The organism is Klebsiella sp. KPN54798 (genome assembly GCF_021184225.1).
GTDB classification, from domain to species: Bacteria; Pseudomonadota; Gammaproteobacteria; order Enterobacterales; family Enterobacteriaceae; genus Klebsiella; species Klebsiella pneumoniae.
In genome coordinates this window covers 3592262-3649932 of the sequence record NZ_CP089234.1, presented here as the reverse complement: position 1 = coordinate 3649932, position 57671 = coordinate 3592262, and the positions used below count along the sequence as shown (strand labels likewise).

At 57.8% G+C, this 57671-nt stretch carries 48 protein-coding genes and 2 pseudogenes (1 of these 50 cut by a window edge); 22 read left to right on the top strand and 28 right to left on the bottom strand.

What is annotated here, in order from left to right:
- Positions 1 to 507, bottom strand: partial view of a flavin reductase family protein gene (locus LPQ25_RS17590; protein WP_002895828.1) — the 5' portion only. The gene continues 108 nt to the left of window position 1, outside the view; 507 of the gene's 615 nt are visible here — the first part of the coding sequence; the start codon lies at positions 505 to 507; the stop codon falls past the left edge of the window.
- Positions 508 to 603: 96 nt separating this feature from the next.
- On the opposite strand from LPQ25_RS17590, the gene rlmF reads away from it, so the two are divergent.
- Positions 604 to 1518, top strand: coding sequence for a 23S rRNA (adenine(1618)-N(6))-methyltransferase RlmF (gene rlmF / locus LPQ25_RS17585; protein WP_002895831.1), 915 nt, complete (start codon positions 604 to 606; stop codon positions 1516 to 1518).
- A 2-nt stretch (positions 1519 to 1520) separates the two neighbouring features.
- Here the strand turns inward: rlmF and ybiO are convergent, their stop codons facing one another.
- The 6 genes from ybiO to rhtA form a co-directional block, all read right to left on the bottom strand.
- Positions 1521 to 3716 (bottom strand): mechanosensitive channel protein, encoded by a 2196-nt coding sequence (gene ybiO, locus LPQ25_RS17580; protein WP_234599482.1) that lies wholly within the window; start codon positions 3714 to 3716, stop codon positions 1521 to 1523.
- 111 nt (positions 3717 to 3827) lie between these two features.
- Positions 3828 to 4550 carry a glutamine ABC transporter ATP-binding protein GlnQ gene (glnQ, locus tag LPQ25_RS17575; RefSeq protein WP_004142040.1) on the bottom strand — a complete coding sequence of 241 codons (723 nt, stop codon included), beginning with the start codon at positions 4548 to 4550 and terminating at the stop codon, positions 3828 to 3830.
- A complete protein-coding gene (gene glnP, locus LPQ25_RS17570) occupies positions 4547 to 5206 on the bottom strand; it encodes a glutamine ABC transporter permease GlnP (RefSeq protein ID WP_002895837.1) in 660 nt (219 codons plus the stop codon). The genes glnQ and glnP overlap by 4 nt, the downstream gene beginning before the upstream one ends.
- A gap of 125 nt (positions 5207 to 5331) precedes the next feature.
- Positions 5332 to 6078, bottom strand: a complete 747-nt coding sequence (gene glnH / locus LPQ25_RS17565) for a glutamine ABC transporter substrate-binding protein GlnH (protein ID WP_002895839.1) — start codon at positions 6076 to 6078, stop codon at positions 5332 to 5334.
- 408 nt (positions 6079 to 6486) lie between these two features.
- The gene (gene dps / locus LPQ25_RS17560) at positions 6487 to 6990 is read right to left on the bottom strand and encodes a DNA starvation/stationary phase protection protein Dps (RefSeq protein WP_002895841.1); all 504 of its coding nucleotides are present in this window, start codon (positions 6988 to 6990) and stop codon (positions 6487 to 6489) included.
- Positions 6991 to 7227: 237 nt separating this feature from the next.
- Positions 7228 to 8115, bottom strand: a complete 888-nt coding sequence (rhtA, locus tag LPQ25_RS17555) for a threonine/homoserine exporter RhtA (protein WP_002895842.1) — start codon at positions 8113 to 8115, stop codon at positions 7228 to 7230.
- 351 nt (positions 8116 to 8466) lie between these two features.
- Between rhtA and ompX the strand changes: the two genes are divergently transcribed.
- Positions 8467 to 8979: an outer membrane protein OmpX gene (ompX, locus tag LPQ25_RS17550; RefSeq protein ID WP_002895845.1), complete on the top strand. Its 513-nt coding sequence runs from the start codon at positions 8467 to 8469 to the stop codon at positions 8977 to 8979.
- 90 nt (positions 8980 to 9069) lie between these two features.
- Here ompX and LPQ25_RS17545 read toward each other — a convergent pair whose 3' ends face one another.
- Positions 9070 to 10650 (bottom strand): phosphoethanolamine transferase, encoded by a 1581-nt coding sequence (locus LPQ25_RS17545; RefSeq protein WP_002895847.1) that lies wholly within the window; start codon positions 10648 to 10650, stop codon positions 9070 to 9072.
- A 268-nt stretch (positions 10651 to 10918) separates the two neighbouring features.
- Positions 10919 to 11044 carry a manganase accumulation protein MntS gene (gene mntS / locus LPQ25_RS17540; protein ID WP_002895851.1) on the bottom strand — a complete coding sequence of 42 codons (126 nt, stop codon included), beginning with the start codon at positions 11042 to 11044 and terminating at the stop codon, positions 10919 to 10921.
- A gap of 185 nt (positions 11045 to 11229) precedes the next feature.
- Here mntS and mntR point away from each other — a divergent pair, with 185 nt between their 5' ends.
- The 4 genes from mntR to LPQ25_RS17520 all read left to right on the top strand — a co-directional run bounded on the left by mntR (position 11230) and on the right by LPQ25_RS17520 (position 15143).
- A complete protein-coding gene (gene mntR, locus LPQ25_RS17535; RefSeq protein WP_004183487.1) occupies positions 11230 to 11703 on the top strand; it encodes a manganese-binding transcriptional regulator MntR in 474 nt (157 codons plus the stop codon).
- Positions 11700 to 12812, top strand: coding sequence for an anion transporter (locus LPQ25_RS17530; protein ID WP_002895863.1), 1113 nt, complete (start codon positions 11700 to 11702; stop codon positions 12810 to 12812). The genes mntR and LPQ25_RS17530 overlap by 4 nt, the downstream gene beginning before the upstream one ends.
- 169 nt (positions 12813 to 12981) lie before the next feature.
- Positions 12982 to 14358, top strand: a complete 1377-nt coding sequence (locus tag LPQ25_RS17525; protein ID WP_014907909.1) for a glycoside hydrolase family 1 protein — start codon at positions 12982 to 12984, stop codon at positions 14356 to 14358.
- A gap of 68 nt (positions 14359 to 14426) precedes the next feature.
- The gene (locus LPQ25_RS17520) at positions 14427 to 15143 is read left to right on the top strand and encodes a GntR family transcriptional regulator (RefSeq protein WP_004151705.1); all 717 of its coding nucleotides are present in this window, start codon (positions 14427 to 14429) and stop codon (positions 15141 to 15143) included.
- 144 nt (positions 15144 to 15287) lie between these two features.
- Here LPQ25_RS17520 and ldtB read toward each other — a convergent pair whose 3' ends face one another.
- Complete coding sequence (gene ldtB / locus LPQ25_RS17515; RefSeq protein WP_002895871.1) at positions 15288 to 16202, bottom strand: L,D-transpeptidase; 915 nt, start codon at positions 16200 to 16202, stop codon at positions 15288 to 15290.
- 200 nt (positions 16203 to 16402) lie between these two features.
- Positions 16403 to 17318: pseudogene (locus tag LPQ25_RS17510) on the bottom strand (tyrosine-protein phosphatase).
- A 48-nt stretch (positions 17319 to 17366) separates the two neighbouring features.
- Between LPQ25_RS17510 and LPQ25_RS17505 the strand changes: the two are divergent.
- Entirely contained in the window at positions 17367 to 18959 is a 1593-nt protein-coding gene (locus tag LPQ25_RS17505; protein ID WP_002895876.1) for an ABC-F family ATPase, read from the top strand.
- Positions 18960 to 19092: 133 nt separating this feature from the next.
- Here the strand turns inward: LPQ25_RS17505 and LPQ25_RS17500 are convergent, their stop codons facing one another.
- Positions 19093 to 21456, bottom strand: coding sequence for a glycoside hydrolase family 31 protein (locus LPQ25_RS17500; protein WP_012737700.1), 2364 nt, complete (start codon positions 21454 to 21456; stop codon positions 19093 to 19095).
- A gap of 15 nt (positions 21457 to 21471) precedes the next feature.
- Positions 21472 to 22771 (bottom strand): annotated as a pseudogene (locus LPQ25_RS17495) (MFS transporter).
- A 242-nt stretch (positions 22772 to 23013) separates the two neighbouring features.
- Here LPQ25_RS17495 and LPQ25_RS17490 point away from each other — a divergent pair.
- Positions 23014 to 24144 carry a LacI family DNA-binding transcriptional regulator gene (locus LPQ25_RS17490; RefSeq protein WP_004219745.1) on the top strand — a complete coding sequence of 377 codons (1131 nt, stop codon included), beginning with the start codon at positions 23014 to 23016 and terminating at the stop codon, positions 24142 to 24144.
- On the opposite strand, the gene LPQ25_RS17485 is transcribed toward LPQ25_RS17490, so the two are convergent.
- The 6 genes from LPQ25_RS17485 to moeA form a co-directional block, all read right to left on the bottom strand.
- A complete protein-coding gene (locus LPQ25_RS17485; RefSeq protein WP_004176744.1) occupies positions 24141 to 25406 on the bottom strand; it encodes a DUF1479 domain-containing protein in 1266 nt (421 codons plus the stop codon). The two genes, LPQ25_RS17490 and LPQ25_RS17485, sit on opposite strands and share 4 nt — an antisense overlap.
- Positions 25407 to 25545: 139 nt before the next feature.
- The gene (locus LPQ25_RS17480; RefSeq protein ID WP_012737702.1) at positions 25546 to 26361 is read right to left on the bottom strand and encodes a Cof-type HAD-IIB family hydrolase; all 816 of its coding nucleotides are present in this window, start codon (positions 26359 to 26361) and stop codon (positions 25546 to 25548) included.
- A gap of 176 nt (positions 26362 to 26537) precedes the next feature.
- Positions 26538 to 28970, bottom strand: coding sequence for a formate C-acetyltransferase/glycerol dehydratase family glycyl radical enzyme (locus tag LPQ25_RS17475; RefSeq protein ID WP_004893251.1), 2433 nt, complete (start codon positions 28968 to 28970; stop codon positions 26538 to 26540).
- Between the two features lie 4 nt (positions 28971 to 28974).
- On the bottom strand, positions 28975 to 29874 hold the full coding sequence (locus LPQ25_RS17470; RefSeq protein ID WP_012068487.1) for a glycyl-radical enzyme activating protein: 900 nt from the start codon (positions 29872 to 29874) through the stop codon (positions 28975 to 28977).
- 154 nt (positions 29875 to 30028) lie between these two features.
- On the bottom strand, positions 30029 to 30784 hold the full coding sequence (moeB, locus tag LPQ25_RS17465) for a molybdopterin-synthase adenylyltransferase MoeB (protein WP_014907906.1): 756 nt from the start codon (positions 30782 to 30784) through the stop codon (positions 30029 to 30031).
- Entirely contained in the window at positions 30784 to 32019 is a 1236-nt protein-coding gene (gene moeA / locus LPQ25_RS17460; protein ID WP_012737704.1) for a molybdopterin molybdotransferase MoeA, read from the bottom strand. The genes moeB and moeA overlap by 1 nt, the downstream gene beginning before the upstream one ends.
- 235 nt (positions 32020 to 32254) lie before the next feature.
- On the opposite strand from moeA, the gene iaaA reads away from it, so the two are divergent.
- From iaaA to gsiD, 5 genes are read left to right on the top strand one after another with little or no spacing between them, the layout of a single operon-like run.
- Positions 32255 to 33196, top strand: a complete 942-nt coding sequence (gene iaaA / locus LPQ25_RS17455; protein WP_004147725.1) for a beta-aspartyl-peptidase — start codon at positions 32255 to 32257, stop codon at positions 33194 to 33196.
- A gap of 17 nt (positions 33197 to 33213) precedes the next feature.
- Positions 33214 to 35073 (top strand): glutathione ABC transporter ATP-binding protein GsiA, encoded by a 1860-nt coding sequence (gene gsiA / locus LPQ25_RS17450; protein ID WP_004151710.1) that lies wholly within the window; start codon positions 33214 to 33216, stop codon positions 35071 to 35073.
- Positions 35074 to 35105: 32 nt separating this feature from the next.
- Positions 35106 to 36647 (top strand): glutathione ABC transporter substrate-binding protein GsiB, encoded by a 1542-nt coding sequence (gene gsiB / locus LPQ25_RS17445; protein ID WP_012737705.1) that lies wholly within the window; start codon positions 35106 to 35108, stop codon positions 36645 to 36647.
- A 46-nt stretch (positions 36648 to 36693) separates the two neighbouring features.
- Complete coding sequence (gene gsiC, locus LPQ25_RS17440; protein ID WP_002892997.1) at positions 36694 to 37614, top strand: glutathione ABC transporter permease GsiC; 921 nt, start codon at positions 36694 to 36696, stop codon at positions 37612 to 37614.
- A 1-nt stretch (position 37615) separates the two neighbouring features.
- A complete protein-coding gene (gsiD, locus tag LPQ25_RS17435; protein WP_004147729.1) occupies positions 37616 to 38527 on the top strand; it encodes a glutathione ABC transporter permease GsiD in 912 nt (303 codons plus the stop codon).
- 403 nt (positions 38528 to 38930) lie between these two features.
- On the opposite strand, the gene rimO is transcribed toward gsiD, so the two are convergent.
- Together rimO and LPQ25_RS17425 are read right to left on the bottom strand one after the other, a co-directional pair.
- Positions 38931 to 40256, bottom strand: a complete 1326-nt coding sequence (rimO, locus tag LPQ25_RS17430) for a 30S ribosomal protein S12 methylthiotransferase RimO (protein WP_004141985.1) — start codon at positions 40254 to 40256, stop codon at positions 38931 to 38933.
- 232 nt (positions 40257 to 40488) lie between these two features.
- Entirely contained in the window at positions 40489 to 41730 is a 1242-nt protein-coding gene (locus tag LPQ25_RS17425; protein WP_012737706.1) for an oligosaccharide MFS transporter, read from the bottom strand.
- A gap of 378 nt (positions 41731 to 42108) precedes the next feature.
- Here LPQ25_RS17425 and bssR point away from each other — a divergent pair, with 378 nt between their 5' ends.
- On the top strand, positions 42109 to 42492 hold the full coding sequence (gene bssR, locus LPQ25_RS17420; protein ID WP_004151712.1) for a biofilm formation regulator BssR: 384 nt from the start codon (positions 42109 to 42111) through the stop codon (positions 42490 to 42492).
- Between the two features lie 115 nt (positions 42493 to 42607).
- Positions 42608 to 43717, top strand: a complete 1110-nt coding sequence (locus tag LPQ25_RS17415) for a PQQ-dependent sugar dehydrogenase (RefSeq protein WP_004141981.1) — start codon at positions 42608 to 42610, stop codon at positions 43715 to 43717.
- A 2-nt stretch (positions 43718 to 43719) separates the two neighbouring features.
- On the opposite strand, the gene LPQ25_RS17410 is transcribed toward LPQ25_RS17415, so the two are convergent.
- Positions 43720 to 44346, bottom strand: coding sequence for a glutathione S-transferase family protein (locus tag LPQ25_RS17410; protein ID WP_009485545.1), 627 nt, complete (start codon positions 44344 to 44346; stop codon positions 43720 to 43722).
- A gap of 1532 nt (positions 44347 to 45878) precedes the next feature.
- Between LPQ25_RS17410 and LPQ25_RS17405 the strand changes: the two genes are divergently transcribed.
- Together LPQ25_RS17405 and dacC are read left to right on the top strand one after the other, a co-directional pair.
- Positions 45879 to 46007 carry a hypothetical protein gene (locus tag LPQ25_RS17405; RefSeq protein WP_020806119.1) on the top strand — a complete coding sequence of 43 codons (129 nt, stop codon included), beginning with the start codon at positions 45879 to 45881 and terminating at the stop codon, positions 46005 to 46007.
- A gap of 652 nt (positions 46008 to 46659) precedes the next feature.
- Positions 46660 to 47862 (top strand): serine-type D-Ala-D-Ala carboxypeptidase, encoded by a 1203-nt coding sequence (dacC, locus tag LPQ25_RS17400; RefSeq protein ID WP_014907903.1) that lies wholly within the window; start codon positions 46660 to 46662, stop codon positions 47860 to 47862.
- Positions 47863 to 47900: 38 nt separating this feature from the next.
- Here dacC and deoR read toward each other — a convergent pair whose 3' ends face one another.
- Together deoR and ybjG are read right to left on the bottom strand one after the other, a co-directional pair.
- The gene (deoR, locus tag LPQ25_RS17395) at positions 47901 to 48659 is read right to left on the bottom strand and encodes a DNA-binding transcriptional repressor DeoR (RefSeq protein WP_004151717.1); all 759 of its coding nucleotides are present in this window, start codon (positions 48657 to 48659) and stop codon (positions 47901 to 47903) included.
- A 101-nt stretch (positions 48660 to 48760) separates the two neighbouring features.
- Complete coding sequence (gene ybjG, locus LPQ25_RS17390) at positions 48761 to 49354, bottom strand: undecaprenyl-diphosphate phosphatase (RefSeq protein WP_004183502.1); 594 nt, start codon at positions 49352 to 49354, stop codon at positions 48761 to 48763.
- A 327-nt stretch (positions 49355 to 49681) separates the two neighbouring features.
- Here ybjG and kdeA point away from each other — a divergent pair, with 327 nt between their 5' ends.
- Positions 49682 to 50914: a multidrug efflux MFS transporter KdeA gene (gene kdeA / locus LPQ25_RS17385; RefSeq protein WP_004141972.1), complete on the top strand. Its 1233-nt coding sequence runs from the start codon at positions 49682 to 49684 to the stop codon at positions 50912 to 50914.
- Between the two features lie 37 nt (positions 50915 to 50951).
- On the opposite strand, the gene LPQ25_RS17380 is transcribed toward kdeA, so the two are convergent.
- A complete protein-coding gene (locus tag LPQ25_RS17380) occupies positions 50952 to 51764 on the bottom strand; it encodes a Cof-type HAD-IIB family hydrolase (RefSeq protein ID WP_004141971.1) in 813 nt (270 codons plus the stop codon).
- A complete protein-coding gene (locus LPQ25_RS17375; RefSeq protein ID WP_012737709.1) occupies positions 51764 to 52966 on the bottom strand; it encodes an MFS transporter in 1203 nt (400 codons plus the stop codon). Before LPQ25_RS17375 ends, LPQ25_RS17380 begins: the two co-directional genes overlap by 1 nt.
- Before the next feature lie 82 nt (positions 52967 to 53048).
- Here LPQ25_RS17375 and LPQ25_RS17370 point away from each other — a divergent pair, with 82 nt between their 5' ends.
- Positions 53049 to 53612 (top strand): TetR/AcrR family transcriptional regulator, encoded by a 564-nt coding sequence (locus tag LPQ25_RS17370; RefSeq protein WP_004223846.1) that lies wholly within the window; start codon positions 53049 to 53051, stop codon positions 53610 to 53612.
- 177 nt (positions 53613 to 53789) lie between these two features.
- On the opposite strand, the gene LPQ25_RS17365 is transcribed toward LPQ25_RS17370, so the two are convergent.
- Positions 53790 to 55475, bottom strand: coding sequence for an aspartate:alanine antiporter (locus tag LPQ25_RS17365; RefSeq protein WP_004147745.1), 1686 nt, complete (start codon positions 55473 to 55475; stop codon positions 53790 to 53792).
- 266 nt (positions 55476 to 55741) lie between these two features.
- Between LPQ25_RS17365 and ybjM the strand changes: the two genes are divergently transcribed.
- On the top strand, positions 55742 to 56125 hold the full coding sequence (gene ybjM / locus LPQ25_RS17360; protein ID WP_002896351.1) for an inner membrane protein YbjM: 384 nt from the start codon (positions 55742 to 55744) through the stop codon (positions 56123 to 56125).
- Positions 56126 to 56131: 6 nt separating this feature from the next.
- Here ybjM and LPQ25_RS17355 read toward each other — a convergent pair whose 3' ends face one another.
- Complete coding sequence (locus LPQ25_RS17355; RefSeq protein WP_002896352.1) at positions 56132 to 56395, bottom strand: GrxA family glutaredoxin; 264 nt, start codon at positions 56393 to 56395, stop codon at positions 56132 to 56134.
- A 202-nt stretch (positions 56396 to 56597) separates the two neighbouring features.
- On the opposite strand from LPQ25_RS17355, the gene LPQ25_RS17350 reads away from it, so the two are divergent.
- Together LPQ25_RS17350 and nfsA are read left to right on the top strand one after the other, a co-directional pair.
- Complete coding sequence (locus tag LPQ25_RS17350) at positions 56598 to 56885, top strand: YbjC family protein (RefSeq protein WP_004179132.1); 288 nt, start codon at positions 56598 to 56600, stop codon at positions 56883 to 56885.
- Positions 56869 to 57591, top strand: coding sequence for a nitroreductase NfsA (gene nfsA, locus LPQ25_RS17345; RefSeq protein ID WP_004179133.1), 723 nt, complete (start codon positions 56869 to 56871; stop codon positions 57589 to 57591). The genes LPQ25_RS17350 and nfsA overlap by 17 nt, the downstream gene beginning before the upstream one ends.
- The last annotated feature ends 80 nt before the right edge of the window (positions 57592 to 57671 follow it).

Below are 57671 nucleotides of genomic sequence, written 5' to 3'. Positions count from 1 at the left end.
GATACCGTTGTCCAGTAGTGATTCATCGATATGCACGGCGACCACTTCACCGAGCACCAGCCACGTATCGACAGGGTTGCCGTCGGCGGTGGTGAGTTGAATACACTGCGACAGACGGCACTCAAAGTTCACCGGACTCTCCGCGACCCGGGGAGCGCTGACCAGGCGGCTGGCGGCGGCGGTGAGGCCGGCGCGCACGAATTCGTCCTCATGGTGCGGAATCGAGGCTGACGTTTCATTCATCGCCATGGCCAGCGGTCGCGTCGCCAGGTTCCAGACGAACTCCTTTGTTTCGACGATATTTCGCACGCTGTCTTTCCAGCCGCTGCTGGCGAAACCAATGATTGGCGGCCGATAGTTAAAGCAGTTAAAAAAGCTGTATGGCGCCAGATTACGCTGGCCCTCGGCGTCCTGGGAGGCGATCCAGCCTATCGGGCGAGGCCCGATTATCGCGTTCAGCGGGTCATGCGGCAGGCCGTGGCCCTGCGAAGGTTGATAAAAGTACATGCTGCACCTGTCACGGATAATGGAGATATCCAGACTCCCTTATTTACCGCGCCGCCGTCAACGGGTATCTTACGCGGCTGTTCAAAGGAGATTGTCATGAAAGCCCAGAAACCGGGGTTACACCCGCGTAACCGCCACCATCAACGCTACGACCTGCCCGCGCTCTGCCAGGCCCATCCTGACCTGCAGGGCTACATTACGCTCAATCCGCTGGGTGAGCAGACCATTGATTTTGCCAATCCGCAGGCGGTGAAGGCGTTGAATAAAGCGCTGCTGGCGCATTTCTACGCGGTCAAACACTGGGACATTCCTGACGGCTTTCTCTGTCCGCCAGTGCCTGGGCGGGCCGACTATATTCATCATCTGGCGGATCTGCTGGCCGGGGATAGCGGCGAGGTGCCGAAGGATGCCACGATCCTTGATATTGGCACCGGCGCTAACCTCATCTATCCCCTGATCGGCGCTCACGAGTATGGCTGGCGCTTCACCGGCAGTGAAATCAACCCGCAGGCGTTCGCCAGCGCGCAGGCGATTATCAATGGCAACCCGGGCTTGACCCGGCAGATCCGCCTGCGCCGGCAAAAAGAGAGCCAGGCTATCTTTCACGGCGTGATCCATAAAAACGAGACCTACGACGCCACGCTGTGTAATCCGCCGTTCCATGACTCCGCAGAGAGCGCCCGGGCGGGGGGCGAGCGCAAGCGCCGCAACCTCGGACTTGGCGCCGAAAGCGGCCTCAATTTTGGCGGTCAGCAGCAGGAGCTATGGTGCGAAGGGGGCGAAGTAGCCTTTATCTCGCAGATGATCCGCGAAAGCCAGGCCTTCGCCCGCCAGGTGAAATGGTTTACCTCGCTGGTGTCGCGCGGCGATAATCTGCCGCCGCTCTACCGCCTGCTGACCGAGGTCGGCGCAGTGAAAGTGGTGAAAAAGGAGATGGCCCAGGGGCAAAAGCAAAGTCGCTTTATCGCCTGGAGCTTTATGGACGACGCCAAACGCCGTCGTCCATTCTAACGCTACTCGGCGGCCGGGCTGTCGGCGCCCGGCATCGGCAGCTGCTGCCAGGTCTGTACCGGCGCGCGAACCCCGGCGCGGTCGAAGTGCTTTTTCACCTGAGTGTCGAGGGCAAAACGCACCGTCCACTGCTTCAGCGGCAGGGTGGTGAAGCTAACGCGTAGCGTAAAGGCGGTATTGCTCAGCCCCACCAGCCCGGCGAACGACGGTTCGCCAATGATCAGACCGCGGATCTCCTCCTGGGCCAGCAGATCGTCCACCGCCGCCTTCAGCGCCTGGCTGGCTTTATCCAGATCCTCATAGCGGTCAACGTCATAGTTAGCCACAACCGAGCCAATGCCGCGCACGAAGTTGGCAAAGGTGGTGATCGAGGACCAGGGAATAATGTGATAGGCGCCGGTATCCTGACGTACCCCCACGGAGCGAATCGACATTCGTTCCACGGTGCCGGTCAAAGGGCCGATGGTGACCAGGTCGCCGGTGTTCATCCCGTTCTCAAACTGGATAAATATGCCAGTGATAATGTCTTTGACCAGGGTTTGCGCACCAAACGAAATGGCCAGCCCTAACGCCCCGGCGCCCGCCAGCAGCGGCGCAATGTTTACCCCAATTTCCGAGAGCAGGATCATCACCGTGATGGTGCTGATCACCACCGCCAGCGCGTTGCGAAACAGCGTCAGCAGCGTCCGGGCCCGCGCGCTGGGCAGCGGACGGCCATGAATATCCGATGCCAGCCGGTTTTCAATCAGGCTGGCCAGAACCGTCCAGCCAATGGCGGAGAAGAAGAGGATCAGGGCGATGCGGATCAGCACATCCACCGTTTTTTGCCCGGCATCGTTGTGCAGCCATTCCCGGAAGTCAAACAGGCCCCAGGCGCTCAACAGCAGCATGATGGCGACACAGACGGTGAGAATGCGCGCCGCCTTCAGCGAGGCGGAGATCCAGCCATTTAGACGCTTTTGCAGTTCAGGGTAGTTGCGCTGAGTGGCGGGCGACAGGGTGATGGTTTTGGCTATCCAGCGCGACAGGATGCCAGACACCAGCGCCGCGCCGCCGATAATCGCCAGGCTTTGCAGGGTGGCGCCCATCATGAATTTCAGGCTGTTGCCCGGGTCGAACAGGGAAAAGAAAAAAAGCACCACAAAGTAGGCGCAGGCCAGCCAGTGCCAGACCAGCGCGAAGGCGCGGATAAACAGGCTAAAGAAAGCGAGTGAGTGGTCGGCCAGGTGGATCAACCCTTGAGTAATCACCGCTTTGTTATGAAAAATCAGGTACAGCGCCCACAGCGTAATGCACAGCATGATGACGACGTTAGCCAGCGCGCCAACCTGAACATTCACCTGATTGGAAATAATCGGCACCGCGACGATCAGACCGTAACCAATCAGGCTGCTGAGCGCGCTCAGGCGCAGGCTCCAGTATGACGCGGCCTCGTCGCTGAGGTTAAAGGGCCGCAGGGCAGGAATGCGCGGGCAGAAAATGAGCCGCAGAATAGCTTTAAAAAACTCGATCAGCGCGAAGGCGTTGAGGAAAAGGCTCTGCTGGAAGGCGATGGTAGGGTTATTCCCATTCAGGCGATCGCTTAGCAGCTGACCGACAAACAGGGTTAGCGCCAGCAGCAGCAGGTCGATGATAAACGCCCCGGCGATGGTCAGGGGCAGCTGAAGCCAGTTACCGCGATCGCGGTTTTTATGCCGTCCCCATTCGCCCATTTTGCGATACAGCGGCAGCGCCGCGAGGCGTACCAGCCACCAGAAGGCAAACACCAGCCCGGCCAGCAGTAAAAAATGCCAGGCCGCGCTGGTAAAGGTTTGCGGATTAAAGGGCTTATGCGGTGAGCCGGTGATATTGCGCCACAGCTGGGAAAAGCGTGATGAGAGCTGTTCGCCATATTCCCGGCTTATCTGGGTGACGTTCTCCAGTACCGTGGTCTCTTCTTTCACCGCCGGTGGCGTCAGCGTCGGGGTGCTGTCGGGCGGCGGCGTGGCGGCTGCTTTACGCAGCTGGTCAATGAGCTCCTGACGGGCGGAGTCGTTGGCCAGCACATCGGCCAGTGCGGCATAAGCCGCTCTTTTCTGTTCCACATCGGGTTCGCTGGCGCTGTTTTTATCAGTGTTAGCCGTCGGCACGCCGGGGAGGGTGGCGGCGGAAAGCGGGGCAGTAAACAGTGCAGCGAGCAAAAGCAGGATCCACGGCATGGGCACCTCCGTTGCAACGTAAACGGGTAAGTATAGAAGCCGCTGGCGGAAGGGGAGGGAAGAGGATTCTGGAAAAGCGGCTCTCATCGTGGGGGAGAGAGCCGTTGTGGGTCAGGCGACGTGTTGCAGGAATTCACGCAGGCGCGGGCTGGGCGGGTTCTTCACCAGCTCCTGGGGATTGCCGTCTTCAGCAATTCGTCCTTTGTCGATAAAGATTAGTCGCGAGGCCACTTTTTCGGCAAAGCCGATTTCGTGGGTCACAATCACCATCGTCATGCCCTCTTCCGCCAGGTCCTGCATCACCTTGAGCACTTCATGGCGCAGCTCCGGGTCGAGCGCGGAGGTCGGTTCATCAAACAGCATCATCTTCGGCTTCACCGCCAGCGCGCGGGCGATGGCCACACGCTGTTGCTGGCCGCCGGAGAGTTCGGACGGATAGTGATGCGCGCGCTCAGCCAGACCGACTTTCGCCAGCAGCTCTTTCGCCTGCTTCTCTGCCGCCTGCTTGCTGGCGCCGCGTACCCGCAGCGGGCCAAACATCACGTTTTCCAGCGCCGTGAGGTGCGGGAACAGATAAAACTGCTGGAAAACCATCCCGGCTTCCTGACGAATCAGACGTTCGTCCACCTTCGGGTCGTTGACCTTCAGACCATCGACAATCAGATCGCCGCTGGTGATCTCTTCCAGCTTATTGATGCAGCGCAGCATCGTTGATTTACCGGAACCGGAAGGGCCGATAATGACCACCACTTCACCCTGATTAATTTTCAGAGAGATATCGTGTAGCACCTGGGTCGGACCAAAGTGCTTGGAGACGTTTTTAAATTCAATCACAGGATTTTCATCCTTCTTTCAAGACGACGCAGAATAAAGCTCAGGACCAGGGTGATAATCAGGTAGATCACGGCTACGGCGCTCCAGATTTCCAGCGCGCGGAAGTTGCCCGCGATGATCTCCTGTCCCTGACGGGTCAGTTCGGCGACGCCGATGACGATGAACAGCGAGGTATCCTTGATGCTGATGATCCACTGGTTGCCCAGCGGCGGCAGCATGCGGCGCAGCGCCAGCGGCAGGATCACGTGGCGAATGGTTTCGCGACGCGACAGGCCAAGCGCCAGGCCCGCTTCGCGGAAGCCTTTATGTATGGAGAGCACCGCGCCGCGGGTGATTTCCGCGATATAGGCGCCCGAGTTTATCATGATGGTCACTACCGCAGCGGAGAAGGGGTCGATGCGCAGATCGCTAAAGGCCATCGGCAGCGCAAAGTAGATGAACATAACCTGCACCACAATCGGGGTGCCGCGAATGATTTCAATAAAGACCAGCGCGATGTGGTTGGCGATCCAGCCGCCGAAGCAGCGGGCGAAACCGGCCACCAGACCAATTATCAGACCGCCGGCCAGGCCGAGGACGGAAATCCACAGCGTCATTTTGGCGCCTTCCAGCAAAATCGGAATGGCAGGCCAGATGGCACTCCAGTCAAACTGCATAATACGTTCCTGTTACCGTGTCGAGAGCAGAGGAAAGCCTCCGCCAAAATACCGTCTCCCGCCGAGCCTGTGCCGGAAGACCGTTGTGGTGTCGCCGGACCTCGGTCCGGCGAAGTACGTTTTTATTATTTGGGTTCAGTGCCGAACCATTTTTTATAAATTTCGTTATAGGTACCATTGTCGCGCAGCGTTTTCAGCGCACCGTTCACTTTCTCACGCAGCTCGTCGCTGCCTTTCGGGAAGGCGATACCGTAGTTTTGCGCTTCCAGTGATTCGCCTACCGCTTTGAACTTACCGTTGCCCGCGGTTTTGATGAAGTACAGAATATTCGGCGTATCGTGCAGCACGGCATCCGCGCGACCGGTTCCCAGCTCCATATAGGCGTTATCGATGTTCGGGAACTGACGCAGATCTTTGGTTTTGATATTGGCTTTCGCGTAGTCAACGGAGCCGGTGCCGCTCTTCACCGCGACCACTTTACCGTTCAGATCTTTGACATCTTTGATGTCGTTATTATTGGCGTTGACCATCACCAGCAGGCCGCTTTTGTAGTAGCCGTCGGAGAAGTCGATCGCTTTTTTACGCTCGTCGGTAATGGTGATCCCCGCCAGCGCCAGATCGATATTTTTGGTTTGCAGCGCCGGGATAATGCCGCTGAAGTCCATTGGCTTCAGGGTGTAGTCGAGCTTCAGCTCTTTGGCGATAGCCGCCCACAGGTCAACGTCAAAACCCACATACTTATCGCCTTGCTTAAATTCGAACGGGACGAACGCCGTATCGGTGGCGACAACCAGGGTCTTATTGGCGGCATGGGAAGAAACCGCAAAAGCCAGGGTCAGTGCAGCCAGTGAAACTTTAAATACAGACTTCATAGCATTTCCTTTTATATCCACGGGACGATCCCCTGCGAGAACGACTAGCCTAATGAAAAAATCGTGCCACTTTTACAAGCTGTTGTTTTTCAACAAACGAAGCGTAAGTCGTTGCACAAGAACGATCATTTCAGGCAGTGACTGCACCATGATGGGGCGTCATTTTGGTGCGTCATAAGGGTGCTGAATTACCAGCCCATTTTTAGCGCAAACCCTGATGGGAAAACAATCTCGACGTAACGATTGTGTGAGGTGATTATTACAATCTTTTTACTTTTGCGCGCATTTTCATCAATCTGGTGCCCTGAAACGGTGCAAGGCCAGTGGGGGATGAAAAGCAAAGGATGGAATATAGGGCAGGGAGAAACGCTGAGGCGCCGCCGACCGCGCTGGGCCGGCGGCAAAGCCTTACTCGATGTTGGCTTCAATGAACCACAGGAATTTATCCAGATCGCGGGAAGCCGCGGTGAAGATATCTGCAGTGTCTTCGTCTTTTGCTTCGTCGATCGCCTTACGCACATCGTTCGCCACTACCGCGTAGCGGTCAGCCAGGGCTTTCAGGTGATCCTGAACGTGATGGATGTCCAGCGGGTAGCTCTGCAGCGGGGTTTTGCTGTTAATGACCTGAGTGGTACCCAGGGCGACGCCGCCCAGCTGCACCGCGCGCTCGGCCATGGTGTCCAGATGTTCGGTCAGCGCGGTACGGAAGCCATCCAGCATTTCGTGCACGGCGATAAAGTTCGCACCGCGCATATTCCAGTGTGCCTGCTTGGTGATAAGTGACAGGTCAATGAACTGGATCACCTGGCGATTCAACAGCTCAATGGTCGCTTTCTTTTCGCTGTCAGCGACATCGTTGCGGGTATAGACCAGATTAGACGCTTTTGATTTAACCAGTTTTGCGGTACTCATCGTTTCATATCCTCTTGATATTGATGCTCATCACACTTCAGATCTGAATGATGTGGAGCGTTGTCCCAAATGACTTCGGAAATAAGTATAGCAAGGGTTTTCAAGAGTGAGGCATCGGCAGGCTATATCACTCCGATAGCGCAAAGTGGTTGGTTATTTTAAAAATATTTAAATATCAGCTATTTATATTTGGCTGAACGGCCCGGATTTCTCTCGGGCCGGCGCCGTAACAGAATGTTAATTGATATCGACCTGCTCGACTTTACTCTGCCGTTGCATCGTCAGCGTGGCGCCCATCGAGGCGATAATGATCGCGCCGAGCGCCAGGGTCTGGGAGAGCTTCAGCGTTTCACCGAGGAAGATCATACCGGAGAGGGCAGCTAACGCTGGCTCAAGGCTCATCAGCGTGCCGAAGGTGCGCGTCGGCAAGCGCGTCAGGGCCATCATCTCGAGGGAGTAGGGCAGCGCGGTAGAGAGAATCGCGATCCCCAAACCCAGCGGCAGCAGCGACCACTGCCACAGCGTATCGGTGGCCTGCGCCATGCCTAACGGCACAAACACCAGCGAGGCGATGAGCGACCCCATCGCTACCGTGGCTGGACCATGCTCTTCACCGGCACGCTGTCCGGTCAGAATATAGACCGCCCAGCACGCCCCGGCGCCGAGGGCGAACAGCGCGCCGGTTAAATCGACCTGCGCCACGTTCTGCCCCAGCGGCAGAAGATACCATAGTCCGAGGATCGCCAGCGCCACCCAGACAAAATCCAGCGGGCGGCGCGAACCAAACAGCGCCACCGCCAGCGGGCCGGTAAACTCCAGGGCCACCGCCACGCCGAGCGGAATGCGCTGCAGGGATAAATAAAAGAGATAGTTCATCGCCCCGAGCGCCAGGCCGTACAGTAGCAGCGGCACGCGCTGCGCCGGGGAGAAACGTAGCCGCCATGGCTTGAACACCACCACCAGAATCAGCGTTCCCAGCGCCAGACGCAGGGCGGTGACGCCCGGGGCGCCGACCACCGGGAACAGCGATTTAGCAAGCGATGCGCCGCTTTGAATCGAGGTCATGGCGACTAAAATCACCAGTATCGGCAACCATGCCGCCGCTTTTCTGGATGGACCGGGCATCCTTTCTCCTGTCAGGTTTTGTCAAAAGGGGTAAAAGTTCCAGTGTACTGGAATTACCTGCCGGCGGTTGAGCTAATGTTGAAAAAAACAGGGGAAAAAACAGTACAATGGCGAAAACTGCTGAGAAATTCACCAGGCGGTTAGGATTAATCTGGATGCTTGCGAATTTCTTAATGAGCGTTAAGATGTAAGTTAACGCCAAAAATTGTTGTTTTCCATATTGTTACAGAAATATGGAAACTTTTGGTTACATGAAAAAGTATGTTAGACAATGTAAACTCCAAAGAGTTTCCCAAAAGTTTTTGATATATTTAAGGCTTAGGACTTATTAGAAACACATTTGAGGTGGTTATGAATAAAATTGCACGTCTTTCAGCACTGGCCGTTGTTCTGGCTGCATCCGTAGGTACCACTGCATTTGCTGCAACTTCTACCGTAACCGGCGGTTACGCGCAGAGCGACATGCAGGGTAAAGCGAACAAAGCTGGCGGTTTCAACCTGAAATACCGTTACGAGCAAGATAACAACCCGCTGGGCGTTATCGGTTCCTTCACCTACACCGAGAAGGATAACAACAGCAACGGTACTTACAACAAAGGTCAGTACTACGGCATCACCGCTGGTCCGGCTTACCGTCTGAACGACTGGGCAAGCATCTACGGCGTAGTGGGTGTTGGTTACGGTAAATTCCAGAACAACAACTACCCTCATAAATCCGATATGAGCGACTACGGTTTCTCCTACGGTGCTGGTCTGCAGTTCAACCCGATCGAAAATGTTGCTCTGGACTTCTCCTACGAGCAGTCTCGTATTCGTAACGTTGACGTCGGCACCTGGATTGCTGGCGTGGGTTACCGCTTCTAATCACTCCGGTGATATGAAAAATCCGCCTCTCGGGGCGGATTTTTTTTGCCTGCTGACGGCCGGCCCGGGCGACTGGCCGGGCCGGCGCGATTAATTGACTGTGAACTCATCGGTACCGAGGTGAGCGTAGTCCACCTTCTGCAGCTGGAAGTTGGTGATGTACACCGGACCGGCCTTTTGCTCAGAGATAAACCGATAGCGTGGGGTGATTTCCGCCGCCTGGATCCCGGTCCACTGGGAGAAGAAACTGAGGAAATCATTCGCCGAACGCTGCGCCTTAATCACTTTATGCGCTTTGTCATCGCTGGATAGCACCATAAACGGCACCTGGAAGTTCTGCTGGAACTTATCATCATGCGCCAGATACTGCACCTCTTTGCCCCGCTCCTTGAACGCCAGACCATGATCGGAAAAATAGGTCAGGGAAAAAGTGTCACCGGAATTTTGCAACTGATGATAAAGCTTAGCCAGCAGCGAATCGGTCTGCGTCATGCTGTAGAGGTAGCATGAGGTCTCTTTCGACTGAACGAAAACCGTGTATTTGCCCTTGGTCCGATCGCAGGCCTGTGGGTGAGAGCCCATCAGGTGCAGGACAATCAGCTGCGGCTGGGTACGCTGGGTTGAGAGCACCTGCTCGGTCAGCTTCAGCAACTGCTCGTCCTGGGTGTTTTTATTGGCTTCGAAATCGCCGTTTTTCAGGAACTGTACTTCATCCGCCCGTTTGGCGATGCTGGCGATAGCGGTGTCGTACTCGCCAATTTGCCCCTGGTTGGAGAACCACCAGGTCTGGAAACCGGCGCGGTTGGCGAGGGTGACAAAGTTATCCTGATACTGTGGTTTGCCATCGACCACCCGGTTAAGCGTCAGGCCGAGCGATTTCTGCGTTGAGCCGCTGGCGGCGATGTAGTTGTTAAACAGATAACCGTTTACCGAGCTGGCAAACGGCGTGTTGTCCCAATGGCCACCGAAAGCGCCGAGGGCATCGCGGCGCGCGCTTTCACCGATCACCACCACATAGAGATGGTATTTTGGCTTTACCGCCAGCACGTGCCAGCTGTCTTTCATGCCAGCCAGCTGCGCCATCCGGGCCTGTTCGTCCAGCACCTCGTTGTTATTCACCACCACGTCTTTGACAAAACGAAAGGCCGGATAACCGGTGTCAATCACCTTGAATACACCGCCCCAGGCAAGGTTTTGCACCGGCTGGAGAAAGAAGATCCCGATGCTGAACAACAGGCCCAGCGTATCCATTTTTCCCCAGCGTGATGGCTCAACGATCCTACGGCGAACCGCAATGACCCCGAGAGCGAAGATGAAGACCGCCAGCAGATAGTTGTACCACGGGAAGATGGTCAGGATTTCCGTAGACTCTTCCACGTTGGTGGCGTGCAGCGCCAGCAGAGTGTTGAAGTTGGGGGCACCGTAGGCCTGGCCAAAGGGATAGTACAGAGCCGCCAGCAGGGAATAGGCGCCGACCACCGCTTTCTGGACGCGCGGAAAGGCGCGCCAGAGCAGATGTAACACGCAGGTAAATGCCACGGTATAAAGCAGGCTAAATTCATAGCCCAGCGCCAGGTTAATTAACAGCGACTGTAAAAAGTAGAATCCCGTCCATGGGTTCAGTGCCAGTCGGCGGGCGACCAGCGTATCTTTCAGGGTGGTGACATTCATAGTAAACAATCAAAAAGAGGCCATGCGCATCCCCTGGCGTCAAGGGGTAAAACCTGCTGGACAGTGCGTGAAGAGGGTCTCTGCGAGCCGCGAATGTGGCAGGGCTGTGCAAAGATAGGGCTTGTAAATGGTAAGGTCAACCAGACATAACAGATTGTTTTGCGAGGGCGCTTACAAAACTTGAAAAAAGGTCAGGGAAACGGGGGGAACCGGTCATTTTACCGGCAGAAAATGACAGAAAAATGAAGCGGCGTACCGCGACGCCGCCTTAGGAATTGGGTTTGCCCTGCTGCGGTTTACCGTTGATCATCTCGCACAGCATACCGATCAGCATTAATCGTACTTTAAAGGGTGAATGGCTAAACACGTTTATGCACCTCTTGAATTCATTCATCTGCTCTCCTCCTGCCAGTTCGCTCCGTCATTCCCTGATGGATGTTTGCATTATATACAGATATAGCACAGGCTATATTTTATAGCTATGGCTAAAACGTTAATTTTTTGTGCTCTTGGCGCAATCCATTACAATGTGGATCTTTTTATACGATGCTTGACGCGTCACACGAATGAGGAAGCACAATGAACCGTCGCGCAGGTAAGCCAATAACAAAAAAAGTGACGCAGTTAGTGAATGTTGAAGAGCACGTGGAAGGGTTTCGCCAGGTGCGGGAAGCGCATCGCCGCGAGCTGATCGATGACTATGTGGAGCTGATCTCCGATCTGATCAACGAAGTGGGCGAGGCGCGCCAGGTGGATATGGCCGCGCGTCTTGGCGTTTCGCAACCGACGGTCGCTAAAATGCTCAAACGCCTGGCCAGCGTCGGTCTTATTGAACAGATCCCCTGGCGCGGGATCTTCTTAACCCCGGAAGGTGAGAAGCTAGCCCAGGAGAGCCGCGAGCGCCATCAAATCGTGGAGAACTTCCTGCTGGCGATCGGCGTCAGCGCGGAGATTGCCCGACGTGATGCGGAAGGGATGGAGCATCACGTGAGCGAAGAGACGCTGGCGATGTTCCTGAAATTTACCCAAACACAGGGATCTCAGGAAGCATGACTCTTCCCTTCGTCCAGTCGCTGCTGCGCGATCGTTTTCTCCATTTGCTGCTGATTATCGCCTGCGTGCTCAGCGCCATCGTGCCGTTTGTCCCGGCAAGCTGGCCGGCGGCCATTGACTGGCATACCATCGTCACGCTTAGCGGCCTGATGTTGTTGACTAAGGGGATCGAACTGAGCGGCTATTTTGACGTGCTGGGCCGAAAAATGGCCCGCCGCTTTGTGACTGAGCGCCAGCTGGCCATCTTTATGGTGCTGGCGGCGGCGCTGCTGTCTACCTTTCTTACCAACGACGTTGCGCTGTTTATTGTGGTGCCGTTGACGCTGACGCTAAAAAAGTGGTGCGCCATCCCGGTGAACCGGCTGATTATTTTCGAAGCGTTGGCGGTGAACGCCGGCTCGCTGCTGACGCCGATCGGCAACCCGCAGAATATTTTGCTGTGGGGACGATCCGGCCTCTCTTTCTTCGGGTTTATCGGTCAGATGCTGCCTCTGGCAGCGGCGATGATGCTGACCCTGCTGGCGCTGTGCTGGTTCTGTTTTCCGGCGAAGCGGCTCAGTTACCAGAGCAGCGACAGGGCGCCATCATGGCAACCCAAGCTCGTCTGGAGCTGTCTGGGACTGTATGTGGTGTTTCTGACGGCGCTGGAGATGAATCAGGCCCTGTGGGGGCTGGCGCTGGTGCTGCTGGGCTTCCTGGTGCTGGCCCGGGCGGTGATCGTCCATGTCGACTGGTCGCTGTTGCTGGTGTTTATGGTGATGTTTATTGACGTCCATCTGCTGACCCAGCTTCCGGCGCTGCACCAGGTGCTGAGCGGGGTGGGGACCCTCTCCGGCGGTGGACTGTGGCTGACCGCTATTGGCCTGTCGCAGGTGATCAGTAATGTGCCCTCGACTATTCTGTTGCTCAACTATGTCCCGCCGTCAATACTGCTCGCCTGGGCGGTTAACGTGGGCGGCTTTGGCCTGCTGCCGGGCTCGCTGGCCAATATTATCGCCCTGCGTATGGCCAGCGATCGGCGCATCTGGTGGCGCTTCCATCTCTACTCCATTCCAATGCTGCTATGGGCGGCACTCAGCGGCTACTGGCTCTTCAAACTCAGCGCCTGATCTCAACAGAATCGCGCCATCATTCACTTCGATCGCCAGGATCGCCTTTCGGGGCGATCTTTTTTTGTCCGGCTCACAGAAACCGATCCCGGCCTTTGCTTACCTTTTCACTTTCCGGTATATGACTAGTCATTACGTTTAAATGACTAGTCATATACCGAGGCGCAGCATGAAGAACAGACTACCGGCAGATTTTTTATGGGGAAATTCCGTCTCCAGCATGCAGACGGAGGGGGCGTGGAACGAGGGTGGCAAGGGGATGTCGGTGTATGATATCCGTCAACCGGCGGAGTTCGCCTCCGACTGGAAGGTGGCGACCGACTCTTATCATCGTTATCGGGAAGATTTCGATTTGATGCAGGATCTGGGCATGAACTGCTACCGTTTTCAGATCGCCTGGAGCCGGGTGTGCCCTGACGGAGATGGCGAATTCAATGAACAGGGGATTGCCTTCTACCATCAATTTATAGATGAACTGATCGCCCGCGGCATTGAGCCGATGATCTGCCTGTACCACTTCGATATGCCGCTGTCGCTGGCGGAGCGCTACAACGGTTTTACCGACCGCCGGGTGATGGACGCTTTTATCCGCTACGGCCAGAAGATGATCGCCTGCTATGGCGACAAGGTGAAATATTGGCTCACCTTTAATGAGCAGAATCTGTACCATTCGCCGGAAGCGTTTCTGATTTCCGGCTATCTGCAGGGGGAGAAGACCCTGCGCGAACTGTATCTGATCCAGCATCATGTGATGATGGCGCACGTCCATCTAACTCACTATCTGCACCAGACGAAGCCGCAGTGTCTGATGGGCGGAATGCTGGCTCACGCTCTGGTCTATCCGGCTACCTGCAAACCACGCGATATCCTCTGCGCCCAGCAGCTGGATGAGTTCTTAAACCAGAACCTGCTGCGCGCCTACGCGGGTGAGGGTTATAGCCCGGAGGTGATGCATTTTGTCGCCGCGGAAGGGTTCGATGATATCTATCGTCCGGAGGATCTCGCCCTGATGGCGACGGTGAAGGTCGATTATCTGGCGTTCAGCTTTTACGCCAGCCGCACATTGAACAGCGACGCGATCCCGCCGGGAACGGCGGTCAACAACTATATGCTGTTTGGCAACCAGGATAACCCGTTCCTGAAAGCGACGGAATGGAACTGGCAGATTGATCCGCTGGGCTTCCGGACGATCATCACTCGTTACTATAACGACTGGCGCCTGCCGGTGTTCCCGATTGAAAACGGCATCGGGGTGATTGAGTCCTGGGACGGCGAACATCCCATTGCCGATGATTACCGCATCGCTTACCATCGCGACCATATCAACGCCATGAAAGCGGCCATCTTTGAGGATGGGGCGCAGGTGATCGGCTATCTCGGCTGGGGATTAATCGATATCCTGAGCTCACAGGGCGATATGCGTAAGCGCTACGGCGTGGTGTACGTCAATCGCGAAAACCATGACCTCAAGGACCTGCGGCGGGTGCCGAAGAAGAGCTATGCATGGCTGAAGCAGGTGTTCCGCAGCAACGGCGAAGCGATGTAACGCTGCCCTGGCGGTCAGATGGTGTATCCAGCCCGCCAGCCACTCACTGAATGGATAAGGACCGGGAAATGACGGCGAAGTATCTGCAAATCGCGCGGGAAATAAAAAAACGCATCATCAGCCAGCAGTATCCTGCCAGCGCGCCGCTACCCGACCAGTTTGCGCTGGCGGCGGAGTTCAGCACCAGCCGGATGACCATCCAGCAGGCGATGCGCCAGTTAATCGTCGAAGGGCTGATCTATACCCGAAAAGGGCAGGGCACCTTTGTGCGGAAAAATTTCCTTCAGCTGTCGCAGTGGGAGCTGCCCGGCAGCGACTATTTCGGCGCCACCAAAACCTGGGAGCATCTTGGCGAGGTGCAAAGCGAAGTGGTGCGCTTTGCGGTGCGCTTTCCCAGCGACAAGGAGCAAAGTTCGCTGCTTATCGACGCCGATGCCCCGGTGTATGACTTTGTTCGCCTGCGGCTGCTCAACGGCGAGCCGGTATCGCTGGATCTGACGGTCATGCCGGTGGGGCTGGTGCCGGGGTTAACCAAAAGCCATCTGGAAGGTTCCGTGTTTCGCTATGTGCAGGAGACGCTGGGGCTGAAGCTGATGGGATCTTACCGCGTGGTGCGGGCGATGAAGCCCGGGGAACTGGATAAACAGCATCTTCACTGCGAACCGACCGATCCGGTGCTGGAGGTGGAGCAGGTTATCTATCTGGAGGATGGCACGCCGCTGGAGTACGCCCACTGTCATTATCGCTACGATCACGGCGGGATTATTCTGGTGAATAACGGCTAGGCCGGGGCTCCTGCTGGCGCTGCGCATAGCGGGGTTACGGCGTGGTAGGGTTTGGTAGCCCGGGCGAGCGTTAGCCGCCTCGAGGGAAAATGCCGATAAAAAAACGGCGGGCATCAGGCCCGCCGTTTTTCTTGTCAGCACAACTTAGTTCAGACGCACCGGCATACCGGAGCGGTTCTGGATAGCCTGCTCAACCACGTTCTGATCGACATCAGACTGGCTGGTAACTGCCTGCACCGGCTGAGTCAGGGTGATCGGCACGATCTCGCCGCCCTGGAACTGCGCTTCGGTGGTCGACAGCGGGTTGTGCACCTCGATGTAACGGCTGCCGTCCGGCTCGGTGGTCGCTTTTACCGGCTCATCGATAAACTGTACGCGGGTGCCGACCGGCACGTTCTCAAACAGGAATTTGATGTCATCGTTACGCAGACGCACGCAGCCGTGGCTCACGCGCAGGCCGATACCGAAGTTAGCGTTGGTGCCGTGGATGGCGTACAGACGGCCGATATACAGCGCGTACAGCCCCATCGGGTTATCCGGACCGGCCGGTACGACGGCGGGCAGCGGGTTGCCGGCGGCGGCGTATTCAGCATGCATTTTGGCGGTCGGTGTCCAGGTCGGGCCGGCCTTCTTGCGTTCGACTTTGGTGGTCCAGTTGATCGGCGTATCTTTACCTAACTGGCCGATGCCGATCGGCAGAACGATCACGGTATTGGTGCCTTTCGGGTAGTAGTACAGACGCATTTCCGCGCTGTTGATAATGATCCCTTCATGCACGGTATCCGGCAGAATCAGCTGCTGAGGGATGTTCAGGACGCTACCGCCCTTCGGCAGGTAAGTATCCACCCCCGGGTTGGCTTCCAGCATGTTGGAAAGCCCCATCTGATATTTCGCCGCGAAGTATTCCAGCGGCTGTTTGTTATCATCCGGAATGGTAATGACCTGATTCTGACCAACCAAACGGCTGCCATCGGTTGGCAAAGGATAGGTGACAGCAGACGCTGTATTGCAAAAGCCTACGATGGCGAAGGCTGCCGCTAAGAGTGTAGATAATTTCATAGTCTTTAATGTCGTGTGCGAAATCAACGCCACACAGGCCTTTGTTAATGATTGAGACAGTAGATGGGAGCGCATTATATGTGCATTCCGCTGAACAGGTAAATCAGATGTGTACGAAATCACATTTTTTTCCCTGTCGCCTCGGCTGCCGCGGTCCGGCATGCGGCCGAAGCATCGCTCGCCGCGCGGGTAACGGGTGGTTACTCTTCCAGCAGCCGGGCCTGCAGCGCGGCGCGAACCGGCGCGGTAAGCTGGTACTCTGCCGCCAGCCAGGCGTCGACGGTGCCATAGCGCTGGTGAATAGCCGACAGCGCGGAGGCGAGATAGGACTCTTTTACCGTCAGAATATCCGCCAGGCTTTGGCGCCCTTGGGCAGTGAGGTCGTTGCCGAGCAGCTCCAACATCCAGGCCTCCACCTGCGTCAGCATGCCGTGGGTAAGGAGATACTCCTCCATCACCGTTTCGCTGTCGCAGCCGACGGCGAACAGCGTTAACGCGCAGCCGACGCCGGTGCGATCTTTGCCGACCGCGCAGTGTTGCAGTAAAGCGCCTTCAAAAGGCGTGGTCAGCCAGGCGGCGAGCTGGCGATAGGCCGGGTTGTTAAACGGCAGCTGGCGGTAGAGTTGCAGCATAAACTGCTCGCCGTTCAGCGCGTTAAGGGTGGCGGCATTCAGCTCGGTGACCTTCGCATTAACCTCGCTCACCGGCGGATTGGCCGGCGCGTTAAGATAATGGGTAAGCGGGCTAAGCTTGTCCGGAGTACGGGCTACCTCTCCGGGGTCGCGATAGTCGAGCACCCGGCTGAGCGGCAAAGTATCGAGGTGGTTGAGATCCTCCGCCGTTAACCGGTTTAGCGCGCCGGATCGCAATAGCTTGCCGCTGCGGACGCGGCGTCCGTCGGCGGCAAGCTGGCCGCCCAGGTCGCGAAAATTGATGCCGCCCTGCAGGGATAAAAAAGCCGGGTGTCGCGATAGGCTGCTGGTCATGGGACTCCTTATAAATACGTACAGAATAACCGTTTGAGCGCGGGTTTCCGGCTCATCTGACAAAGACCTTAGCACAAGCGCCGCGGTGGAATTTACCGCAGGCCGTGAAAAGTGTGTCATTTGCTGGCATAATGTCTGCTGTATCACACCCCTCATACTCTTTTTTCAGGATATCCCCGTGCTAGTATCCAGCAACGTTACCATGCAGTTTGGCAGCAAGCCGCTGTTCGAAAATATCTCCGTTAAATTTGGCGGCGGCAACCGTTATGGTCTGATCGGCGCCAACGGCAGCGGTAAATCGACCTTTATGAAGATCCTCGGCGGCGATCTCGAACCGACGCTGGGCAACGTTTCACTCGACCCGAACGAGCGCATCGGTAAGCTGCGTCAGGATCAGTTCGCCTTTGAAGCGTTCACCGTGCTGGATACGGTCATCATGGGCCACGGCGAGCTGTGGGAAGTGAAGCAGGAGCGCGATCGCATCTACGCCCTCGCTGAGATGAGCGAAGAAGATGGCTACAAAGTGGCCGACCTGGAAGTCAAATATGGCGAAATGGACGGCTACTCGGCGGAAGCGCGCGCCGGCGAACTGCTGCTCGGCGTCGGCATTCCGGTTGAACAGCATTATGGCCCGATGAGCGAAGTCGCGCCGGGCTGGAAGCTGCGCGTCCTGCTGGCGCAGGCGCTGTTTTCCAATCCGGATATCCTGCTGCTCGATGAACCGACCAACAACCTGGACATCGACACCATTCGCTGGCTGGAGCAGACGCTGAACGATCGCGACAGCACCATGATTATCATTTCGCACGACCGTCACTTCCTGAACATGGTCTGCACCCACATGGCGGATCTCGACTACGGCGAGCTGCGCGTGTATCCGGGCAACTACGACGAATACATGACCGCGGCTACCCAGGCGCGTGAGCGTCTGCTGGCGGACAACGCCAAGAAAAAAGCGCAGATTGCGGACCTGCAGTCGTTCGTTAGCCGCTTCAGCGCCAACGCCTCTAAATCGCGTCAGGCCACCTCGCGCGCGCGCCAGATTGACAAAATCAAGCTGGAAGAGGTTAAAGCCTCCAGCCGTCAGAACCCATTTATCCGCTTCGAGCAGGATAAGAAACTGTTCCGTAACGCGCTGGAAGTGGAAGCCCTTACCAAAGGCTTTGATGAAGGTCCGCTGTTCAAAAACGTCAACCTGCTGCTGGAAGTGGGCGAAAAGATCGCCATTCTGGGCGCCAACGGCGTGGGTAAATCCACCATGCTGAAAACCCTGGTAGGCGAACTGCAGCCGGACAACGGCAGCGTGAAATGGTCTGAAAACGCGCAAATCGGCTACTACGCGCAGGACCATGAGTACGAGTTCGAAAACGACCTGACGGTCTTCGAATGGATGAGCCAGTGGAAGCAGGAAGGCGACGACGAGCAGGCAGTACGCAGCATCCTCGGCCGTCTGCTGTTTAGCCAGGACGATATCAAAAAGCCGGCGAAGGTGCTTTCCGGTGGCGAGAAAGGGCGCATGCTGTTCGGTAAGCTGATGATGCAGAAGCCAAACATCCTGGTGATGGACGAACCGACCAACCACCTGGATATGGAGTCGATTGAATCGCTGAACATGGCTCTGGAGATGTATCAGGGCACCCTGATCTTTGTCTCCCACGACCGTGAGTTTGTCAGCTCGCTGGCGACCCGCGTCCTGGAGATCACTCCGGACCGCGTGATCGACTTCAGCGGCAACTACGAAGACTACCTGCGCAGCAAAGGTATCGAGTAATCCCTGTCCGTTACCCGGGTAGCGGCTACGCCTTACCCGGGCTACCAAACCGCATAGTGCTGTAGCCCCGGTAAGCGATAGCGCCACCGGGGATTTCTAGACCACCAATACCGGCATTTCAGCCGGCCTATGGTCAGAGTCTCCACTCGGTCCCTTCAACGCCATTCACCAGCAGCTTACGCTTTTCTCCTACCGGTAATGACAGCTTCAGCGCTTTCCAAGCCGGGCGATAGTTGCCGCGGGCGTTGATATCCAGGTTTATGCTGCTGGCGCTGCAGGTCATTTCCCACTCCAGCCATAGCGCATCCCCCTGTTTATAGCCCCAGCTTTCGCCGTCGTCTTCAAACAGCAGACCGCGGGTTGAGCCGGTACCTTTCAGCGGGAACAGCTGCAGTTCGCGACGATCGTCTTTTTGCGCATCGACATGGCTGATACGTTCACTAAGCGGCAGACCGGCGCCGGCGCGGACCAACAGCGGCAGTTTTTCCAGCGGCGCGTCCAGCGTCACCCACTGGCCGCCGGCGAACCACTGATGGCTGTAGAAATCGTACCAACCGGCCTGATTATCTGGCAGCCATACTTCACGCTGGCGGGCGCCAGGCTCGACCACGCTGGCCACCAGCAGGTCGCGGCCCAGCAGGAAGTCATCGCATTCGGCGAAGGTCTGCGCATCGTGCTGGTGATCGAGGAAGGTCGGGCGGAGCATCGGCTCATCATCAGCATGCGCCTGCCATAGCAGAGTGTACAGATAGGGCAGCAGGCGGTAGCGCAGCTCAATGGCTGAGCGGATCGCCGGAGTGATGGCCGGATACATCCATGCTTCGTTTACCGTCTGGTCGTCATTCCACGAGTGAATGGTAAAGCGCGGATGCATGACGCCATTTTGTACCCAGCGCACAAACAGTTCCGGCTCGGGTTTATCGCCGGAGAAACCGCCGACGTCGTGGCCGACGTTAAACAGCCCGGAAAGGCTCATCCCCAGGCCCATGCGGATGTTATAGCGCAGCGTATCCCAGTTGGTGCGGTTGTCGCCGCTCCAGGTCTGGACGTAGCGCTGCATCCCGGCGCAGCCGGAGCGGGAGATCAGATATGGGCGCTTTTGCGGCGCAAAGCGCTGCTGGGCTTCCAGCGAGGCGCGCATCATCAACAGCGGCATCACCGGGCGAATATGTTTGATGGCGATTTCGCGGCCAAAGCCGTAGCAGCGGGCTTCGCCGTCCCATACTTCGTATTCGTTATTATCGTTCCAGGTCGAATCGATGCCCATCTCCAGTAGCTGGGTGGTCACGCCTTCCTGCCACCAGGCCACGGTTTGCGGATTGGTGAAATCGAGATGCGACCCTTCATCATCCCAGAAGCTGGAACGCTCCGGAGCGTCAGTTTGCGAATCGCGAATGAAGAGACCGCGCTCCGCCACCTCGCCGTAGCGCGGGTGATCCTGCAGCAGGCACGGTTTGATATTGGCGGCCAGCTTCAGCCCGGCATCGTGAAACGACTGGCTCATCACTTTGGGCTGCGGCACCTTGTCGTAGTTCCAGTTAAAGACGTAGCGCTTGCCGTTGATTGAGGTATAGCCGGAAGAGAGCTGGAACGAATCGCAGGGGATCGCGTGCTGCTCGCACAGGCGGATAAAGTTCATCAGCTGATTTTGCGCATCCGGCGCGTCGGTATAGTGCATGGTGGAGCCGCTGTAGCCGAGGCTCCATTTGGGTCCAAACAGCGTTTTACCGGTCAGGCGAACGAAGGCTTTGGTCACATCCAGCACCTGCTTACCGGTAAACAGGTAATAATCGATGTCGCCGGCTTCCGCCTGCCAGCGGCGATAGGCGGTGTGGTAGTTGTCGATCTCGTTCCCCAGATCCAGCCAGCAGCTGCTCAGGTTGTCATAGAACAGGCCGTAGCTGATATCGCTGCGCTGGGTGATGGTGAACGGAATATGTTTATACAGCGGGTCAGTGCTGACGGCGTTGTAGCCCATGGCATCGAGGTTACGCATCTCATAGCGTTTACCGGTGCGCTGCAGGTCGCCGGCCTTTTCGCCCAGGCCGTAGAAACGCTCGTCTTTGCGGCGGCTCAGATAATGGGCGACGCCGTCGCCGTGGGCATTCGCCAGGTAGGCGCTGGTCGGACGGTCATTGGCAAGCGGCTGCCATTCGCCGGCCTCGTCGCGATAGCTCCACTCCAGCCACAGCGGCTGGTGAACGGTGACGCGCAGCTGGCGGGTGGCGATAGTCAGCGTATCGCCCTCCCGGGTCAGCTGCCAGGCCGGGAGACTAAAACCGCTGAGGTCATCCCGGGCGCGGCCTTCCCACGGCACATCCTGCTGTGGAGCGATGCTCCAGGTGCGATCCAGCGCCAGCTGGCCCTGGCGTTTTAGCAGGACGCGGAACAAATTCTCTTCCAGTACGTACAGGCACAGGGTGTGCTGGCCATCGACCGTCAGTTCAACGTGATGCTCCAGCTGTTGATGCAAACTCCAGTGTTTCAGCGTCTTCATATCTTACATCCACTCTCAGGCGCGCTTGGCGCGACGTTCAGCAATAAATGCCACCAGGAAAACGGCGCCAATCAGGTCAAAGAAACCCATGGCGATAAATAGCGGGTTGAAGCCGATTTTGTCGGCGGTCACCCCGATTAATAACGAGAACAAGAAGCTGGCGATCCACGCTGCGGAGCCGCGCATACCGTTGACCGTCGCCATTTGTCCCTTGTCGAAAGACTCCACCACCAGCGCGCTGAGCATGCAGGAGATGATCTGATGGCCGAAGCCGCCAATGGAGATCAGGATGATGGTGATATAGGGATCGCGGGTGATGGCGACGAGGGCCAGGGAGAGCATCAGGAACGCGCCGGTTACCGAGCTGGCGATCACCGAGTTCACTCGCGTACAGCCGAACCAGCGAACATACAGGCGGGTGAGGTAGCCGCTGACCACGCTGCCGAGATCGGCGGCGAGAAACGGCAGCCAGGCAAACATGGCGATCTGCTTCAAATCCATGCCGTGCTCTTTCGCCAGGTACAGCGGCACCCAGAAACTCAGCACCGCCCAGGCGGGCTCGGCCATAAAGGCGGGAATGGCGATCCCGTAGAAACGTTTATTTTTCGAGACGGTTTTGAGCGCGGTAAAGAAGGGCTGTTTTACCGGCGGGCTTCGTTATCCTGTTTGATGTACTCCAGCTCGCTTTTGCTGAGATTGGGGTGCTTTTCCGGGTCTGATAGAAGGCCCACCATAGTACTACCCACAGTAGCGCCAGCGCGCCGGTAAACATAAACGCCCCTTGCCAGCCGAAGGAGGCGTGGGCGAAGTAGATGATCGGCGGGGCCAGCATCGCGCCGATGGAGAACCCAACGCCAGCCCAGCCGGCGGCAATCGGGCGTTCAGATTTCGGAAACCATTCGCCGATGGTTTTGGCGTTGGCCGGAGTAGCGGCCGCCTCGGCCCCACCCATAAAGAAGCGCAAAATAGCCAGGTGCAGCCAGCTACCGGCCCCGGCGTGGGCGATACAGGCCAGCGCCCACAGGGTGGCGCAGATCATAAAGCCAAGCTTCAGGCCGATGACGTCGATAAGCCAGCCGCACAGCGGCTGGAAAATCGTGTAAGCCAGCTGAAACGCGCCGACGATCCACGAGTATTGTTCGGTAGTAATGCCGAGGGTCGCTTTCAGTTCCGGCGCGATAATTCCCAGCGAGTTGCGTGTGATGTAGTTGACGGTAACGCCAAGTAAAAACAGGACCAGCACCCACCAGCGCAGGTTTTTCACTACCCGGCGCGTTTTGCTGACGGCGATATCATTGTTGAGGCCTTGACTCATAGCACACTCCACAAGACGTTTGTAGGGGGAAAGTGACGGTCTCACTCCCTGAGTGGTCACGTAGATTTATTAACTATTTGAATAGTCTATTTTTTATCTCAGCATCATTGGTATAACTAGTATGGGAGATGTTGGACCAATTCAGGCTAGGGCAGAAAAATCGTCTGGCAAAGCGCTATTTATGCAAGTTTTTTCATGAAATGAGCGAGATCGCATATTTGACAGCGGAATTTGCTTGTAACGTGTGCTTTGGCGATTATGAAAATTCTTTCATTTTTCAATCGGAGCTGGATCACAAAATGGATAAAAAGCTGCGCGTCGCCGAAATTGCCGCCCGCACCGGGCTATCGCCCAGCACCGTTTCACGCGTCCTGGCCGGGAAAGCGAATACCAGCGACAAGGCGCGCCGGGCGGTGCTGGACTGCGCCCGCGAGCTGGGTGTCATGCAGGGGTTGGCCGCCGGGCGTCTGCTGCTCAATCATCTGCTGGTGTTTGCCCCGCAGCGCGCATTCGATGAGCGATCGGATATCTTCTACTACCGGGTGATCCAGAGTATCAATAACGCGCTGGCGGCGCATGAAGTGCGCCTGCGCTACTGCGCGCTGGATGAGAACGACAGCGACGCCAACCTGTTTCTTGCCCGCATGAATGAACCTGAGACCCAGGCCGCGGTGCTGCTGGGGATCGACGATCCGCATATTCATGGCCTGGCGGCGGATCTGGGCAAACCCTGCGTATTGATCAACTGTCGGGATGAAGGGATGCGGCTGCCGTCCATCGCTCCCGATCATCGGCTGATCGGCCAGTGCGCGGCCCGCTATCTGTTTGATATGGGGCATCGGGCGGTGATGAACGTGATGTGCCTGCGCCGCTATACCATGGAGCTGCGGCTGGGGGGGATTCAGGAGGCGTGGCGCGCGCGTAATCTGCGCTTTACCGCCAGCCGGGATCTTATCAGCGTCGCCAACTTTAGCGCCAGAGAGACGGAAGAGCAGGTGGGCGCCTGGCTTGACGGCTTACAGGGCAGGCCGTTGCCCACCGCCTTCCTGGTGGGCGGCGATTTTATGGCCGCCGGCACCGTCAGCGCATTGCAAAAGCGTGGCCTGCGGGTGCCGCAGGATGTCTCGGTGATGAGCATTGACGGATTTAATCTGGCGGCGATTCAGGAGGTGCCGCTGACCGCGGTGCATGTGCCGCGGGATGAGCTGGGCAGCGAGGCGGTGCATCTCCTGCAGCAGCGCCTGCTGCGCCCGGAGGCGCCGCACGGCTCGCTACTGCTGCATGGCACGCTGGTGGTACGCGATTCGGTACGGCGGATCCGGCCGGGCAAAGGCCATACCGCCGTCGAGCCGCAGGGGCTGTATGACGATTAGACCGGCATACCCAGCGCCCGTTTGCCGTGGATATTCAGATCCTCCAGGGTGAAGCGCCCCTGCCAGCTGGCTTCATAGTCCTCGCGCGGGAAATCCCCCGGCGAGGCGCCTTTTTCCAGGGCGATTTTTACTTTCTGCGCGTAGGCGAGGTTCTTCTCGCACATCGGCGCGGCCGGAATGTACATCACATTTCCCCAGCCCTGCTGATTTTCCACCGGTGCCACCGAGTGAATGATGTCGCAGTGCCACCAGACGGAGTCCCCGGCATTCAGCGCTGGAATCGAGCTTAACGCTTTAATTAAGAGCGGGTGCCACTGCTCAGAGATCGGCAGCACTCTGCCCGGCGCGACGCCGCACAGCTCATCTTCCGGCACATCGTCGAGCAGGGGGCGCAGCAGCACATAAGCCATCGCCTCCGGGATCGGCACCACGTGCAGCAGCCCCTGACCCGGGATCATGTCCGACAGCGCGGTCCAGCCCTGGAAGGTACGGAACACCGAGCATTTGGTGGTGTTGTCGACGGTATACTCTTCCACTTCGGTACGGTGCGCGGCGTCCCACGGGTCGTAGGCGTCGATATTGCCATTAAAAACGTTGGCGAAAACCTGCTGATAGGCGGGAAGCAGCCAGCGCTCCAGCGCGCCGGAATCGGTATGCGCCCCCAGCCCCTTCGAAGTGGTTCCCGGCGGGCGGCGGCGGATGCGGTCGGGATAGATCACGCTGACGTCCGGATCGAACCAGCGTTTGCCATTCTGTTCAAAACGCCACAGGCGGTTGAGAAAAGATTGCACTGCCGCCATTTCATCGCTCTGCCGCGCCTGCATTTGCGAGGGCGACCAGTAGATCGGGTAGATCTCCGGGCGCGAAGCCTCCAGCGAACCGAAGAAGCTGTCGCCAGGCCCTTTGTAAACATCGTCGAAATGGTTGCGATCCAGATATTCCAGCATCGCGGTATCCCACGCCAGCGCCTGTTCGCGTGGGAAGTGGCCTTTAATCACCGCGCAGCCCCGGCGCTTAATGGCCGCGCGCTGCTCATCGCTCACTGTTCCTTCGGCGATATCGCGGAACGGAACGGTTGGCCAGACCTCCTGGCCTGCGGCTTTCAGTGTCTCAATCTCCTGCAGCCGCTCGCTGATGCGCGCTGAGAGCTTATCGAACACCGCCTGGACGTCGCCAATTTGCGCCCGCAGGGCCTGTTTCATCTGGCGAATCGCCGCTTTGTGATCGGCGGGAAGTGTTTCGTGGGTCGGGAGAGCAGCCATAATAACCTCGCTGTATCTTTCATTCGAAAGTATCAAATCTTACAAACGTTAATTTAAGTTAAAATGGAGTTAATGCAAGTTTAAAATCTTGCTGCGGCGCACAAAATGGAAAACCGGGGCGCGATGCCCCGGCGAAGGGTCAGGCGTTGAAGGGCGGGGTGTTATCGAGGACGGCCTGGATAACGTTCAGCGCGCCGTCATGGTTATTATCGTCGGTAGCGTAGCCGGCGATGGCCTTGATGCTGTCGGCAGCGTTACCCATGGCGAAAGCGTATTTCACCAGCTTCAGCATTTCGGCGTCGTTGCCGCTGTCGCCGATGGCGACGCATTGCTGCGGCGAAAGATCCCAGCGCTTGAGCAAACGGCTGATGCCGTTGGCTTTATGCAGGCCAGGGATAATCAAATCGACAAAGCCAAAGCCGCTGGTGACCGGCTTCATGATGCCGTCGAGCGACACGTGCAGTTTATCAATCAGCTGTGGGATCTCGCTGTCCGGCAGGTTGAGAGAGAATTTAAACAGCGTATCGTCGATGGCGTGATAGTCGCTCACCCGCTGTAGGCGATGGTAGTGCTTCGACATCAGCTCAACAAAGGCGTCCGGAGCTTTATCGCTGACGTAGGCGCTCTGCAGGCCGCAGGCGACAAAGTTGAGCTGCGGATCTTTGAGCAATTCGCCAATCACCACTTGTGATTCGTGGCGGGTCAGTTCGCCGTGGAACAGCTGCGTGTCATGTTCATAAACCAGAGCGCCGTTTTCTGCGACGAACGAAATCTGCTCGCGGATCTCCGGGAAGAAGGAGATCAACTGATAGTACTGGTTGCCGCTGGCGACAACAAATTCAATGCCGCGCTGCTGCAACTGGGCGAATTGCGCCAGAAACCGTGAGCGATCGTAGGTTTTGGCGTCATTGAGAAAAGTTCCGTCCATATCGGTGACGATAACTTTAACGGTCATAAGGGGATGCTCCTGGCTTAACTTCGACCAGTAACATTCTAATTACAATGTGATGGGGAGCACAAATTTATTTCGAATGAAAGTTCAGGCATTCAGAAAATGCCGGAAGGGCATGTCTTTTCCGGCCTGCAGAACAGGGTTGGCCCGCTAAGCATAGCGCCAGCGGGCACGAAGGATTACAGCGTATGTTCGGTACGGGCGATGATATCGTCCTGGGTATCCGGCGACAGGGCGGTGAAGAACGCCGAGTATCCAGCGACGCGGACCACTAAATCGCGGTACTGGTCAGGATGTTTCTTGGCTTCCAGCAGCGTGTCGCGCGACACGATGTTGTACTGGATATGCCAGCCTTTGTGCACCTCGAAGAAAGTGCGCAGCAGCACCATCAGCTTCTGCTTATCGGACTCGTTCTCCAGCGTTGACGGATTCAGCTTCTGATTAAGCAGCACGCCGCCGAGGATCGCCCCGGTCGGCAGCTTGCCCACCGAACTGATAACCGCCGTCGGCCCCAGATGATCGGTACCGGAGGCCGGGCTGGCCCCCTCCGCCAGCGGGGTATGCGCTTTACGGCCATCCGGCGTCGCCATGGTCTGCGCGCCGAACGGGACGTTAGCGGAAATAGAGGAGGTGCCAGCGTAATAATTGCCGCCAATCGGGCCGCGGCCATAGCGCGGGTTGTGATACTGCTTCAGCTCGTCGATATAGGTCTGGTAGGCCCGCGCCAGCAACTCGTCGACGCTGTCATCATCGTTACCATACTTCGGCGCGCCGTTGATCAACCGCTGGCGCAGCTGCTCGTGGGTCAGACCGTCGAAATCTTCCGCCAGCGCCTTCGCCAGCTCCTGCTGGCCGATGGCGCCCTGATCGAAGACCAGTTTTTTCACCGCCGCGAGGCTGTTGCCGAGGTTGGCGATACCCACCTGCAGGCCGGAAACCCAGTCATACTTCGCGCCGCCTTGCTTAATGCTTTTCGCCCGTTCGATGCAGTCATCGACTAGCGCCGAGCAGAGAATATCGTGGACGTTCTCTTCCAGCATGGTATCGACCACGTACTCAATCTCGATGGATTTACGGGTGTAGTAACGAATCTGGCGGTCCCAGTCTGCCAGCACCTGATCGAAGTTAGCGAAGTTGCCTTTCGACAGGGCGTGCTCCTGCGGCAGGAACACCTGACCGCTGGTGGCATCGCGGCCGCCTTCCAGCGTCGCCAGCATCACCCGCGCGAAGTTAATAAAGCTCATGCCGGTACAGCGGTAGCCCCACTTACCGCCGACCGCGGTTTCGATACAGCCGATAGCCGCGTAATCGTAGGCGTCCTGCGGCTCAATGCCCAGCTTAATGAATTCCGGGATGACGATTTCATCGTTGTTAAACGCCGGCATGCCGAAACCGCAGCGGATCACCTGGACGCAGGCGTCGAGGAAGTCGTTGCTCATCCCGGCGTGGTAGCGCACGCTGAGGTTCGGCTGGGTAGAACGCAGGCGACCGCAGGATTCCAGGATCGCATAGGACAGCGGGTTGACCGCGTCCTGCGGCTTACCATCCACCAGATTCTGGCCGCCGATGGTGACGTTCTGGTATAGCGGGCTGCCGGCAGAGGCTTTGGAGTGCGAGCCGGAACGGATCTTATTGACCTCCAGCAGCTTCAGCCAGCAGCTGTGCAGCAGCTCAATGGCCTGTTCGCGATCCAGCGACTGTTGCAACTCAACGTCGCGGCGGTAGTACGGGTAGAGGTACTGGTCCATACGGCCGAAGGATACCGAATGGCCATTGGATTCAATCTGCAGGATAAGCTGAATGAAGTAGCACAGCTGCAGCGCCTGCCAGAAGGTTTTCGGCGGCTCATGGGCGATGACGTCGCAGTTTTCGGCAATCGTCAGCAGTTCGTGGCGGCGTGATTCGCGGGATTCTGCTGTCGCCATCTCGCGCGCCAGCGCGGCGAAGCGTTTGCTGTGATCGCTGACCGCTTCCAGCACGATATCAATCGCTTTCAGGAACTGCTCGCCGTGCAGGTCTTCCAGTACTGTCAAATTGATACGCGAGCGGCGTTCGGCGACTTTCGCACGCATCCCGTCGAGGCCTTTCTCCAGCAGCAAGGGGTAGTTGACCGCGAGGTGAGCATCCCCGGAGGTCATATTGCCTTCCGCCTTAATAATGCCGGTGGCGAGCAGCGCCTTTTGCTCATCGGTGAACATACCGTAGCAGCGGTCTTGTACGGTCTGGCCGCGCCACCATGGGCACACTTCATGCAATACGCGTTTATTCTCCTCGCTGACCGAGAAGCCGGCGCCGGGGCGGTCGGCGAGATCGTCGATCTCTTTCTCAATCCAGCTGACGGTGTATTCCGGGAAAATAGGCGCGGCGCGCACTTCGCTGGCCTGGTTACCGACGATCAGCTCATCGTGCTTGATCCAGATGGTGCGCTCCGCCAGGTGGTGAGCCAGCGCCAGCGCGCGGCGCACCGGGATCGGTTTATCGAGATGCCGCTGATACATCTCCGTATAGTGGCGGGCGCGCTCGGTACAGACCGGCGGCTTGACGATATGCACCAGCGCCATTTTATGGGCCTGGATACGGGCGCTGAGGGTGTTGAGCTTCAGGGTAGTCATAGGGTTATCCTCGTAATATCGCCGTTAGCCCCTTGCTTTGCGCATAATCCTGCGCGAAGACGAGCAGCTCAGGAGCGTCCAGCGGTTTGTCCGGTGCGGTGTAGGGCTGACTGAGTAACTGGTATTTGTTCATTCCCAGCGTGTGGTACGGCAGGTAATGGATCTCGCTGACCTGCAGGCGATCGGCGGCAAAATCGGTGATCGCGGCAATGTCGGCTTCGCTGGCGTTGAATCCCTGGATCAGCGGCACGCGAATAATCATTTTTTTCCCCGCCTGCGCCAGACGCTGCAGGTTATCCAGCACCCGGCGGGCGCTGCCGTCGGTCCACTGCTGAAAAACGGCCTCGTCAACGTGCTTCAGATCGGCGAGAAACAGGTCGACAAAGGGTAAAGACGGTTCAATGTATTTCCACGGCACGTGCAGGCAGGTTTCCACGGCGGTGTGAATGCCTGCCTGATGACTGGCTTCGAACAGCGCTTGCGCCAGCGTTGGGTTCATAAAGGGTTCGCCGCCGGAAAGAGTGATGCCGCCGCCGCTGCGATCGTAGAATGGTTTATCACGCAGCACCGTCGCCATGATCTCCTCGACGCTCTTCTCCTCGCCGCACACCGTGAGCGCGGTGGTGGGGCAGCAGTCGCGCAGCGCGGCGATATGGCTGTCGTTAACGTTTTGCCGGTGAATGATCAGGCCATCGAGGGTGCGGGTGATAACCGCCGGCGCCGCCTGCTGGCACAGCTCGCAGCCGGCCAGGCACAGCCGCGAGTCATACAGCAGATCTTCGCTACGGGCGCGGCTCTCCGGGTTCTGACACCAGCGGCAGCCCAGCGAGCAGCCTTTCAGGAAGACGACGGTGCGGATCCCTGGGCCGTCATGGGTGGAATAGCGCTGGATGTTGAAGATCATGGCTTATCCTCTTGTTTGCGTATGAATATAAAAACACTTTCGAATGAAAGTTATGTTGACGCAAATCAACAAGCGGGATGGGGATAAGTCAGAGAGGAGAAAATAACGAGAGCGGTCACAAAACCACCGGCGACTCTCGTCGCCGGTGTGAGGGTCAGTGCGAGCCGCATACCTCGCACTGCGGGTGACGCATCAGCCTCATTTCGCGAAACTGGCAGGTCATGGCATCGTAGATGACGATTTTTCCGCTGGCAGGGGTGCCGTAGCCGCTCAGCAGCTTAATCGCCTCCATCGCCTGCAGCGAACCGATGGTGCCCACCAGCGGGGCCATTACCCCGGCTTCGACGCAGGTGAGGGCATTTTCGCCGAACAGACGGCTCAGGCAGCGGTAGCAGGGTTCGCCATCCTGATAGGTAAAGACGCTGATTTGCCCCTCCATACGGATCGCCGCTCCGGAGACCTGTGGGGTTTTGTGCTGAAAGCAGCCGACGTTAAGCTGGTTGCGAATGGCGACGTTGTCGGTGCAGTCGAGCACCAGATCGTGATCGGCAATCTGCGCTGCCAGCGCCGCCTCATCCAGCAAGGCATTGAGCGGGACCAGACGGACGTGCGGGTTAATGCGCGCCAGCGCCTCGCGGGCGGAATCCACCTTCGGCTGGCCGAGGGTGGCGTCGCTGTGCAGCGTCTGGCGCTGCAGGTTGGAGAGCGAGACAGTGTCGAAATCGAGCAGGGTGAGCTGCCCGACCCCGGCGGCGGCCAGATACTGCGCGGCGGCGCAGCCGAGCCCGCCGAGGCCGACCACCAGCACGCGAGCGGCTTTTAACCGCTCCTGGCCGTCAAAATCAAAACCGCGCAAGACGATCTGCCGGTTATAGCGCAGCATCTCTTCATCGCTCAGCTCAACGGTCATTACAGCCCCCCAAACAGGTGACTGAAGGGTTCGACCTCGACCCATTCACCTGCTTCAACATGGCCGCGCTCACGCTCCAGCACGATAAAGCAGTTGCCGAGGCTGAAGGAGCTGAAAATGTGCGAGCCCTGATGGCCGGTGGTGTTCACCACCAGTTCGCCGTCCGGGTTACGCTGCAGAATACCGCGCTGAAAATCGAGGCGGCCAGGCGACTTTTTCAGGCGCGTGGCGGCGCGGACCCGCAGGCGGGGCGCCTGAAGCGGGCCGTGCTTGCCCGAGAGTTTCGCCAGCAGGGGTTGCACCAGCTGACAGAAGGTGACGGTGGCAGACACCGGGTTACCCGGCAGGCCGCAGAACCAGCTGCTGCTGAGCTTGCCGAAGGCGAAGGGTTTCCCCGGCTTAATCGCCAGCTTCCAGAATCCGATCTCCCCCAGCTCTTCGAGGATAGTTTTGGTGTAATCGGCTTCACCCACCGAGACGCCGCCTGAGCTAATGACCACATCGGCCTGCTGGTCGGCGGCGATAAAGGCGTCGCGCAGCTTCGCCGGGTCGTCAGGAATAATGCCGAGGTTAATGACCTCGTAGCCCAACTGCTGCAGCATCAGGTGCACTGCCAGGCGGTTGGTATCGTAAATCTGGCCGTCGCCGAGCGGTTGACCCGGCAGCTGCAGCTCATCGCCGGTTGAGAAGACCGCGACGCGTACCTTGCGCACCACCTCGACCTCGGCAATGCCCAGCGAGGCCAGCACCGGCAGCTCGGCCACCGTCAGGGGTATCCCCGCCGGGAAGACCACCGCGCCGTGGGCAATATCTTCTCCGCGGCGGCGAATATGCTGCCCGGCTTTTACCGGCGCGATAAAGCGCACGCCGGCCTCGGTCTGTTCAGTCTCTTCCTGCATCACCACCGCATCGCAGCCTTCCGGCACCGGCGCGCCGGTCATGATGCGGATACAGGTGCCCGACGGCCAGGCGTCGTTGAACGGCTGGCCGGCGAAGGCCTTACCAGCGACCGGCAGCGCCGCGCCGTCGCGAAGGTCGTTCAGCCGGACGGCATAGCCATCCATCGCCGCGTTATCAAAGCCGGGCACATCCAGCGGAGAGACGATGTCATGGGCGGTCACACGCGAGAAGGCCTGCAACAGCGGTACAGTTTCCGTCGCGTTCAGCGGCGTAATACGATCGAGCATCTGGGCGAGGGCTGTGTCGAGCGGCATCAGTCCGGCGGTAAAATCCATGGGTCACTCCTGCGGGCAAAACAGCGAAAACGCCTATTATGGCAGAAAAGCGGCGCGGGCTGTATGCCACCTGGGTACGAGGCTTTACATCGCCCGCCGCTCTTTCTATATTCAAAAATTGTATAAGACATTCAGCAATATAATGATATCAATACCCTTATTCATGACGTGACCGGCGCCGCGCCGCGGTACGACAGGGCAGGGGCGATCCACTTCATCGTTAAGGACTGGCGAAATGGGCAAGGCGGTTATAGCAATTCACGGCGGCGCAGGGGCGATTTCTCGCGCGCAAATGACGCCGGAGCGGGAGCGAGAGTATGTGGCGGCGCTGTCGACTATCGTCGAAAGCGGGCAGAAAATGTTGGCCGCGGGCGCCAGCGCGCTGGATGCCGTGACCGAGGCCGTTCGGCTGCTGGAGGAGTGTCCGTTGTTCAACGCCGGAATGGGCGCGGTATTTACCCGCGATCAAACCCACGAGCTGGACGCCTGCGTAATGGACGGCTACAGCCTGCAGGCGGGCGCGGTAGCCGGGGTCAAACATTTGCGTAATCCGGTGCTGGCGGCGCGTCTGGTGCTGGAGAAGAGTCCGCACGTACTACTGATCGGCGAGGGGGCGGAAAATTTTGCCATCTCCCACGGGATGGCGCGCGTGGATAACGATCTGTTTTCCACTCCTGAAAGGCTGCTGCAGCTGCAGGAGGCGAAAGCGGGCGGGGAGATTATCCTCGACCACCACGCCGCTCCCCTCGACGAACGCCAGAAAATGGGCACCGTCGGCGCGGTGGCGCTCGATCTGGCCGGCAATCTGGCGGCGGCGACCTCCACCGGCGGCATGACCAACAAACTGCCCGGACGCGTCGGCGACAGCCCGCTGCCGGGCGCGGGGTGTTATGCCAATAATGCCAGCGTGGCGGTCTCCTGTACCGGCACCGGCGAAGTCTTTATGCGCACCCTGGCGGCCTACGATATCGCCGCCCTGATGGAGTATGGGCAGCTCAGTCTCTATTCCGCCTGCGAGCGGGTGGTGATGGAGAAACTGCCGGCTCTCGGCGGCAGCGGTGGGCTGATAGCCGTCGATCGCGAAGGCAACGTCGTTTTACCGTTTAACAGTGAAGGCATGTACCGGGCCTGGTGCTATGCCGGCGATACGCCGACCATTGGCATTTATCGCGAATAGAACAAGGGAGAGGGCGAGTGTCGCAAACTCACGAAACCGATACCTGCGAAGTGCTGGTGGTGCGCAACCTGAACGTGGCGTTCCGCCAGCAGGATGCGCCGGAGGTGCAGGCCGTGCGTCAGCTTTCCTTCAGCCTGCGCCGCGGCGAGACGCTGGCGATAGTGGGTGAGTCCGGTTCGGGAAAATCGGTGACCGCGCTGGCGCTGATGCGTCTGCTAGACGCGGCCAGCAGCGAGGTGAACAGCGAGGGGCTGTGGTTGCGGCGGCGTAACCGGCAGGTGATCGCGCTCAATGAGCAAACGGACGCTGAGATGCGCCGGGTGCGCGGCGCGGATCTGGCCATGATTTTTCAGGAGCCGATGACCTCGCTGAATCCGGTTTTTACCATCGGCGAGCAGATTGCCGAATCCCTGCGCCTGCACCAGGGGCTGGGGCGCGAAGAGGCGCTGCGCGCGGCGAAAAAGATGCTCGATCAGGTGCGTATTCCCCAGGCGGAAGAGATGCTCTCGCGCTATCCGCACCAGCTCTCCGGCGGCATGCGCCAGAGGGTGATGATCGCCATGGCGCTCTCCTGTCGGCCGGCGGTGTTGATAGCCGATGAGCCAACCACGGCGCTGGATGTCACCATCCAGGCGCAAATTCTGCAACTCATTGCCGTCCTGCAAAAGGAGATGGCGATGGGGGTGATCTTTATCACCCACGATATGGGCGTCGTGGCCGATATCGCCGATCGGGTGCTGGTGATGTATCGCGGTGAGGCGGTAGAGACCGGCAGCGTTGAGGAGATCTTTCGTTCGCCGCAGCACCCGTATACACAGTCGCTGCTGGCGGCGGTCCCGCGGCTGGGGGAGATGCGTGGCCAGGATCTGCCGCGCCGTTTTCCGCTGCCGGGCCAGCCGCTGGCGGAGAGCGAAACGCCCGATACGGTAGTCGCCGGCGAGCCGATCCTGCAGGTGCGTGACCTGGTGGCCCGTTTTCCGGTGCGCGGCGGGCTGCTCAATCGCGTGACGCGCGAAGTGCATGCGGTGGAGAAGGTCAGTTTTGATCTCTGGCCGGGAGAGACCCTGTCGCTGGTGGGCGAGTCCGGCTGCGGCAAGTCGACCACCGGCCGGGCGCTGCTGAGGCTGGTAGAGACCCAGGGAGGCACCATTACCTTCGACGGTCAGCGGATCGATACCCTCGCCGGCGGCAAGCTGCAGGCTCTGCGGCGCAATATTCAGTTTATTTTTCAGGATCCTTACGCCTCGCTTGATCCGCGTCAGACGGTCGGCGATTCGATTATGGAGCCGCTGCGGGTGCATGGCCTGCTGCGTGGGGAAGCAGCGCGTGAGCGGGTCGCCTGGCTGCTGAAGCGCGTGGGGTTGCAGCCGGAGCATGCCTGGCGCTATCCCCATGCCTTTTCCGGCGGCCAGCGGCAGCGGATCTGCATTGCCCGCGCGCTGGCGCTGAATCCGAAGGTGGTGATAGCCGACGAGTCGGTGTCGGCCCTGGATGTCTCCATTCGGGCGCAGATTATCAATCTGATGCTCGACCTGCAGCGCGAGATGGGCATCGCGTTTCTGTTTATTTCCCATGATATGGCGGTGGTGGAGCGCATCAGCCACCGCGTGGCGGTGATGTATCGCGGTCGCATTGTCGAAATAGGCCCGCGCCGCGCGGTGTTTGAAAACCCGCAGCACCCCTATACCCGTAAGCTCATGGCCGCCGTACCGGTGGCCGATCCGGGCCACCGTCATCCGCAGCGGGTTCTGCTGTCTGATGACGTCCCGGGCAATATTTATAAGCGGGGCGAGGAGATCGCCAGCGTGCCGTTGCAGCAGGTCGGGCCGGGCCACTTCGTCGCCCGCGAATCCGCCGATGTGCTGGGCAGAACATAACAACACATAACGCATCTTTTCAGGAGAACACGATGACACAACCTGTTTCACGCAAATGGTGGCTGGCGCTGAGTATCGCGGCAGCCCTGGCGAGCGCTCCCGCCTTTGCCGCCAAAGATGTGGTGGTGGCGGTCGGGTCTAACTTCACGACCCTCGACCCCTATGATGCCAACGATACCCTGTCGCAGGCGGTGGCGAAGTCCTTTTATCAAGGCCTGTTCGGCCTTGATAAAGAGATGAAGCTGCAAAACGTTCTTGCTGAGAGCTATACCGTGTCACCGGACGGCCTGGTGTACACAGTTAAGCTGCACAGCGGGGTGAAATTCCAGGATGGCACTGACTTTAACGCCGAGGCGGTAAAGGCTAACCTCGATCGCGCGAGTAACCCGGATAACCATCTCAAGCGCTATAACCTGTATAAAAATATTGCCAGTACCGAGGCGGTCGATCCGACTACGGTCAAAATTACCCTGAAGCAGCCCTTCTCGGCGTTTATTAACATTCTCGCCCATCCGGCGACAGCGATGATTTCGCCGGCGGCGCTGAAAAAATATGGTAAGGATATCGGCTTCCACCCGGTGGGCACCGGGCCGTATAAGCTCGACACCTGGAACCAGACGGATTTTGTGAAGGTCAGCAAGTTCGATGGGTACTGGCAGCCGGGGCTGCCAAAGCTGGATTCTATCACCTGGCGTCCGGTGGTGGATAACAATACCCGGGCGGCGATGCTGCAGACCGGCGAGGCGCAGTTCGCCTTCCCGATCCCTTACGAACAGGCGCCGCTGCTGGCGAAAAACAGCAAACTGGAGCTGGTGGCCAGCCCGTCGATCATGCAGCGCTACATCAGCATGAACGTGACGCAGAAGCCGTTCGATAATCCGAAGGTACGGGAAGCCATCAACTATGCGATTAACCGTCAGGCGCTGGTGAAGGTAGCGTTCGCCGGCTACGCCACCCCGGCGACCGGAGTGGTGCCGCCGTCGATCGCCTATGCCCAGACCTACCCCGCCTGGCCATACGATCCGGCGAAAGCGCGCCAGCTGCTGAAAGAGGCGGGCTACCCTAACGGTTTCAGCACCACGCTGTGGTCATCACATAATCACAGCACCGCGCAGAAAGTACTGCAGTTCACCCAGCAGCAGCTGGCGCAGGTGGGGATTAAGGCGCAGGTGACGGCGATGGACGCTGGTCAGCGGGCGGCGGAAGTGGAAGGTAAAGGGCAGAAAGAGAGCGGGGTACGGATGTTCTATACCGGCTGGTCCGCCTCCACCGGTGAAGCCGACTGGGCGCTGTCGCCGCTGTTCGCCTCGCAAAACTGGCCGCCGACGCTGTTTAATACCGCGTTTTACAGCAACCCGCAGGTGGATAACGCGCTGAGCGAGGCGCTGAAAACCACCGATCCGCAACAGAAAACCAAACTCTATAAAGAGGCGCAGGATATTATCTGGAAAGAGTCGCCGTGGGTGCCGCTGGTGGTCGAGAAACTGGTCTCCGCCCACAGCAAGAACCTCACCGGTTTCTATATCCAGCCGGATACCGGCTTTAGCTTCGAACAGGCGGACCTGACGCCGTGATCATGTTCATCTTCATGCGTCCTCTCTCCCGGAATGGGAGGGAGCGATGCTGAATTATGTGATTAAGCGCCTGCTGGGCCTGATCCCTACTCTGCTTATCGTCGCGGTGCTGGTGTTTCTGTTCGTCCATATGCTGCCCGGTGACCCGGCGCGGCTGATTGCCGGACCTGAGGCCGATGCCCAGGTGGTGGCGATGGTGCGCCAGCAGCTGGGGCTTGACCAGCCGCTGCATGTCCAGTTCTGGCACTACATCACCAACGTGCTGCGCGGCGATTTTGGCATTTCCATGGCCTCGCGGCGTCCCGTTGCCAGTGAGATTGCCAGTCGCTTTATGCCCACGCTGTGGCTGACGCTGGCCAGCATGAGCTGGGCGGTACTGTTCGGGATGGCGGCGGGGATTGCGGCCGCGGTGTGGCGCAATCGCTGGCCCGACCGTCTGGGAATGGCGCTGGCGGTGAGCGGTATTTCGTTTCCGGCTTTTGCCCTTGGTATGCTGCTGATGCAGGTGTTTTCGGTTGAGCTGGGCTGGCTGCCGACGGTGGGGGCCGACAGCTGGCGGCACTATATTTTGCCGTCGTTGACCCTTGGCGCGGCGGTGGCGGCGGTCATGGCGCGCTTTACCCGCGCGTCATTCGTCGATGTGCTGCATGAAGACTATATGCGTACCGCCCGGGCGAAGGGGGTGAGCGAAACGCGGGTGGTGCTCAAGCATGGTCTGCGCAATGCGATGATCCCGGTGGTGACCATGATGGGGCTGCAGTTCGGCTTTCTGCTCGGCGGGTCGATCGTTGTGGAGAAGGTGTTTAACTGGCCGGGGCTTGGGCGCTTGCTGGTCGATTCGGTGGAGATGCGCGATTACCCGGTGATTCAGGCGGAAGTGCTGCTCTTTTCGCTGGAGTTTATTCTTATCAATTTAGTGGTGGATGTGCTGTACGCGGCCATAAACCCGGCTATCAGGTATAAGTAAGGTGCGATTGCTTAACTGGAGAAGGCAGGCGGCGCTGAACGCCATGCCGGGCATCAGACCCGGCGAGATCCATACCCCCTGGCATGAGTTCTGGCGGCGCTTTCGTCGCCAGCCGGTGGCGATGGGCGCTGGTATTTTCGTGCTGTTGCTGATTGCGGTAGCCATCGTTGCCCCATGGATAGCGCCGTACGATGCGGAAAATTATTTCGACTACGACCGTCTGAACGAGGGACCTTCGCTGGTGCACTGGTTTGGAGTCGACTCCCTGGGACGGGATATTTTCAGCCGGGTGCTGGTCGGGGCGCAGATCTCGCTGGCCGCCGGGGTACTGGCGGTGCTGATTGGCGCGGCCATCGGCACGGTGCTTGGGCTGCTGGCTGGCTACTATGAGGGCTGGTGGGACCGGCTCATTATGCGACTTTGCGACGTGTTGTTCGCCTTTCCGGGGATCCTGCTGGCGATCGCGGTGGTCGCCGTCATGGGCAGCGGGATGGCCAACGTGATCATCGCCGTGGCGATCTTCTCGATCCCGGCGTTTGCTCGTCTGGTGCGCGGCAATACGCTGGTTCTGAAGCAGCAGACCTTTATTGAATCGGCGCGCAGCATCGGCGCCAGCGATGCCACCATTCTGTTCAACCATATTCTGCCGGGGACGGTGTCATCGATCGTGGTTTATTTCACCATGCGCATTGGGGTATCGATTATTTCGGCGGCCAGTCTGTCGTTTCTCGGCCTCGGCGCGCAGCCGCCCACCCCGGAGTGGGGCGCGATGCTCAACGAAGCGCGGGCGGATATGGTGATGTCTCCGCACGTGGCGCTCTTTCCGGCGGTGGCGATTTTCGTGACCGTGCTGGCGTTTAATCTGCTGGGAGATGGCCTGCGCGATGCGCTGGATCCGAAGTTAAAGGGGTAGGGTGAGGGAAAGCTCCGCCGGGAGTCCTTTATGTTACCTGCGGCTTCAGCGCACATTGCGCTTCCGGTTAATTTTCTGCGTTAGGTCTCTCATGGCGCAGGGAGCGGTGTGAGGCGGAAACGACCGCCGGACGGTTCCCTCTCCTCCCGGGAGCGGGCCAGGGTGAGGCGAAGCATCGCTGGAAAGTCCTTTATGTTATCTGTGGCTTCTGCGTAGTTTGCGCTCCCGGTTAATCGTCTGCGTTATGTCTCTTATGGCGCAGCAAAATAACGGCGCAACAGGGCTGCCTGGAAGGTAATCAATGCTTGCCCGTGGCGCTGCGCTTGCGCGGACATGGGGGGTGAGCCTACGGGAGGACCCCGTAGGCTGGGGAATGCGCTAAGCCGCTATCCGGGAAGCTGGACTAGACCCGGGTACCCCACAGGTCGTATTCGTCGGCGTGCTCGACTTTCACCCGCACCACGTCGCCCGGCTTAACGCGGGTTTCGCCGTTCAGGTACACCGCGCCGTCGATTTCCGGAGCGTCGGCCATGCTGCGGCCAATGGCGCCTTCTTCATCAACTTCATCTACCAGCACCAGGATTTCGCGCCCCACTTTCTCCTGCAGACGCTCGGCAGAGATCTGCTGCTGCAGCTGCATAAAGCGGTTCCAGCGCTCTTCTTTCACCTCTTCCGGCACCTGGTCCGCCAGCTCGTTGGCGGTAGCGCCTTCAACCGGGCTGTACTTGAAGCAGCCGACGCGGTCGAGACGCGCCTCTTTCAGGAAGTCGAGCAGCATCTGGAAATCTTCTTCCGTTTCGCCCGGGAAGCCCACAATAAAAGTGGAGCGCAGGGTCAGATCCGGGCAAATTTCACGCCACTGCTTAATGCGCGCCAGCTGACGGTCCGCAGAACCAGGACGCTTCATCAGCTTCAGAATACGCGGGCTGGCGTGCTGCAGCGGAATATCGAGGTACGGCAGAATCTTGCCTTCCGCCATCAGCGGGATCACATCGTCAACGTGCGGGTACGGGTAGACATAGTGCAGGCGTACCCAGATGCCGAGCTTCGCCAGCTCTTCGCACAGACTGACCATGCTGGTCTTCACCGGCATACCGTTGTGGAAGCCGGTGCGGTGCTTGACGTCGACGCCGTAGGCGGAGGTGTCCTGCGAAATCACCAGCAGCTCTTTCACGCCGGCGTCAGCGAGGCGTTTGGCTTCGGCCAGCACTTCGCCAATCGGACGGCTCACCAGATCGCCACGCATGGACGGGATGATGCAGAAGGTGCAGCGATGGTTGCAGCCTTCAGAAATTTTTAAGTAGGCGTAGTGGCGCGGCGTCAGCTTAACCCCCTGTTCCGGCACCAGGCTCAGGAACGGGTTGTGCTTCGGCTTCGGCGTATAATGGTGGACATGCTCCAGCACCTGCTCATAGCTGTGCGGACCGGTGATCTCCAGCACCTTCGGATGCACTTCGCGGATCTGATCCTCTTTCGCGCCGAGACAGCCGGTGACGATTACCTTGCCGTTCTCTTTCAACGCTTCGCCGATCGCTTCCAGCGATTCCTGCACAGCGCTATCAATAAAGCCGCAGGTGTTAACGATCACCATATCGGCGTTGTCGTAGGTCGGTACGACGTCATAACCTTCGGTGCGCAGTTCGGTCAGGATACGCTCTGAGTCCACGAGGTTTTTCGGGCAGCCCAGGGAGACGAAGCCGATTTTCGGCTGATGCGTGACATTGCTCATAGCTTAAAAAGTGTTCAATTATTGGAATGGTCAGGGCAGGAATTCTACAGATCTTTGCGAAAAAGAGTATAGCTCCGTCGCGGTTAATGGTGAAAAAGCGCCCCCGACCTGTCTTTTACGCCCCCCACCGCCAGAGCGGATCCCACACGCCCCGGAGCAGAGGGGCGGGACACGCTTCTGACAAGCCATGCGCGCAGGCGGCTCAAGCCCGGCGTGGCTGCCGGGCAGAGACTTATTGCGCCGGGTTAATGGCTGCGGAGGGGGTGGCGCCGGGTTCTTTCGGCTCGCGCTTATCCTGCAGCGTGAAAATAGAGATCAGGGTAAAGAGCCCGGCGACGCTGCCGAGAATCAGATAGGTGTTGGCGAAGCCAATGGTATCGTACAGATAGCCTGCCAGCGGAGAGTAAATGGCGGTGGCGATCGAGGCGACGAACAGCACCAGCAAATAGACCGTCGAAGAGAGCTTGTGGTCGAAGTTGGCGGCGATGAATTTAAAGACCGATACCAGAATCAACGGCTTCTCCAGAGCATGCATCATTTTCACCGCACCAATCCACACCGGGCCGAGGGGCACGGCTGAGCCGACAATACGTACCGACATGATCAGCCCGGCGATGATCAGCGCCCATTTGGCGCCGGTCCGGTTAACAAACCATGGCATCAGGCAGAGGAACAGGGTTTCACCGCAGACCTGAATAGACGCGAGGATCCCGTACCAGCGGTTGCCTTCCTCCGGCGTCGGGAACTGTAGCGAGAAGTACTGGGCAAACTGCTGATCGTAGGTGTCGTAAATCTGCGTGACGAACAGGGTAAAGAGCAGCAGCATCCAGAACTGACCATTCTTCGCCAGCTCAAGGGCATGAGAGACCTTCAGCGATTCGCTTCGCGCCACATCGGCGTCGGTTAATTCAATTTTGGTTAGCATAAAGCAGATGGCGGCGATGACAATGGCGAGGCTGGCGAGCCAGAAGGCCAGATTAGGATTGCTGTCGATATATTTACCCACAATCCAGGCCGCCGCTGCCCAGCCTAACGAGCCCCACATCCGCACACGACCATATTCAAACTGATAGCGCCGGGAAATCTTATCGATATAAGAGTCGATTACTCCGCAGCCGGAGTTAAAGATGATCCCCAGATAGATCCCTCCCAGCAAGGCGCCAAACCAAAAGTTGTGCACCAGCAGCGGCGCGTAAACGTAGATAAAGAAGGGGCCCACCGGCAGGAGCAGGGCGACCAGCAGCCAGATAAGCCGTTTTTTCAGGCCGAACTTGTCAGAGATAAAGCCGAAGAAAGGCTGCATCAGCAGGGCGATAAAGGCGTTGACCGAGTAAAGCAGCCCGGTCTTCGTGGCGCTGATGCCAAGATGCTGGGTGGTCCAGATAACGAAGAAAGCCATGGTCGACGACCAGGCGAACAGGTAGAGGAAATCGAAAAGACTCAACAGAAGGTAGTTTCTTTTACCGGACGTCATGTTTCAGTTCCTTGCAAATGGGCAGAGAGAATGTCAGCGATCCACGGGCCGCGTTCGCTGTTTTCCTGAGATGTTATACGTATTACATTAATTATTTGTTATGACATCCGAATTGACGATGGTGCAACAGATTATATGAGGTATTGTGATCATTGCTGCACTAATTTTGTCTCTTATTGCCATTTTCTGTTTATTAATTTCAGCTTGAAATTAATTGTGATCGTATAACATTGTTTTTGTTATACACCCTACAATGCGTTAAAGTTGCCACATTGTAAATGATGTTAAAGAACTGGGGATTATTGACCTGGCGCATCATTTTGCACAAAAAATAACCGTATTATGGAAAGGGTAAAGGACGACAGAGGAGGAACCGTGATGACCGTTGACAGACTATACCGCCACCTTCTGCAGAAGCTTATTAACGCCAATATCGATATTGACGCCTATCTGCAACTGCGAAAGGCCAAAGGCTACATGTCAGTCAGCGAAAATGACCATCTGCGTGATAACTTGTTTGAGCTTTGCCGTGAAATGCGTGCGCAGGCGCCGCGCCTGCAGAATGCCATTTCACCGGAGGAGAGGGATGTCCTTCGCCTGGCCGGCGAATCGGTCGCCGCCGCTGCACTATGCCTGATGAGCGGGCATCATGATTGTCCGCTATACATCGCTGTTAACGTAGAGAAGCTAGAACGCTGTCTGACAGGATTGACCTCAAATATTCATAAATTGAATAAATTGGCGCCAATCACTCATGCCTGATCGGCTGAAACCCAGGGGAAGTGAATGCTTCCCCTGTTAAAGGTTATGTAAAAATCCCCGCGCAAATTTCCCCGCTGGCTACCCTTTAGCCCAGAGCTGACGAAAGGAGAATGCCATGCGTCCGATCCCACTGCTGTTGATATTGAGCGCCTTAGCGCTACCAGCCCTGAGCCAGGCCGCGGTGCGGGTGGAGGTATTGCAAAACCGGCTGGCCCAGCCGTGGGGCATGGCCTTTCTGCCTGACGATCAGGGCATACTGATCACCCTGCGCGGCGGCGAGCTCAAGCGCTGGCAGCCGGGTAAAGGTCTGTCGGCGCCGATAGCCGGCGTGCCGCAGGTATGGGCCAACGGCCAGGGTGGCCTACTGGACGTGGCGCTGGCCCCGGATTTCGCCCAGTCGCGGCGGGTGTGGCTGAGCTATGCGGAAAGCGACGCCAGCGGTAAGGCGGGCACCGCGGTGGGCTATGGGCGGTTGAGCGAGGATGCCACGCAGCTGACGAACTTTACCGTGGTCTTTCGCCAGCAGCCGAAGCTCTCCGTCGGCAATCATTTTGGCGGCAGGCTGGTGTTCGACGGCAAAGGATATTTGTTTATCGGGCTGGGCGAAAATAATCAGCGCGCCACCGCCCAGGATCTCAGCAAGCTGCAGGGGAAAGTGGTCCGCCTGACGGAGACCGGAGGTGTACCGCCGGATAACCCTTTTGTCGGCCGGGCTGACGCCAGGCCGGAGATCTGGGCTTACGGCATCCGTAATCCGCAGGGCATGGCGATGAATCCCTGGAGCGAGGCGCTGTGGCTGAACGAGCATGGCCCGCGCGGCGGAGATGAAATTAATATTCCGCAGGCGGGGAAAAATTACGGCTGGCCGCTGGCGACGCACGGTATTAACTACAGCGGCCTGCCCATTCCGGAAGCAAAAGGCAAAACGGTTCCGGGGACCGAACCTCCCCTGTATGTCTGGCCGGTCTCTCCCGGGGTGAGCGGGATGGCCTTTTATTCGGCGCCGACCTTTCCCCAGTGGCAGCATAAGCTGTTTATCGGCGCGCTGAAGGAGACATCGCTGATTGTCCTGGCGGTGGACGGTAATCAGGTCCGCGAGGAGGGGAGATTACTGGAGGCGCGCGGAAAACGCATCCGCGATGTTCGCGTGGGACCCGACGGCTATCTGTACGTTTTAACCGACGAGTCTAACGGCGAGCTATTGCGGTTGAGTCCCGAGGCTTAGCCTCAGGTCACCGGGATCTGCACTACTTCGCGCCAGGCAGGACGTTGGCTAATCTGCTGATACCAGCGCTGCAGATGGGGCCGCGGTTGCCAGCTGTCGAGGATCGACAACAGATTGTAGACGAAGGGAGCGACGGCAATATCGCCAAGGCCGAACTGCTCGCCGGAGAGCCACGGCATTTTGGCCAGTTCGTCATCCAGCATGGCGAACAGCGCTTCGCAGGCGCTGATCCCCGCGGCGATGGCCGCCGGGTCGCGCTGCTCCGGTGGCGTTCTCACCAGGCCCATTAATACCGGGCGATGGGCGGGTGAGAGGGTGCCGTTGGACCAATCCATCCACTTTTCCCCTTGCGCGCGCTGCGCCGGCGCGGCCAGCCACAGACGGTCAACGCCATACTGGGCCGCCAGGTAGCGAATAATCGTATTTGATTCCCACAATACCACCCCGGTGGCATCGTCCTTTAACAACGGCACCAGCCCGTTCGGGTTCATCGCCAGATATTCCGGGTCATGATTGAGACCAAACTCCAGCCCGGCGAGGATCTGCTGATAAGGCAGATCCAGCTCCTCCAGCACCCAGCGTACTTTCTTCACGTTGGTCGAGTTATTACGTCCCCACAGTGTAATAATTTTCGCTCCTGAGTTTGTTTCACTGCCGTTGCAGCGCGATCGGCGATCATGTTGGGATAAAGTTAAAAATCCGGCAAGCTTTTTTATTTGGCTGTTATTAAAGGTTTTTATGCTTACTCCCTTCAGCCAGGGGCACTCCTGGGTTACAGGGCCCGGAAAGTGTTTTTACTATTTTACAGGAGTAATATCTATAGGGTGTTACGCTACGAAGGAAAGGGCGTGAATATGGTGTATCTTATTGATAATTAAAGCTTTAAATCATGCATGCATCTATAAAAACGCTCCCTCTCCGTCTCGGTTAAAATCTCAATGTCGCCTGAGGGTATAATTTGATGCTGATTATTGCATCGCAATCATCTGAGGAACACAGGTTAATATTAATAAATAGAAAGTCAGTGAAAGAATTATATTTTTACAGGGATGAACTGTTGTTTTTATCGATCGGATATACATCTTTTTCATCCCACCCAGAAAAAATAGACCATGAGAGGCGCCGACTGGCTGGAAGATATTCTGAAAAATAGCAAAAAAAACCCAGTGACTGGCACTGGGGAGTAAATTTACTCAGGGTTGCATGCTGTTCTCAAGATAATATTCGAGTCTCGAAGTATGGGTTAACCAAAGGTAACCATCAACTTCCATACAGACTACATGGGAAATATACTGTATTAAATAACCAGGAATCCACCCTTACTTTTGTGCTATTTATCTTACCTGGGTAATCACGGCGGGGGTAAGTGGTATATAATGCAATAATCAGTATTTGAATCTATAGCGTTAAACGAGCAGAGCCTGGTAGAGGACTTTACTTTCCCCGGAAGGATTTGAAAAAGGCGGTTAAAATGAATGACTGATAAGGATGGCCAGCATACTATCGCGGTGCTATCAAAACATCCCTGCAAAACGAAATAGGGATAAAAGAAGCACTGGCGAACTGCAGTCTGGAAGAGCGAGTCGTAGAGCTCGATATGGCATCGGACGAGAAGGGTAGGAGATTACCCGGGAAGAGATGTTAACCTTTTCATCAAACCGGCGTGATTAATAACGGGCAACAGAATCAGAGCGGCCCGGGGTTTTGAGAGCAATACTTCTGTAAAGGCCACGGCTGTGGATGCGCTGTTATGAATGTATTTGTAAAATTTATCACCATCCAGAGTCGCCTTGAAAAAAAAAGCCCAGCGACAGGCTGGGGTGTAATTACACGCATAAAGGGATATGCCATTTTCAACACAATATGCGAATCTTAATTTATGGAATAACTGCGGGTGAGCTACCCGCTTCCATAAAGATTGCAGGGGAAACTATACTGTATTTAATGACCAGGAATCCATCCTTATCGATGTGCTATTTTTCTTACTTGTGTAATACGGAAAGGGAAAATAGCCCGATAAACTATCTTTTACCGATATGCCGACTAAAACAGGAAAGCCGTCTGCCTGCTTATCCAGTGGGCGAATAATTCATATCATTAGCGGGAGGCTCTCCCTTCCTGACCTCAATTCCTGATGGTGGCGTATAGAGGGGATAGCTGATTGATATCCTTTATCAAGGAGATTGCGCCTCCATCGGCGGAATGCTATGGCAATCGAAGCCCTGCTGAACATGGCGATCAGGCAGGCCCGATGGAGAGAAAAGTGCGGGCGTTGTTGCTAATTTCCTGAGACGGGCGTAATGACCGTCTCAAGCATAGCCCGGGAGTTCTCAACTGCATTTCAGGCGTAAATAGGGCCTACAGAACCTTCAGGTTTATATTTAAGCGTCTGAGACTTCTACAGCAGCAAGCCAGATGTGGTTATTGTGAGTTCGGAAGTTGAACTGGGCCTCATGGAATGCAACCGGGCCGACATTTTGAGTTTTGTGAAGGGTATCAGCAGTAACAACCATCCCCGGTTCTCAGGTGAAGGGGGTAGGGGCGACGCGACTGGATATCACTGGCCAGGCTTTCGCTTACCCCACACGGCCCCGCCATAATGTGAATCTATGACCAGGCAAACCACAATGAAAGACACGCTTGCGACGTCTCTTTAGGAGCATTTTCCCCGAAGAGAAGTGAGCTATGTTATTGAAATTTCGGTGACTAATTGGTTTTGAAAGGCGATTTTTTTCTTGCCATAATAAAGTTAACATTAAGGCGATTACGATCAAAAAAATTGTTCTGATTAAAGCACAGCGGCATGTTATTGCGTAAACTTTAAAAACTTTACCAACTCGCTGTTTCTTTAAGGTCATTTGTACGCTTTACTCACCGGTTGCTGCGGCGCGGTCAGAGTGGCGCGGCATATTTTGTTTGGAAAGGATACTTGGGTGGCTCTTATGATGCATGACGCTTTTTCCCTTCGCGGCCTCGCGGCAGGTTGCGCGCTGTTATTTCTTGTCGCACCTGCGGTGCAGGCTGCGGAACAACTCCCCGACGCCCCTTCAATTAACGCTCGCGCCTGGATCCTGATGGACTATGCCAGCGGGAAGGTGCTCAGCGAAGGCAATGCCGATGAAAAACTCGACCCGGCCAGTCTGACGAAGATCATGACCAGCTACGTGGTAGGGCAGGCAATAAAAGCGGGAAAAATCAAACTGACCGATATGGTGACCGTTGGGCGCGATGCCTGGGCGACCGGCAACCCGGCGCTGCGCGGCTCATCGGTGATGTTCCTCAAGCCTGGCATGCAGGTTTCCGTAGAAGATCTGAATAAAGGGGTCATCATTCAGTCCGGTAACGACGCCAGCATTGCGATTGCTGACTACGTAGCGGGCAGCCAGGACGCTTTCGTTAGCCTGATGAACGGCTACGCCAAAAAAATGGGGCTGACCAACACCACCTTTATGACCGTCCACGGCCTTGACGCGCCGGGGCAGTTCAGCACCGCCCGCGATATGGCGCTGCTGACCAAAGCGATGATCCACGACGTACCGGAAGAGTACGCGGTACATAAAGAGAAAGAGTTCACTTTCAATAAAATTCGCCAGCCGAACCGCAACCGCCTGCTGTGGAGCAGCAACCTCAACGCCGATGGCGTGAAAACCGGGACCACCGCCGGGGCCGGCTATAACCTCGTCTCCTCGGCCACTCAGGGTGATATGCGTTTGATCGCCGTGGTGCTGGGGACCAAAACCGACCGCATTCGCTTTAACGAGTCAGAAAAACTGCTGACCTGGGGCTTCCGCTTCTTTGAAACCGTGACGCCGATTAAACCAGATGCCACCTTCGTTACCCAGCGCGTGTGGTTTGGCGATAGCAATGAAGCGAAACTGGGGGCTGGCGAGGCGGGCTCTATCACTTTGCCGAAGGGCCAGCTGAAAAACCTGAAAGCCAGCTATACCTTAAATCAGCCGCAGCTTACCGCGCCGCTGGAGAAGGGGCAGGTGGTCGGGACTATCGACTTTAAGCTAAATGATAAAACCATTGAACAGCGTCCGCTGATTGTCATGGAGTCGGTAAAAGAGGGCGGCTTCTTCAGCCGGATGATCGACTTCGTGCTGATGAAACTGCACGGCTGGTTTGGCAGCTGGTTCTCCTGATGCCTGCCCGCGCCCTGCGGGGCGCGGGCAGCGACGCTTCAATACAGTAGGGAAATCTGCTGCGCCTTCGCCAGCGCGACCAGCTCATCATCCGGGCAGATATCGCTGGCGATCACGTCAAATTTCGCTAACGCCCCCATGCGCGCCGGACGCACTTTGCCAAACTTGCTGTGGTCGACCACCAGCACGTGATAGCGCGCGTGACGCATCGCCCAGTGCTTAACCGGCAGCTCTTCCAGGTTATAGCAGGTCGCCCCCTGCTCGCAGTCGATCCCCGCCGCCGAGTAAAAGGCGATATCAGGGCTCAGATGGCTGAGGGTATCCTCAAGGCTCAGCGGCATAAAAATCGCGTTGCTGGCATGAAACTCCCCACCGCACAGGACCGCGCGGCACTGGGGTTTTTCCTGCAGGGCCAGAAAGGTGTTCAGGGAGTAGCAGACGCCGGTGAAGGGCAGGGCATCGTCAATGGCGTCAATAATCCACGGCGTGGTGGTCCCGCAGTCGAAGAAGGCCATCTGATGGGCCTCCAGCAGCGCGGCCGCATGGCGAGCGGCACGGCGTTTTTCCTCGACCAGCCGGGTTTTTTGATCGCTGAGCAGGTAATGGGTGGCGCTGCGCGGCTCCAGCACAATGTATCCGCCGAGCAGCACAACCGGGCCGCTGTGGCCATTGAGGTCGCGACGAATGGTCATTTCCGACACCCCAAGCAGGGAAGCGGCTTCTTTCAGATGCAGCTTATCGCTGCGTTTAAGTGCCTGAATGAGCTGACTGATACGTTCGTCACGGCGAGTTTCCATATTCCCTCTGCGCTAAAATCGCCCTGCGGGGGCAGGGCGTTAGCGGGATTTTACCTGTCGCTTGCGGGTTAGTCACGCGGTGGCCGCAGCGACGGCGGCGTTTAGCCGCGCACCCAACCTTTGCGGATTGGCAAGGAGAAGCAGAGACGATACAGCCGCTGCAGCTGATGGTATAGCGCCGGGCCGAACGTATGCCAGATCAGCGCCGCGCCAAGGCAGCCGCACATCCCGGCCAGCAGCCCGCCGACCATATCCAGCGGCCAGTGCACGCCGAGATAGACACGGGACCAGGCGATGGCGGCGGCAATGGCCATCAGCAGGGCGCCGGACCACAGGCGATGCCAGAACAGGAAGGCCAGGGCAAAGGTAAAGCTGACGGTGCCATGGTCGCTGGGGAAGGAGTCGTCCGCCGCGTGGTGCAGGAAGTTATAGCCTACGCCGGCGACAAACGGCCGATCGTGCGGATAGAGGTGGCCGATCGCCCACGACACGGTCAGGCTGATCGTCAGCGCCAGCATCAGCTTAAACACCATCTGCCGCTGGGCAGGCCCCCACAGCCACAATGTCACCACCAGCAGAGGTACGATCAGAATCAGATCTTTAGCGATGAAGATCGCCATCTCAATGGCCCACTGCGGCGAGGCAGGCGTCGCGTTGAGCAGGGCGAACAGCGCATAGTTAATTTTTTCCAGCATAGACTTCCAGGCTCGTTGGTCCGATAGCAATTAAGCCGCCTACCCTAAATAAAAGCGGTGCGGAGTTAAAGGCGGCATTGTCTTAAAGATCAGGTTGTTATGAAATCCACTACCATAAAGTCTACGGCTAACAGCCTGAAAAACGTCAGTATATCGTTTGTCACATTGCTGAAACATAAACGGAATATATACACAGGCTGAATAACAGGGGAGAGGCAGGACGATGGCGCACGGCTCGTAATATTGTGCGGTGTCACCCACAATTCACTATCTCCGCGCCGGGAGTTTCATTACACTTTGCGCGATTTTTGATAGATAAGAGATTTCATGCAAAATTATTCGCTTTCAGGCCGCCGCCTCGGAAGGCAGGCGCTGTTGTTCCCGTTATGTCTGGTGCTGTACGAGTTTTCCACTTATATCGGCAACGATATGATTCAGCCGGGCATGTTAGCCGTGGTGCAGGAATTTCAGGTGGGCAACGAATGGGTACCTACCTCAATGACTGCCTATCTGGCAGGCGGCATGTTTTTACAGTGGCTGCTGGGGCCGCTGTCGGATCGTATTGGCCGCCGTCCGGTGATGTTGACCGGCGTAGTATGGTTCATCGTCACCTGCCTGGCGACGCTGCTGGCGCAGACCATTGAGCAGTTTACCCTGCTGCGCTTCCTGCAGGGGATCAGCCTGTGCTTTATCGGCGCGGTGGGCTATGCGGCGATACAGGAGTCCTTTGAGGAGGCGGTGTGTATCAAAATCACCGCCCTGATGGCTAACGTGGCGCTGATAGCCCCGCTGCTGGGGCCGCTGGTGGGCGCCGCCTGGGTGCATATCCTGCCGTGGGAGATGATGTTTGTCCTGTTCGCCGTGCTGGCGGCCATCTCGTTCTTCGGCCTGCAGCGGGCGATGCCGGAGACCGCGACGCGGCTGGGCGAAAAGCTGTCGGTGAAAGAGCTGGGCCGCGACTATCGGCTGGTGCTGAAGAACCTGCGCTTCGTCGCCGGCGCGCTGGCCACCGGCTTTGTCAGCCTGCCGCTGCTGGCGTGGATTGCCCAGTCGCCGGTGATTATTATCAGCGGCGAACAGGCCACCAGCTATGAGTACGGCATGCTGCAGGTGCCGATTTTCGGGGCGCTGATTGCCGGCAACCTGGTGCTGGCGCGCCTGACTGCGCGCCGGACCGTGCGCTCGCTGATTATCATGGGCGGTTGGCCGATCATGTTTGGCCTGATCCTCTCTGCGGCGGCGACCGTGGTCTCTTCCCACGCTTATCTGTGGATGACGGCCGGTCTGAGCTTCTACGCCTTCGGGATTGGCCTCGCGAACGCCGGCCTGGTGCGTTTAACCCTGTTCGCCAGCGAGATGAGTAAAGGCACGGTCTCGGCGGCGATGGGAATGCTGCAGATGCTGATCTTCACCGTCGGCATCGAGCTCAGCAAACATGCTTACGAGCTGGGCGGCAACGGGCTGTTCAGCCTGTTTAACCTGCTGGGTGGGGTACTATGGCTGGGGCTGATGATTTACTTTCTGAAAGATAAAAGCGTCGGCAATTCGCAGCAGGGGTAGTTGTTTTCAACCCGGATGCGCTCGCATCCGGGTCTTATCAGGCGAACGGCGCTTCGCGATCCAACACCTTATCAATAATCTGCAGGACACCTTCTTCGTTGTTATGCGGCGCCTGATAGCGGGCGACGGCTTTGACGTCTTCCCGGGCGTTGGCCATGGCAAAGCCAAACCCGGCGTGCTGCAGCATTTCGATATCGTTGCCGCTGTCGCCGAACGCCACCACCTCGTGATCCTCAATGCCCCAGCGCTGCTGCAAAATGCGCAGCCCGTTGGCTTTGTGCACACCCGGGATAATTAAGTCGATGCTGCCGTAGCCGGTGGCCACCGCGGTGACCATGTCCCCCAGCGCCGCGTGCAGCTTCGGCTGAATTTCCGGGATCAGGCTGTCTGGCACGTTGAGACCAAATTTGAGGATGGTGTCATCGAGATGGTTAAAATCGTCCACCAGTTCAAGGCGGTGATAATACTTCGCCGCCACCGTCTTCAGCGCGTCGTTGTAGCGATTGAGGGTGTAGGCGCTGCGCTTCCCGCAGGCGATGATTTCGATATTCGGCAACGTCTGCAGATGGTCGACCACGGCGTTGAAGTGGTGAACCGGCAGTTGGCAGTTGAAGACGTCTTCATTGCCGCTCACCACCCAGCCGCCGTTTTCCGCCACGAAGGCGATCTGATGGGCGATCTCCGGGAAAAAGGAGATCAGCTGATAATATTGATTGCCGCTGGCGACCACGAAGCGAATATTCTGTTCGCGCATTCGCTGGTACTGGGCGAGGAAGCGCGGCCGGTTGTAAGTTTTGGCATCGCTTAAAAAGGTGCCGTCCATATCCACCGCAATCAGTTTGATGCTCATTAGCTGTTCTCCATAACGGGTTCAGATTGTGGCTTAGCCACCGCGCGGGCGACCAGCGCCGCCACCATCACCAGACCCAGCACCACCATCATGGCGCTGCGCAGGCCGAAGTGTTCGCCGAGGAAACCCAGCAGCGGCGGCCCGACGAGGAAAGCGAGATAGCCGGTGATCGCCACCACGCTGACGCGCTTGGGCGCGTCCGGCCCGGTATCGCTGGCGGCGGAGATGGTCAGCGGGAAGCCGAGCGAGGCGCCAATGCCCCACAGCAGCACCGAGATGCCCGCCACCCAGGGGTTATCGACGAAGATGATCAGGCCTATGCCGAGGGCGCCCATCACTGCGCTGCCGCGGACTACCGCCACCCGGCTGTAGCGATCGATAAACCAGCCGCCGGTAAAGCGGCCCAGCGTCATGCCGAGGGTGAAACCGGCATAAATCAGGGAGCCGGAGGTGGGGCTAAAGCCGTGGCCATCCACCATCAGCAGCGGCAGCCAGTCGTTGGCCGAGCCTTCGGCAAAGGCCATCGCCAGGACAATTACGCCGATCAGCAGCAGCTGCGCGTCGCGCCACACCGGCAGACCTTTCGTCTCACCGTGGGCGACTTCGGCGGCATTTTTACCGGTGCCGTCGGGAATGGCGCGGATAGCAATGGCGATGGGCAGGATAGCCACCAGCGCAGCCGCCAGAATGTGCGGGGCGGCCGGCAGACCGAATCCGGTCACTGCCATGCCCACCCCGGCGCCGAACAGGGTGCCAAAGCTGTAGAAGCCATGCATCATCGGCAGCACCGTTTTATTCATCTCCCGCTCGATGGCCGCGCCTTCGACGTTAATAGCGACCTCTGCAGAGCCGAAGCTGGCGCCGAAGATGGCCAGACCGAAGGCGAACAGCGGGGCGGAAGTGACCCACAGCGCCAGGCTGAGCACCAGCATGCCAAGCACGGCGAAGGACATGGTGGTGCGGATGACCTTGCGGGTACCAAAGCGCTTCACCAGCCACGCCGAGCAGAGAATACCGCTCATCGACCCCACCGACAGACCAAACAGCACCACGCCCATCTCTGCGGTGGATAGCGCCAACAGATCGCGGATCGCCGGCGTGCGGGTGGCCCAGGAGGCCATTAACAAGCCGGGGATGAAAAAGAACATAAACAGCGCCCATAACCGAAGCTGCAGCGCTCTACGCGAGGATTGCGTCGTCATCCGTAAACGCCTTAAAGGAGAAGAGTGAAGACAACAGTAGCAAGTATGTGTACATTTGTACATAAACCGGAAGAGGAAAATCATGGCCCGTAGACCAAACGATCCGCAGCGCCGCGAGCGCATCCTGCAGGCGACGCTGGATACCATCGCGGCGCACGGCATCCATGCGGTGACGCACCGTAAAATCGCCACCTGCGCGAATGTGCCGCTGGGATCGCTGACCTACTATTTCAGCGGCATTGAGGCGTTAATTGAGGAGGCGTTCAGCCTGTTTACCGCCGAGATGTCGGCGCAGTATCAGCAAGGCTTCGTCGGGGTAACGAACCGGGAACAAGCCTGCGATGCCATCGCGGATCTGATCTTCAGCGCCCAGGTGACCACGGCGCGCAATATGGAGCTGATGTACCAGCTGTACGCGTTCTGCAGCAGTCAGCCGGCGCTGAAGGCGGTGATGCAAAACTGGATGCGGCGCAGCCAGCAGACGCTGGAACAATGGTTTGCCCCCGATACCGCCCGCGGTCTCGACGCCTTTATTGAAGGGATGACCTTGCACTTTGTCACCGACCGCGCACCGTTGTCGAAGGCGGCAATCCGCATGATGGTCGGGCAGCTGGCAGGGGAGAGGGCGCAGGAAGAGAGGCGCTGAAGCGGCGTTTCACCCGGAATGGCTAAACGCAGGCAACAAAAAACCCATCAACCTTGAACCGAAGTGGCGGGGTTGATGGGCTCCACAAAATGGGGACATCAAAGAAAAGCAGTGGCATTACTTATGACTGATGCCCTGAGAAAAAGTTCTGCCTGTGACGGCTTTTTTCTCAAAAAATTATTGTAGCCCTGGCCAGATGATCACGATGAGCGTCCCGGCAAGGGTAAGCAGCACGTTGGCGATGGCGTAGGTCCCTGCGTAGCCGAGCGCTGGAATATTGCTGCGCGCGGTATCGCTGATGATCTCCATCGCCGGGGCGCAGGTGCGGGCTCCCATCATGGCGCCGAACAGCATCGCCCGGTTCATGCGCAGCACGTAGGCGCCGAACAGGAAGCAGATCACCACCGGCACCAGGCTGACGATAAGCCCTGCCGCCAGCATCTGGCCGCCGACGGCGCCCAGCCCGTTATTGATCCCGGCCCCGGCGCTGAGACCGACCCCGGCCATAAACACCATCAGACCAAACTCTTTCACCATGTTCAGCGCCCCCTGCGGGATATAGCCGAAGGTTGGGTGGTTGGCGCGCAGGAAGCCAAGCATGATGCCGGCGAACAGCAGGCCGGCGGCGTTGCCGATGCCGAAGCTGAAGGAGCTGAACTGGAAGGTGATCATGCCGATCATCAGGCCAACGATAAAGAAGGCGCAGAAGGCCAGCAGATCGGTCACCTGGCTGTGAATGGAGATAAAGCCGATGCGGTCGGCCACGGTTTTTACGCGGCGGGCGTCGCCGCTGACCTGCAGCACGTCGCCTTTGTTCAGTACGACGTTATCGTCGATAGGCATCTCGATCTGGCTGCGAATAACCCGGTTTAAGAAGCAGCCGTGGTCGGTAAGCTTGAGCTGCGCCAGGCGGCGGCCGACGGCGTTGTGGTTTTTGACCACAATCTCTTCAGTGACGATGCGCATGTCGAGCAGATCGCGGTCGAACACCTCTTTACCGTTGCGGAAGCTCGGGTCGAGGCGGGCGTGGGCGTCCGGGTAACCCACCAGCGCAATATCGTCACCCATCTGCAGCACCGCGTCGCCGTCCGGGTTGGCCAGAATGCCGTTGCGACGAATGCGTTCAATATAGCAGCCGGTCTGGCGGTAAATACCCAGTTCGCGCAGATTTTTGCCATCCGCCCAGGCCACCAGCTCCGGGCCGACGCGGTAGGCGCGGATCACCGGCAGGTAGACTTTACGTTTGGAATCGGTATCGAGGCCGCGCTCGCGGGCGATTTGCTGGGCGCTGGTCTGCAGATCCTGATGCTGCAGCTTGGGCATATAGCGGGCGCCGACGATCAGGCTCACCAGACCAACCAGATAGGTCAGGGCATAGCCGAGGCTCAGATGGTCAAGCGACTGCGCCAGCTGATCGCTGGGCAGGCCGAAATGGCGCAGGGTGTCGCCCGCGCCCACCAGCACCGGGGTGGAGGTCATGGCGCCTGCCAGCATACCGGCGGTGAGCCCGATATCCCAGCCGAACACTTTACCCAGCATCATGGCGATCAGCATCGCGCTGCCGACCATCACCAGCGCCAGCATCAGGTAGTTTTTCCCGTCGCGGAAAAAAATAGAAAAAAAGTTGGGCCCGGCTTCTACGCCAACGCAAAAAATAAACAGCATAAAGCCGAGATTAAGGGCATCGGTGTTAATCGCGAAATGCTGCTGGCCTAATAATAGAGAAACGACTAAAACGCCAATGGAATTACCAAGTTGTACTGAGCCGAGACGCAGTTTTCCCAGGCATAGTCCTAATGCAAGTACAACGAATAATAACAGGATGTAATTCCCGTTTAACAAATCTGCGACGTTTATATTCACGAAAGCCAACTTCTCATTTACTAGTAAGTTGTTGAAGGAAATGGTTATTTGGTCTAAGGTTGCTCAGGCGTTCGCGTTGTCGCGAACCTATTCTGGCACCCTGTTATAACCAGCAAAAATATACCGCTAGTTTAATCCTTCCTGGATGCGGCGGCTAGTGACAATCGTTTTTAGGCTGGTAGGGGAGTTATTGGCATGGATTGCCGAAATGCTTTATCTGACTGGGCGACGTGGACGTGAGTTAGAGGCAACATCAGGAGGATACGGTGAAATCTGAGCGTAGTTGGGCCGGCATTATCTGTGGCTTCGTTCTGTTCATTGTGGTGTGCTTATCGTTGTTGTTACATATGAAAGGGGCATTTCGCGCCAGCGGCAACCCGGAGCTGGGCCTGCTCTTCTTTTTGCTGCCAGGGGCGGCGGCGAGCTGTCTCTCTCCCGGACGGCGGGTGCTGCGTCCTTTGCTCGGCGCGATACTGGCGGCGCCGGTCTGCATGGTGACGATGCGGCTGTTCTTCGTGACCCACCGGACGTTCTGGCAGGAGATGGCGTGGGTGTTGAGCGCCGTGTTCTGGTGCGCGCTTGGGGCATTGTGCTTTTTGTTTATCTGCGCCTGGCTTGATACCTGGCGCAGTCATTCATCGAGCAAATAAATTGACTCAGGCAAACAGGCCGAGATTCTCTTTTGCCCAGGCTTCAAAATCGGTGCAGCCGCCGATGTGTTTCTGGTCGACGAAAATCTGCGGCACGGTTTCAACCGGTTTGCCAACGGTTTTTTCCAGGTCAGCTTTGCTGATGCCTTCGGCATGAATATCCACGTAGCGGTAGTTGAAATCATCACGCTCGTTGGTCAGTTTTTCTGCCAGTTCTTTAGCGCGAACGCAGTAAGGGCAGCCTGGACGACCAAAAATAACGGTAAACATTGCTTCTCTCCTTAAACCTCAGCCGGATGGCGAATGGCGCTTATGATGCCTGCAACGGGCGGGGAGGGAAAGAAGGTTCTGCCTTTTACTTCGATGGTTTACGGCTATGTTTGATAAATGTCGGACTGTCAAAACCCGTATACTGGCCCGACGGCGCGGTGGAATTGGCTGGCGCGCCGCGTTTATCAACCGGAGAGGCGTGATGCGAAAATTTGCCCCATTGCCGAAAAGCATACTGCTGGTTGAGATCCTCGGGATGGGGCTGTTAACCCTCGCCTGGCTCTCCCTTAACCAGTATGTCCAGCTGCCTGCGCCCATTGCCAGCCCGACCGCGGCGCTGGTGATGCTCTTTGCCGGGATCGTGCTGATGATCCCCGCCGCCCTCGTCGTGATGTGGCGGATGGCGCAGATCGTGGCCCCGCAGTTAACGCACTCTCCAAAGCCTGAATCCTTGTCTGACAGAGAAAAACGTAATGACGCCGACCATTGAGCTGCTGCGCAGCCACCGTTCCATCCGCCACTTCACCGATGCCCCCGTGAGCGACGAACAGCGCGCAGAGATTATCGCCAGCGCGCAAGCGGCATCTACCTCGAGTTTTTTACAGTGCACCTCCATCATCCGTATTACTGACCCGGCGCTGCGTGAACGTCTGGTCCCGCTGACCGGCGGCCAGCAGCACGTCGCCCAGGCGGCGGAGTTTTGGGTCTTCTGCGCCGACTTTAATCGCCACCTGCAGATCTGCCCACAGGCGCAGCTGGGGCTGGCGGAACAGCTGCTGATCGGCGTTGTCGATACGGCGCTGCTGGCGCAAAACGCGCTGACCGCCGCCGAGTCCCTCGGACTAGGGGGCGTCTATATCGGCGGGTTGCGCAACAGCATTGAGGCCGTCACAGAGCTGCTGGAGCTGCCGCAGCACGTCCTGCCGCTGTTCGGTCTTTGCCTTGGCTGGCCGGCGGATAACCCGGACATCAAGCCGCGGATGCCGGCGGCCATGCTGGTGCATGAGAACCGCTATCAGCCGCTGGATAACGCGCTGCTGGCGGAGTATGACGAACAGCTGGCGCACTATTATCTGTCGCGCGGCAGCAACGCCCGCCGCGATACCTGGAGCGACCATATCCGGCGCACTATCGTGAAAGAGAGTCGTCCGTTTATTCTTGACTATCTGCATAAGCAGGGGTGGGCAACGCGCTGATTACGTGTACACTGCTGCTCCGGCCAGGTGATATCCGCCGCCGGCCGCAGGAAAGGTGAAAGTGTGTTCGATAGCTGAGG

Excerpts from the sequence above, each read along its gene's own strand:
- LPQ25_RS17485 (WP_004176744.1), bottom strand. The coding sequence starts at position 25,406 with ATGGCTGCTCTCCCGACCCACGAAACACTTCCCGCCGATCACAAAGCG.
- rlmF (WP_002895831.1), top strand. The coding sequence starts at position 604 with ATGAAAGCCCAGAAACCGGGGTTACACCCGCGTAACCGCCACCATCAA.
- LPQ25_RS17545 (WP_002895847.1), bottom strand. The coding sequence starts at position 10,650 with ATGAATGTCACCACCCTGAAAGATACGCTGGTCGCCCGCCGACTGGCA.
- LPQ25_RS17475 (WP_004893251.1), bottom strand. The coding sequence starts at position 28,970 with ATGACTACCCTGAAGCTCAACACCCTCAGCGCCCGTATCCAGGCCCAT.
- LPQ25_RS17520 (WP_004151705.1), top strand. The coding sequence starts at position 14,427 with ATGACGGCGAAGTATCTGCAAATCGCGCGGGAAATAAAAAAACGCATC.
- LPQ25_RS17375 (WP_012737709.1), bottom strand. The coding sequence starts at position 52,966 with ATGACGACGCAATCCTCGCGTAGAGCGCTGCAGCTTCGGTTATGGGCG.
- rhtA (WP_002895842.1), bottom strand. The coding sequence starts at position 8,115 with ATGCCCGGTCCATCCAGAAAAGCGGCGGCATGGTTGCCGATACTGGTG.
- gsiC (WP_002892997.1), top strand. The coding sequence starts at position 36,694 with ATGCTGAATTATGTGATTAAGCGCCTGCTGGGCCTGATCCCTACTCTG.
- ompX (WP_002895845.1), top strand. The coding sequence starts at position 8,467 with ATGAATAAAATTGCACGTCTTTCAGCACTGGCCGTTGTTCTGGCTGCA.
- rimO (WP_004141985.1), bottom strand. The coding sequence starts at position 40,256 with ATGAGCAATGTCACGCATCAGCCGAAAATCGGCTTCGTCTCCCTGGGC.
- mntR (WP_004183487.1), top strand. The coding sequence starts at position 11,230 with ATGAACCGTCGCGCAGGTAAGCCAATAACAAAAAAAGTGACGCAGTTA.
- moeA (WP_012737704.1), bottom strand. The coding sequence starts at position 32,019 with ATGGATTTTACCGCCGGACTGATGCCGCTCGACACAGCCCTCGCCCAG.
- ldtB (WP_002895871.1), bottom strand. The coding sequence starts at position 16,202 with ATGAAATTATCTACACTCTTAGCGGCAGCCTTCGCCATCGTAGGCTTT.
- gsiB (WP_012737705.1), top strand. The coding sequence starts at position 35,106 with ATGACACAACCTGTTTCACGCAAATGGTGGCTGGCGCTGAGTATCGCG.
- glnP (WP_002895837.1), bottom strand. The coding sequence starts at position 5,206 with ATGCAGTTTGACTGGAGTGCCATCTGGCCTGCCATTCCGATTTTGCTG.
- mntS (WP_002895851.1), bottom strand. The coding sequence starts at position 11,044 with ATGAATGAATTCAAGAGGTGCATAAACGTGTTTAGCCATTCACCCTTT.
- dacC (WP_014907903.1), top strand. The coding sequence starts at position 46,660 with ATGATGCATGACGCTTTTTCCCTTCGCGGCCTCGCGGCAGGTTGCGCG.
- LPQ25_RS17350 (WP_004179132.1), top strand. The coding sequence starts at position 56,598 with ATGCGAAAATTTGCCCCATTGCCGAAAAGCATACTGCTGGTTGAGATC.
- LPQ25_RS17425 (WP_012737706.1), bottom strand. The coding sequence starts at position 41,730 with ATGACGTCCGGTAAAAGAAACTACCTTCTGTTGAGTCTTTTCGATTTC.
- LPQ25_RS17355 (WP_002896352.1), bottom strand. The coding sequence starts at position 56,395 with ATGTTTACCGTTATTTTTGGTCGTCCAGGCTGCCCTTACTGCGTTCGC.
- kdeA (WP_004141972.1), top strand. The coding sequence starts at position 49,682 with ATGCAAAATTATTCGCTTTCAGGCCGCCGCCTCGGAAGGCAGGCGCTG.
- LPQ25_RS17470 (WP_012068487.1), bottom strand. The coding sequence starts at position 29,874 with ATGATCTTCAACATCCAGCGCTATTCCACCCATGACGGCCCAGGGATC.
- dps (WP_002895841.1), bottom strand. The coding sequence starts at position 6,990 with ATGAGTACCGCAAAACTGGTTAAATCAAAAGCGTCTAATCTGGTCTAT.
- LPQ25_RS17480 (WP_012737702.1), bottom strand. The coding sequence starts at position 26,361 with ATGACCGTTAAAGTTATCGTCACCGATATGGACGGAACTTTTCTCAAT.
- LPQ25_RS17525 (WP_014907909.1), top strand. The coding sequence starts at position 12,982 with ATGAAGAACAGACTACCGGCAGATTTTTTATGGGGAAATTCCGTCTCC.
- iaaA (WP_004147725.1), top strand. The coding sequence starts at position 32,255 with ATGGGCAAGGCGGTTATAGCAATTCACGGCGGCGCAGGGGCGATTTCT.
- moeB (WP_014907906.1), bottom strand. The coding sequence starts at position 30,784 with ATGACCGTTGAGCTGAGCGATGAAGAGATGCTGCGCTATAACCGGCAG.
- ybjG (WP_004183502.1), bottom strand. The coding sequence starts at position 49,354 with ATGCTGGAAAAAATTAACTATGCGCTGTTCGCCCTGCTCAACGCGACG.
- LPQ25_RS17415 (WP_004141981.1), top strand. The coding sequence starts at position 42,608 with ATGCGTCCGATCCCACTGCTGTTGATATTGAGCGCCTTAGCGCTACCA.
- glnH (WP_002895839.1), bottom strand. The coding sequence starts at position 6,078 with ATGAAGTCTGTATTTAAAGTTTCACTGGCTGCACTGACCCTGGCTTTT.
- LPQ25_RS17380 (WP_004141971.1), bottom strand. The coding sequence starts at position 51,764 with ATGAGCATCAAACTGATTGCGGTGGATATGGACGGCACCTTTTTAAGC.
- LPQ25_RS17500 (WP_012737700.1), bottom strand. The coding sequence starts at position 21,456 with ATGAAGACGCTGAAACACTGGAGTTTGCATCAACAGCTGGAGCATCAC.
- nfsA (WP_004179133.1), top strand. The coding sequence starts at position 56,869 with ATGACGCCGACCATTGAGCTGCTGCGCAGCCACCGTTCCATCCGCCAC.
- LPQ25_RS17530 (WP_002895863.1), top strand. The coding sequence starts at position 11,700 with ATGACTCTTCCCTTCGTCCAGTCGCTGCTGCGCGATCGTTTTCTCCAT.
- bssR (WP_004151712.1), top strand. The coding sequence starts at position 42,109 with ATGACCGTTGACAGACTATACCGCCACCTTCTGCAGAAGCTTATTAAC.
- ybiO (WP_234599482.1), bottom strand. The coding sequence starts at position 3,716 with ATGCCGTGGATCCTGCTTTTGCTCGCTGCACTGTTTACTGCCCCGCTT.
- LPQ25_RS17370 (WP_004223846.1), top strand. The coding sequence starts at position 53,049 with ATGGCCCGTAGACCAAACGATCCGCAGCGCCGCGAGCGCATCCTGCAG.
- deoR (WP_004151717.1), bottom strand. The coding sequence starts at position 48,659 with ATGGAAACTCGCCGTGACGAACGTATCAGTCAGCTCATTCAGGCACTT.